The sequence below is a fragment of the Paraburkholderia bannensis genome (assembly GCF_014200455.1).
Lineage (GTDB): Bacteria > Pseudomonadota > Gammaproteobacteria > Burkholderiales > Burkholderiaceae > Paraburkholderia > Paraburkholderia bannensis_A.
Genome location: NZ_JACHBW010000013.1, coordinates 170505 through 226622 on the forward strand (window position 1 = coordinate 170505; position 56118 = coordinate 226622).

The following is a 56118-nucleotide window of genomic DNA, read 5'->3' on the forward strand; positions in this document are numbered from 1 at the left end:
GTATCGGCCTGCTCGCGTATTCGCCGATGGCGTTTGGCTGGCTCTCGGGCAAGTACGAGGGCGGGGCGCGCCCGGATGGCGCGCGCATCACGCTGTTCGAGCGCTTCCAGCGCTACAGCAAGCCGCAGGCGGTGGCGGCCACGTCGCGTTACGTGGCCCTCGCGAAGGAACTGGGCTACACGCCTGCGCAGTTCGCGCTGGCCTTCGTGAACAGCCGGCCGTTCGTCACCAGCAACCTGATCGGCGCGACCAGCCTTGCGCAGCTCAAGGAAAACATCGCCAGCGTCGACGTGAAGCTCCCGGCCGACGTGCTCGCGCGCATCGACGCGCTGCATGAACTGCAGCCGAATCCCGCGCCGTAAATGGCGTCGGTCATCCGGCGGTCGCGCTGCCGGGTGCCAGGCTGGACGTGCTGGATAGCGGTGACGCGCGCGCAACCGCGCTTCGCTCCACATCTTCGCCCCACATCGCCTGGCCAAAATCGTTGGCGATTCGCAAGGCATGCACTACGATCCTGGCAACACCCGTGAGCCGCGTGCAGACCCTGCACGGCTTGCCTGGATTCTCTTGTTCCGATAGCCCTTTGCGGAGTTCCCCACGATGACGAGCGCCCCGAATGCGCAATCGCCGCGACCATCCCAGCCAACCCAGGCGATACCCGCGCCGCCTGGCTACGGTTGGGCCATTTTCGTCCTGCTGGCGGTAGCCGGTCTGTTCTACGTGAAGTGGTTCCCGTACTACCACCGCGCTTTCACCGCCGAATCGACGCATTCGATCGGCAAGTCGATCCTGATGGGCGGCGCGGCCAGTGCGCCCGCGCCGTCGCTGAACGCGGCGCTTGACTACGCGCTGGCCTATGGCAAGGCGATCTGGCAGGCGATGGTGCTGGGCTTGCTGCTCGGCTCGGGCTTGCAGGCGCTGTTGCCGGTGCAATGGGTCGCGCGTGTGCTGGGGCGACGCGGCTTCGGCAGCGTGGCGGCCGGCGGCTTGCTCTCGGTGCCCGGCATGATGTGTACCTGCTGCGCCGCGCCCGTGGTGGCGGGGCTGCGTGCGCGCAATGCCTCGACCGGCGGTGCGATTGCATTCTGGCTCGGCAATTCGGTGCTCAATCCGGCCACGCTGGTGTTCATGGGATTCGTGCTCGGCTGGCAGTGGAGCGCGCTGCGCCTTGTGCTCGGGGTGTTGCTGGTGTTCGGTCTCGGCTGGCTGGCCAACCGGCTGGTGACGCCCCAGGAAGCGAGCGCCGCCGATGAGCGTCTTGCGCTGCTCGCGCGGCAGCAGGCCGAAGGCGGTAACGTGTTCGTGCGCTGGGCGCGCATTTTCGCGCGCATGGCCGTGCGGCTCGTGCCCGAATACATCGTGCTCGTGCTGTTGCTTGGCGCGGCGCGCGCATGGCTCTTTCCGCACATCGGGCCGGATGTCACCAGCAGCATCGGCTGGATCGTCGCCTTCGCGGTGGCGGGCATGCTGTTTGTGATTCCGACGGCGGGCGAAGTGCCGATCATTCAGGCGATGCTCGCACTCGGCATGGGCGTCGGCCCGGCCGGGGCGCTGCTGATGACGCTGCCGCCCGTGAGCGTGCCGTCGCTCGCGATGCTGGCGGGCTCGTTCCGTCCGCGCGTGCTGACGCTGGTGGCGTGTGTGGTGGTGCTGTTCGGCATCGTGTCCGGGCTGGCGGCGGTTGTGCTGGGCCTGGGCGCGTCATGAAGTGACGCTGAGTGGCGGTAAGTGGCGGTAAGAGACGGTAAGTGACGATTCAGGCGCAGCGCGCGAGGGACGCTTTCGCAGGGGCGAGGGCGGTTCTCGAATGACTGCGGTGCGAGGTTGAATCGATAAGGATCACGTATAGACCGTGGCAGGCCGCAAGGTCCGCCACATCGACGAGGGCTCAGGCCCAGGAACCGGCATGGCAAAGCAAAAAACCAATCCGAAACTCGAACAGGCGCTCACGCGAGGCGACCTCGCCATCCGCCAGGCCAACTCCGCTCGCGCCACGGCAGTGCTGCGCGCGCTCGGCAAGATGATCGTCGAGGCCTCGGCGACCATCGGCGTGCAGGCGCACGTGTCGATCCCTGACGGCGACCGCATTTACGATCCCGCCGACGGCCTCTGGCCGCAGCAACTGCTGATATCGCTCGACGAACCCGTCGAAGAGGCGGACCCGGAAGAGATCCGCACGGTGCGCCTGCATGCGCAGACCCAGGCGACGGTATTCCGGGTGGAATGGCATCGCTCGGACGGCAAGATCGGGCGACAGGAAGGCGGCCCGTTCGCCACGGTCGCCTTTATCTCGGACGTCGACATTCCCTGGGGCGACGACGAAGACTGAGCGCTTGTCGCGGCGTCTAGCGCATCATGCGGCGCCGGAACAGGATCGAAGCGATCCCGAACGGCACGACGACGTAGAACACGAGCACGCCCAGATGCAGTGCGGCGTGCTCGACCGGACGCCCGAGCATGGCCGGGCGGATCAGGTCGACGGCGTGCGCGAGCGGCAACATCAGCGTGACGTGCTGCGCGGCGCTCGGCAGTTGCGTGATCGGGAAGAACACGCCCGAGAGCAGCAGCATCGGCGTGAGCACGAGCGTCTGATAGAACATAAAGAAGTCGTAGGACGGCGCGAGCGCGGTGACGATCATCGCGCAGCTTGCGAAGGCCAGGCCCGCGAGCGCAATCACCGGCAGCGCCAGCAGCATCGACGGGAAGCTCGCGTAGCCAAGTCCGCCCGCCACGATCATGATGGCCGCGCCCGAGAGCATCGACTTGCTGGCGGCCCACATCACTTCGCCCAGCACCACGTCGCCGAGTGAAAGCGGCGTGTGCATGATCGCCTCCCACGTGCGCTGTACGTGCATGCGCGAAAAGCCCGAGTACATCGACTCGAAACTCGCCGACATCATCACCGACGACGACACCGTGCCGGCCGCGAGGAAGGCGATGTACGACACGCCCTGCACGTGGCCGACCATCAGCCCGAGGCCGAGACCCAGCCCGAACAGATAGATCATGGGATCGGCGAGATTGCCGAACATCGACGCAATGGCGAGCTTGCGCCAGACCAGATAGTTGCGCCGCCACACCGCGATCCAGTGCGTGGCGTTCGAGGGCAGCGCGGCGCGTGGCTCGCGCTGCGGTTTGTCGGTCGAGCGTGTCGAGCCGGTGGGCGGCGGCGGTTGAGTACGGGTTTGCATGAGCGGAGCGGCGTTGTTCTCGTAGTTAGTCGGTCGCGTCAATCCTGCATCTCGCGGCCGGTGAGGCGCAGGAACACATCTTCGAGATTCGCCGGCCGATGCAGGTAGCGCAGGTCAGAGCGGTGGCGCAGCTGCGCATGCACGGGCGCGGGATCGTCGACGTAGCAGAACAGCGTCTCACCGCTGATTTCCGTGCGCTTGGCAAACGGCGCAAGCGAGTCGCGCAGCGCCGATGGGTCCGGGCCGTACACTTCGATCACGTCGCAGCCGATCTCCGATTCGATCAGCGTTTTGGGCGCGCCTTCGGCGATCTTGCGGCCTTCCTCGATCACGCAGACGCGGTTGCACAGGCGCTCGGCTTCTTCCATGAAATGCGTGGTGAGCAGAATGGTCTTGCCGCGCGCGAGCAGCGAGCGCAGCCGCTCCCAGATCAGATGGCGCGCCTGCGGGTCGAGCCCAGTGGTGGGTTCGTCCATCACCAGCACATCGGGATCGTTGACGAGCGCGCGGGCGAGCGTGAGACGGCGTCGCATGCCGCCGGAGAGTTCGCCCACGCGTGCATCGGCCTTGCTTTCGAGGCGCGCGAATTCGAGCAGCGGCGCGACGAGCGCCTGGGTTTCACTTGCGGAGAGTCCGAAATAGCGGCCGAAAACCAGCAGGTTTTCGCGCACCGTGAAGTCGGGGTCGAGATTGTCGAACTGCGGCACCACGCCCACGCGTGCTCTCGCATGGCGCGCGCGGGCCGGCACGGGTTCGCCGCACAGGCTGATGCGGCCGGCGTCCGGAGAAACGATGCCAAGCAGCATGCGCAGCGTGGTGGTCTTGCCCGCGCCGTTGGGGCCCAGCAGCCCGAAGCACTCGCCGGGGACGACCTCGAAAGACAAGCCGTTGACGACCGTCCTGTCTCCATAATGTTTGATCACCTGCTCGAATTCGATGGCGGGCATGTCGTACCGTTTTCCGGTTTTATTGTCGGGATTTGATCATGTGCGCGGCGCACAAGGTAAGGCGGCCTATTCTAGAGCATCGTCACGCGGCCGGTGGGAGGCGCCGGCGAGCCTTACACGCTGACGATGCTCGGTCAATGGCTGTCGCGACAATCATGCCGAATTGCCGCAAAGCCCTTGCCGCGGGACTTTCGAGGCGCTAAAACGGTGCATGGCTGGCGGGCGCGAACTTGGTGCGAACCTGGCGCTTACCTGGCGTTTTCCAGCCCTTGCGTGCGTAATTGCGGCGCACCATCATGCCTGTACGACCTGCGTTTCGTGCGGGCGGGGAGAAGAGATCATGGCGAGCTACAAAAAGATTCTGCTGTGTTACGACGGCTCGCGCGAGGGCCGCAAGGCGCTGCGTTGCGGCGCCGATCTGGCTTTGGATCTACAGGCGGAAACGCATCTGTTGTCGGTGGTGGACATGCGTTCGACCATCGCGCAGAGCGCCGGTTTGCTGACCGACGTGGCGTGCGGGCGCTTCGAGGAAACCGCGCGCGAGATCCTGCAGGAAGGCGTGGACTGGCTCACCGAACGCGGCGTGCGTGCGCAGGGCCATTTTGCATTCGGCCATCCGATCGATGAGATCGCCAATCTGGCCACCGAACTGCATGTGGATCTGGTGGTGGTGGGGCATCGATGCCGCACGGGGCTGTCGCGCTGGTGGATGGGGGCGGGCAATACGCCGCTGCTCGACCGCGTGTCGTGCAGCATTCTGGTGGCGTGTTCTTCGGCGGCTGAAGAAAAGCAGCAGGCGGCGGCTGCCGCCTCAGCGCAAGCCTGAGCGTACCGATGCGCGCCCGGCCGCCACGGCTGGGCGCCTTGTCAGTGGCGGAATCAGTTTGACGCGCTCGCGCCGTCGCCGGCATCCGCCGGGTTCAATTCGACCGCGGCGAGCTTCCACGAAAACAAACCATGACGCTGCAGGATGGCCGCATAGCGCTCGCTGTTCGCACTGCGTTGCCATGTCACGGCGAATTCGTTGAGGCTGCGATAGCCCGCCGTCGCCTGCGCACGCGCTGGCGGCGCAGCGGTATCGGCGCTGGCGTCGCTGGCGTCGCTGGCGTCGCTGGCGGGGGCGGGCGGCGGTGCCGGCTGCGCCGTTCCTGCCGGAGCGGATGAAGCTTGTGCAGCCGAAGGCGGCGGTGCCGGACGCTCGCCAGGCTTGCCGGTTGGCGGCATGCCGTTGAGCAGCGCGGCCACGCCTTCGGGGGTTGCGTACGCATCGACCAGCGGCCCGATCAGCGCCGCGCCAATCACCGCGCCGAGCATCAGAAGCGGATTGCTGCTGTGCTGCGCCTGGATGCGCCGTTGCAGCATTTCGCCAACCTGCTGTTTGAGGCTCACCCGCAGCGCCGGGTAATCGACGTATTCGCTCAAGGTCACGGCGTCGCGTGCGTCTGCGGCCTGCTTGAGGCGATTGAGCGCGAGGTACGGCGAAGCGTAGCTAAACCCAAGCGCCGTCACCACGACAATGGCCGCCACCGCGATGGCGACAGGTTTCTTCCAGTTCGACGAGGGGCGTGAGGACGTAGTCGTATCAGTCATTGAGCAGGGCGGTCCCGCGTTAGCAGGGCAAAAAGCGGGTCAAAGGTTCAATCAGCATGTTGACCGCCCGCGCGCCGAAAAATTTCCCCACGAAATACCTTGTTACTTCGATCGTGTTACTTCGCCAGCGCGACCGGCATATCGCCGGTTTGCTCGGCGATGCAGCGGTCGATGGCGCGGCACACCGCGTCCATCGTGCCAACCATGATGAGACGCGACGGGCCGTGGTAGACGCGCACCGGCGCGCGGCGATCCGGCTGTTCCGTATGGAGCGTGCTGTTGAGCGAGACGCGTGCGAACGCGGGCTGCGCCGAAGGCAGCGGCGGCAGCTCCGTCGTATGCACCAGGTCGATGCTGTCTTCGAAGAGCGAGCCATTGAGCGCCGCCGCCGAAGCGCGCGCTTCGCGCACCGCGCACGACGCGATCCCGCGCAGATGGCGCAGACGACCGAATTGACGGAAGGGCAACAGGCGGGCAAGGCGTTCCATGGCTAACTCTCCAGAAGATGCGCGGACCAGGCGCTGACAGGGCGCGGTCGGAATTATCAGAATTCGGTGGGACGGATCAGACCGACGGCAATACCTTCAAGCGCGAATTCAGCGCTGCCGGCCGCGACGAAGATGTTGTCGTAGTCGGGGTTCTCGGCGATCAACTCGATACCGTTGGGCTGGCGCTTGAGGCGCTTCACGGTGACGTCGTCGCCCAGACGCGCGACGATGATCTGGCCGTCCTTGGCTTCGGCCTTTTTCTGCACGGCGAGCAGGTCGCCATCCAGGATGCCGGCGTCGCGCATGGACAGGCCGCGCACCTTCAGTAGGTAATCCGGGCGACTTGAGAACAGCGCCGGGTCACATGCGTAGTTTTGCGAAATGTGCTCTTGCGCGAGGATCGGGCTACCCGCGGCAACGCGGCCAACGAGCGGCAGCGAGAGCTGCATGATGCTGGCGTGCGGCAGCGTGAACTGATGCGGCAGGTCATCCGGGCCCGGCATCAGGCGGATGCCGCGCGAGGCGCCCGCAGCCAGTTCGATCACGCCCTTGCGCGCCAGGGCGCGCAGGTGTTCTTCTGCGGAGTTGGCCGAGCTGAAGCCCAGTTCGGCGGCGATCTCTGCGCGCGTGGGCGGAAAACCCGTGCGCTCGATCGCGCGGCGAACCAGATCGAAAACCTGCTGCTGTCGTGCGGTGAGTTTGGTCATGGCGACACTGTATGTTTGAACAGGTAGCTGTATTTTTATACAGTACTCGCCGCTTTTCAAGTGTTACTTGAAGTTTGACGTTTGGGTGCCGCCGCAGCGCCGTTTTGCGATGGTCTGACGGACGAAAAAATGCTGCAACAGCCGGTTTGTCCGCCTTTACCACTTTTGCGTATTAAAAAATGAGAAAACATCATTTTTAATAATGTAAGCCAATCGCTAGACTGGCCCTCATCGATCGCTGCTTCAGACAAAACGCGCGACGAAACGGACATCAAACGCACATCAAAACGCACGACGAACGGAGAAAGCGGGATGAAACAAGGCACTACGGGGCGCGCATGGTTCAAGACTCTTGCGGCAAAACTGGTCATCGGCGCAGCGCCGCTGCTGGGCATGGCCGCGATGGCGCCGGCCGCGCATGCGGATACCTCGCTGCTCAACGTCTCCTACGATCCGACGCGTGAGTTGTACCAGGACGTCAACGACGCCTTCATCAAGCAGTGGAAGGCAAAGACGGGCGAAACGCTTACGATCAAGCAGTCGCATGGCGGCTCGGGCGCACAGGCGCGCTCGGTGCTCGACGGCCTGCAGGCCGATGTGGTGACGCTGGCGCTCGCCTGGGACATCGACGCGCTCGCCAACAAGGGCATCGTCGCCAAGGACTGGCAAAAGCGTCTGCCCGATAACGCCTCGCCGTACACCTCGACCATCGTGTTTCTGGTGCGCAAGGGCAATCCGAAGCACATCAAGGACTGGGACGACCTGATCAAGCCGGGCGTGTCGATCGTTACGCCCAATCCGAAGACCTCGGGCGGCGCGCGCTGGAACTATCTCGCCGCCTGGGCCTATGCCGAACACCAGCCGGGCGGCAACGACGAGAAGGCCAAAGAGTTCGTCTCGAAGCTCTACAAGAATGCCGGCGTGCTGGATTCGGGCGCGCGTGGCGCGACCACCAGCTTCGTGCAGCGCGGTATCGGCGATGTGCTGATCGCCTGGGAAAACGAAGCCTTCCTGTCGCTCAAGGAGTTCGGGCCGGAGAAGTTCGAGATCGTGGTGCCGTCGGTGAGCATCCTGGCTGAGCCGCCGGTGGCGGTGGTCGACAAGGTGGTCGAGAAGAAGGGCACGCGCAAGGTGGCCGAGGCGTATCTGCAGTTCCTCTATAGCGAGGAAGGTCAGGAGATCGCCGCGAAGAACTTCTACCGTCCGCGTTCGGACAAGGTGCCGGCAGCGCTTACGTCGAAGTTCCCGAAGATCAAGCTCTACACGGTTGACGACACCTTCGGCGGCTGGACCAACGCACAGAAGACGCACTTTGCCGATGGCGGCGTGTTCGATTCGATCTATCAGCCGCAATAAGGCCGCATCAGGAAGCACTGAAAGCAGCATAAAACAAGGCGCGCCCCATGAGGCGCGCTTTTCGGCGCAGTGAGACCCTGGACCTCCACCCTCGATCCGCCTGCGCAACCCATGTGAAGAGATAGAGCATGACGACGTTCCGACTACAGAAGCCAGGCGCCTTGCCCGGGTTCGGCGTGACGCTCGGCATCACGGTGGCTTACCTGAGCCTCGTGGTGCTGATCCCGCTTGCGGCGACCTTTCTCAAGACCGCCACGCTCGACTGGGCGCAATTCGTACGCGCCGTGTGGTCGCCGCGCGTGATCGCGTCGTACCGCCTGACGTTTTTCTCGGCGCTCGGCGGGGCGCTGATCAACGCGGTGTTCGGCTTCCTGCTCGCGTGGGTGCTGGTGCGCTACACGTTCCCGTTCAAGCGCGTGATCGACGCGCTCGTCGACCTGCCGTTCGCGCTGCCGACGTCCGTGGCGGGCATTTCGCTGGCGGCCGTCTACGCGGGCAATGGCTGGATCGGTCAGTTTCTTCAGCCGCTCGGGCTGAAGATCGCGTTTACGCCGCTGGGCGTGCTGGTGGCGCTCACCTTTATCGGCTTGCCCTTCGTGGTGCGCACGGTGCAGCCCGTGCTCGAAGAGTTCGAGCGCGAGCAGGAAGAGGCCGCCGCGTGCCTGGGCGCGTCGCGCTGGTTGACGTTTCGCCGCGTCGTGCTGCCCGCCGCGCTGCCCGCGCTGCTGACGGGTTTTGCGCTGTCATTTGCGCGCGCGCTGGGCGAGTACGGCTCGGTGATCTTCATCGCCGGCAACGTGCCGATGAAGTCGGAAATCACCTCGCTCCTCATCATCACCAAGCTCGAACAATACGATTACGCGGGCGCGACGGCGCTGGCCGTCGTGATGCTGTGCGTGTCCTTCCTGATGCTGCTGTTCATCAACACCTTGCAGTGGTATCTGCAGCGGCGTACGAGCCGCGGCGCATCGAACGCCGCGCCGGGGAACGCGACGGCAGCCACGACCGCCACGGGAGCCGCGCAATGAGCAAGACGATCCGCAAAACGCGTCCCGATCCCGTCACCGAAGCGCCGTGGGTGCGCTGGCTGCTGACCGGCATCGCGCTGGTGTTTCTTTCGCTGTTTCTGGTGGTGCCCCTCGTTGCGGTGTTCTGGCAGGCGCTCTCGAAGGGCATCGGCTTCTATTTCGAATCGCTTGCCGATCCCGATGCGCTGGCCGCCATCAAGCTCACGCTGATCACGGCGGCGATCGCCGTGCCGCTGAACTGCGCATTTGGCCTCGCCGCCTCGTGGGCGATCGCCAAATTCGATTTCCGCGGCAAGGCGCTGCTCACCACGCTGATCGACCTGCCGTTTTCGGTCTCGCCGGTGATTTCGGGTCTGATCTACGTGCTGATGTTCGGCGCGCAGGGCTGGCTCGGGCCGTGGCTCGAAGACCATAACGTGCAGATCATTTTCGCGGTGCCCGGCATCGTGCTGGCGACGATCTTCGTGACGTTCCCGTTCGTGGCGCGCGAGCTGATTCCGCTGATGCAGGCGCAAGGCAATGACGAGGAAGAGGCCGCGCACGTGCTCGGCGCTTCGGGCTGGCAGATGTTCCGCCGCGTGACGCTGCCCAATATCCGCTGGGGGCTGCTGTACGGCGTGATTCTCTGTAACGCACGGGCGATGGGCGAATTCGGCGCGGTGTCGGTGGTCTCGGGCCACATCCGCGGTCAGACCGACACCATGCCGCTGCACGTCGAGATTCTCTACAACGAATACAACTTTGCGGCCGCGTTTGCGGTGGCCTCGCTGCTGGCGCTGCTCGCGCTCGTGACGCTCGCCCTGAAGCTGCTGGCCGAGCGCCATATGAATGCGGCATTGCGCGACGACGACGTGCCGGCCTTTGCCGGACCGGTGCCGCAAGCGGCGGCACAGGCCGCGCAGCCGACGCATCAATCGAGACAGGCGAAACAATCGCTTCAACCTGGAGAGCTGTAATCATGGGCATCACCGTCAGCAATTTGCAGAAGCGCTTTGGCGACTTCACCGCCCTCGACAACGTCTCGCTCGACTTTCCGCAGGGCGAACTCGTCGCGCTGCTCGGGCCTTCGGGTTGTGGCAAGACCACGCTGCTGCGCGTGATCGCCGGTCTCGAATACGCCGATTCGGGGCAGGTCGTGCTGCAGGGCCAGGACGTGGGCGCCGCCGGTGCGCGCGAGCGCCAGGTGGGCTTCGTGTTCCAGCATTACGCGTTGTTTCGCCATATGACGGTGTTCGAGAACGTGGCGTTCGGCCTGCGCGTGAAGCCGCGCGGCGAGCGTCCGTCCGAAGCGCAGATCCGCGAAAAGGTGCATGAACTGCTCAAGCTCGTGCAACTCGACTGGCTCGCGCAGCGCTATCCGTCCGAACTCTCGGGCGGTCAGCGCCAGCGTATCGCGCTGGCCCGCGCGCTGGCGGTGGAGCCGAAGGTGCTGCTGCTCGACGAGCCGTTCGGCGCGCTCGACGCCAAGGTGCGCAAGGAGTTGCGCGGCTGGCTGCGCCGTCTGCACGACGATCTGCATATCTCGACGATCTTCGTCACGCACGATCAGGAAGAGGCGCTGGAAGTGGCCGACCGCATCGTAGTGATGAATCATGGTCATGTGGAACAGATCGGCAGCCCGCAGGACGTGTACGATCATCCCCAGACGTCGTTCGTCTACGAGTTTCTCGGCGCGGCGAACCGTCTGCGCGGCAAGGTGGCGGCGGGCGGTTTCGTTGCCGAGGGTGCGGCGCAGGCGATTGCGGTAGAGGCCGCCTTCGAAGGCCCGGCGCTCGCCTATGTGCGTCCGCACGATATCGTGCTGCATCGCGACGCAGCCGATCATCGCGATGGCATCGTCGTCGATGTGCGCCGCGTGGTGACGCTGGGCGGTTCGGTGCGCGTGGAGCTGGAAAGCCGCACGGGCGGCGCGCTGGAGGCGCAGCTCGACCGCGAAGCGTGGCGCTCGCTCAACCTCAACGTTGGCGACGGCGTGACGGCGGTGCCGCGCGGGCTGCGCGTGTTTCCGGCGCAGTGAACACATTGCGCTGACCCAATCGCATTGATTGAACCGCATTGAATAAACCGCATTGATCAAACAATAACGACTAGATCGGCAGTTCCGGAGAGAAGAACATGAATTTTCAGCAGTTGCGTTTCGTACGCGAAGCCGTGCGGCAGAACATGAACCTGACCGAAGTGGCGAACGTGCTGTACACGTCGCAGTCGGGTGTCTCGAAGCAGATCAAGGATCTGGAGGACGAGCTGGGCGTCGATATCTTCATTCGCCGCGGCAAGCGCCTGACGGGTCTCACGGAGCCGGGCAAGGCGGTGCACCAGCTGATCGAGCGCATGCTGCTCGACGCGGAGAACCTGCGCCGCGTGGCGCGCCAGTTCGCCGATCAGGACAGCGGCCACCTCGTGGTGGCGACCACCCACACCCAGGCGCGCTACGCGCTGCCCAAGGTCGTGCACCAGTTCCGCGAAGTGTTCCCGAAGGTGCATCTGGCGCTGCGCCAGGGCAACCCGCAACAGATCGCGCAGATGATCATCAACGGCGAGGCCGACATCGGCATCTCGACCGAAGCGCTCGACCGCTTCCCGGATATCGTGACGTTCCCGTGCTATACGTGGCATCACACGGTCGTCGTGCCGAAGGCGCATCCGCTGGTGGGCCGCGAAAACCTCACGCTCGAAGAGATCTCGGAATATCCGATCATCACCTATGACCAGGACTTCACGGGCCGCTCGCATATCGACCAGGCGTTCGCGAAGGCGGGCACGGTGCCCGACGTCGTGCTGACCGCCATCGACGCGGACGTGATCAAGACCTATGTCGAGCTTGGCATGGGGATCGGCGTGGTGGCCGCAATGGCCTACGATCCGAAGCGCGATAGCGAGCTGGTGGCGCTGGATACGCAACATCTGTTCGAGGCCAGCACCACGCGCGTGGGTCTGCGCAAGGGCGCTTTCCTGCGCCAGTATGCCTACCGCCTGATCGAAATGTTCGCGCCGCAGCTCAGCGAACAGCAGATCGCCAGCCAGTTGCGCGAATCGGTTTGAGGCTTTTGATGTGATGGTGAAGCGGCGGCGCGATTTCGTGCCGCCGTTTTCGTTTTATCGACGTTTTCTGCACGGGCGTTCGCGCCAATGCACGCCAGCGGGGTTTTCCGCCAGATCGCGGCGCGCTTCGGATCGCTTAAAATCGCGGCCATGACTACTTCCGCTACTCCCCAAGCCGCGGCGCTGCCGCGCATCGCCGTGCTCGCCACTGGCGGCACCATCGCGGGCTCCGCGCCCGACGCAGCCAATACCGCCGGCTACCAGGCCGGCGTGATCGGCGTGGCGCAACTGCTGGCGGCCGTGCCCGGCCTCGATTCGGTCGCGCAGATTCACGCCGAGCAGGTCGCCAGCGTCGACAGCAAGGACATGTCGTTCGCGCTCTGGAGCACGCTGGCGCAGCGCGTAAACGAGCTGCTCGCGAGCGACGATATCGACGGCGTCGTCATCACCCACGGCACCGATACGCTCGAAGAGACCGCCTACGTGCTGCACCTCACGGTCAAGAGCGCGAAGCCCGTGATCCTGACGGCGGCGATGCGCCCGGCCTCGGCGCTGTCGGCGGATGGCCCGCTCAATCTGCTCAACGCGGTGACGCTCGCGGCGAGCGGCCAGGCGGGCGGGCAGGGCGTGCTGGTGGCGTTCAACAACCGCATCCACTGCGCGCGCGACGTGGCCAAGATCAGCACCTATGCCGTCGATGCGTTCCAGTCGCCCGAGATCGGCGCGCTGGGCTGGGTGCAGGATGGCCGTGTGGAGTTCCAGCGACGCGCGCTGCGCCCGCATACGGTCGATACGCCTTTCGGTGCCGCTATCCAGTGGCCGCAGGTGGAAATCGTCACGAGTTACGCGGGCGTTTCGCGCCTCGCAGTCGATGCGCTGGTGAGCGCGGGCGTGCGCGGGATCGTGGTGGCGGGCACGGGCAATGGCTCGATCCACGCGACGCTGCAGCAGGCGCTCTCGGATGCGGTGGCGAAGGGGATCCCCGTGGTGCGTGCATCGCGCGTGGGCTCGGGCCACGTGATGCATAACGGCGCGGCCAAGGACGATGCGCTCGGTTTCGTTTCGGCGGGCACGCTCAGCCCGTTCAAGGCGCGCGTGCTGCTAATGCTGGCGCTCGCGACCGGCACGAGCGAAAAAGCTGAACTGCAACGCGTGTTCGATACGTACTGATCCAGGTGCACCAAAACACAAAGGGCCTTACGGAGCGATCCGCAAGGCCCTTGTTTTTTGCTGTCTTCGATTTGAAAGGGTGTCGCAATCCGTACGCGGACACCCGGTGACGACGTCTGACCGACCAAGGCTTCCCCGTCGTCGCCGGGTGCCGCTTTCGGACCCCACTGGCCGCTCTCAGCCCAGAGCGGCCCCGATTTGCCCCGCAGCGGTTGCCGCCGCCACGAAGCGCCCCACCTGCGGCTGTCGCTTGCCTGATGCCGCGCCAGCCTGAATTCTGTGTGTGGCCTGTTGAAAAAATTGAGAGAGGCGATGCGCACGGGCCCACGCGCGCATCGCTCCGACTTCTACCGCGTCAGGTACTCAAGCAGCTTTTGCCTTCGATTCAGCGCCTTCAGCGATTTCGAAATCCGCCATGATTTCCAGCGCGCGAATCATCGCCGAGTGGTCCCATGCCTTGCCGCCGTTGGCTGCGCACACGCTGAACAGTTGCTGTGCGCTCGCCGTATGGGGCAGGGCAATGCCAAGCTTGCGTGCGCCGTCGAGCGCCAGGTTCAGATCCTTCTGGTGCAGCTCGATCCGGAAGCCCGGATTGAACGTACGCTTGGTCATACGCTCGCCGTGCACTTCGAGAATGCGCGACGACGCGAAACCGCCCATCAAAGCCTTGCGCACGCGCTCCGGATCCGCGCCCGAGCGAGCCGCGAACAGCAGCGCTTCGGCAACGGCTTCGATGTTCAGCGCGACGATGATCTGGTTCGCGACCTTGGTGGTCTGCCCCGCGCCGTTGTCGCCAACCAGCGAGATGTTCTTGCCCATCAGATCGAACAGCGGCTTGGCCAGATCGAAAGCCTTCTGCGGGCCGCCGACCATGATCGAAAGCGTCGCTTCGCGTGCGCCCACTTCGCCGCCCGACACCGGCGCGTCGAGGTAATCGCAGCCCAGCGCGTTGATCTGCTTCGCGAACTGCTGCGTTTCCAGCGGCGAGATCGAGCTCATGTCGATCACGAGCTTGCCGGCCGACAGACCCTTGGCGACGCCGTCATCGGCGAACAGCACGTTCTGCACGTCCGGGGTGTCCGGCACCATCAGGACGATGATTTCCGAAGCCTGCGCAACAGCGGTCGAATCGGCGACCACGGTGGTGCTCGCGCGCAGATCGTCCGGCACCGGGAACTTGCCGTTTACGACCAGCGAGTGGCCGCCCTTTTGCAGGTTGCGCGCCATGTGCGCGCCCATGATGCCCAGGCCGATAAAACCAATCTTTGCCATCTTGTGTGTCTCCGTGTGAGTCGAATTCAGGTGTGATCCGCGAATGCGCGTGATGCCCGCTGTCAGGCCAGTTCCGCCGCGCGTTGCTGCGCGCCGCGCAGCCAGCCGAGGCCATCGACGGTATTCGTCTTCGGCTTGTATTCACAGCCGACATAGCCCGCGTAGCCCAGCGAATCGAGCAGATCGAACAGGAACGGGTAGTTGATCTCGCCCGTGCCCGGCTCGTTGCGCCCGGGGTTATCGGCGAGCTGGATGTGGGCGATCTTCGCGAACTGCTTCTTGATGGTCGCGGCCAGTTCGCCTTCCATGCGCTGCATGTGATAGATGTCGTATTGCAGGAACAGATTGTCCGAACCCACCTTTTCGATGATGTCGAGGCCTTCTGCCGAACGGTTCAGCGCGAAGCCCGGGATGTCGTATGAGTTGCACGGCTCGACCAGCAGACGGATGCCTTCGCGCTTGAGTTCGCCCGCCGCGTAACGCAGGTTGTCGACGATGGTGGCGAGCGCCGTTTCGCGGCTCACGCCCGCCGTCGGAATGCCGACGAGGCAGTTCAACTGCGGCACCTTGAGCGCCTTGGCGTATTCGATCGCGCGGCCCACGCCTTCCTGGAACTCGCCACGGCGCTCCGGCAGACAGGCGATGCCGCGCTCGCCGCCTTCCCAGTTGCCGGCGGGCAGGTTGTGCAGCACGAGTTTGAGCTTGTTCGCTTCCAGACGCTCGGCCAGCTCGGCGGCCTTGAACGGGTAGGGGAACAGGAATTCGACGGCTTCGAAGCCCGCCTCGGCAGCCGCGGCAAAGCGGTCGAGGAACGGCACTTCGTTGAACAGCATGGTGAGATTCGCAGCGAATTTCGGCATGAGATGTCTCTCGCGGGGCTGGAGTGGGAGGGGACCGCCTTTCGCGCGTCAGGGCTGGGCGCGAAAAGCGGGGTGTTCAGTTGCGTCGGTGCTCAGGACTGCAGGCTGATTGCCGTGGGTGCGTGCTCGGGCTTCCCGGCCAGTTCCTCGAACTCGTTGATGGCGTCGATTTCCGTGCCCATCGAGATGTTCGTGACGCGTTCGAGGATCACTTCCACCACCACCGGCACGCTGTGTTCGAGGGCCATCGCCTGCGCCTGCTTGAGCGCCGGAGCGATCTCTTCCGGCTTGAATACGCGCAGCGCCTTGCAGCCCAGACCTTCGACCACGGTCTTGTGATCGACGCCGTAGCCGTTCAATTCCGGCGCGTTGATGTTCTCGAACGCGAGCTGGACGCAGAAGTCCATGTCGAACTGGCGCTGCGCCTGGCGGATCAGGCCCAGATACGAGTTATTCACCAGCACATGCACATAAGGCAGCTTGAATTGCGCGCCCACGGCCAGCTCTTCGATCATGAACTGGAAGTCGTAGTCGCCCGACAGCGCCACGATGGGGCGCGCCGGATCGGCTGCGCGCACACCGAGCGCCGCCGGAATCGTCCAGCCGAGCGGGCCTGCCTGGCCGCAGTTGATCCAGTTGCGCGCCTTGTAGACGTGCAGGAACTGCGCGCCGGCAATCTGCGACAGACCGATCGTGCTGACGTAGCAGGTGTCGCGGCCGAACGCCTTGTTCATTTCTTCGTAGACGCGCTGCGGCTTGATCGGCGCATTGTCGAAGTGCGTCTTGCGATGCATCGTGGCCTTGCGCTGCTGGCAGTCCGCCACCCATGCGCTACGGTCCTTGAGCTTGCCAGCGGCCTTCCATTCCTGCGCCACTTCGACGAACAGTTCGAGCGCGGCTTTCGCGTCCGACACGATGCCCAGATCCGGGCCGAACACGCGGCCGATCTGCGTCGGTTCGATATCGACGTGCACGAACTTGCGGCCCTTCGTGTAGACCTCGACGCTGCCCGTGTGGCGATTGGCCCAACGGTTGCCGATGCCGAGCACGAAGTCCGAAGCGAGCATCGTGGCGTTGCCGTAGCGGTGCGAGGTCTGCAGACCGACCATGCCGGCCATCAGCGGATGGTCGTCGGCGATGGCGCCCCACGACATCAGCGTCGGGATCACCGGCACGCCCACGGTTTCGGCGAACTGCACCAGCAGGTCTTCAGCGGCGGCGTTGAGCACGCCGCCGCCCGAGACGATCAGCGGCTTGTCGCTGGCGTTGAGCAATGCGAGCGCGGCTTCGATCTGCTTGCGCGTGGCGCGCGGCTTGTAGACCGGCAGGGGCTCGTAGGTGTCGATATCGAATTCGATTTCGGCGAGCTGCACGTCGATCGGCATGTCGACCAGCACCGGGCCCGGACGGCCCGAGCGCATCAGGTGAAACGCCTGCTGGAACACGCGCGGCACCAGTGCCGGCTCGCGCACCGTGACGGCCCACTTGGTGACCGGCTTGGCGATCGATTCGATATCGACGGCCTGGAAGTCTTCCTTGTACAGACGCGCGCGCGGCGCCTGGCCCGTGATCGCGAGGATAGGAATCGAATCCGCCTGGGCCGAGTAGAGGCCCGTGATCATGTCGGTGCCCGCCGGGCCCGAGGTGCCGATACACACGCCGATGTTGCCCGGCTGTGCACGCGTATAGCCTTCGGCCATGTGCGACGCGCCTTCGACGTGGCGTGCGAGCACATGGGTGATGCTGCCGGCCTTCTTGAGCGCCGAGTAGAACGGATTGATGGCGGCGCCCGGCACGCCGAAGGCGGTATCGATGCCTTCTTTTTCGAGCACCAGCACGGCGGCGTCGACGGCTCTCATTTTGGCCATGGAATGTCTCCTGAATGTCGCAAAAAACCTGAATGGCGCGCTGGAAAAAAAGCGCGCAGGGGATACAGCGCTTGGGACCCACTGTAGGGCTGCACGAAAGGTTTGATAAGATCAGTCCAGGTCGTTTATTTCGAAACAAAAAGTATGGAATCGCCGTTTGGCGGGGCTTCCAGGCAGCGCGGCGATACGGCGTGGAGACAAGGCATGGACCGGTTCAAACAGATCGAGACCTTCGTGCGCGTCGCGGAGGCGGGCAGCCTCGCGGCGGCGGCGCTCGAAGAGGGCGTCTCGCCCGTGATTCTCGGGCGGCGCATCGACGCGCTGGAAAAGCGCCTGGGCGTGAAGCTCATGTACCGCTCGACGCGGCGGCTGGTGGTGAGCGAGGAAGGCGGGGCGTTTCTAGAACGCTGCCGCGGCCTGCTGGCGGAGTGGGAACAGGCGGAAAACGAACTGTCCGCCGGGCGGCGCGTGGTGAACGGGCATCTGATCGTGTCCGCGCCCGCGGCGTTCGGGCGCAAGCACGTCGCGCCGCTCGCGCCCGAATTCCTTGCCGATAAACCCGAGCTACAGGTGTCCTTCAACCTCACCGACCGGGTGGTCGATCTGGTGCGCGAGGGCTATGACCTGTCGATCCGCATCGGCGGGGCGGTCGATCCGAATTTCGTGGCCGTGAAACTGGCCACCAACCGGCGCGTGGTGTGCGGCACGCCCGAGTATTTCCGCAAGCACGGCAGGCCGAAGACGCTCGAAGATCTGCCCAGCCACAATTGCCTCGCCTTCAATCTGCAAGGCGGGCAGAACCGTGGCTGGTATTTCCGCCGCAACGGCAAGCTCGCAACGGTGCGTGTGGGCGGCAATCTCGACTGCAACGACGGCGAACTGCTGCATCGCTGGGTGACGGAAAGCCTCGGACTGGGCTGGCGCTCGACGTGGGAGATCGATGCGCAACTCGCGCGCGGCGAACTGGAGACCGTGCTCGACGAGTACGCGCTGCCCGATTACGACATTCTTGCCGTCTACCCGCAGCAGCGCTATGTGCCGGCCAAGGTGCGCTATTTCATCGATTATCTGAAAGAGGTCTACGCGCGGCCCGGTTACTGGAGCGGCGTGGTCTGAGCCACGCACGCTAGCCCACGACGATCACGCCGTTCATCGACTCGTGCCCGGAGCCGCAAAAGATATCGCAGAGAAACGGCACGTTGCCCGCGTCGCCAGCGGTGGCGGCGACGCGCACGACGGCGCCGGGTGGCACGTCGGCGCGCACGCCGAATTGCGGAATCGAAAAGCCCATCGTGGTGTCCTGCGAGGTGACTTCGAACACCACGCTTTCATGCGGCGCGAGCGCGATGTGATCGGGCGTGAAGGTGAAGCGGCGCGCGTGAACCTTGATGACGCGCGGGGCGGCCTGGGCGTCCAGACGGCTGAGCATCGCGACGCTCGCCGCCGCGAGCGCGAGCCAGCGGCGACGCGCGAGTTGGGGTTCGCGTGCGCGAAGAAAGTGCAGCTTCAGCATGGTGGTCTCCTTGTCGGTGGCCTTGATGTTGTCTTTGACGTTGTCCTTGATGTTCCCCTTGACGTTCTCGCGCTCAGCTCACGTTGCGGATCGGCATTTCCGTGAGCGCATAGGCTTGCGGCGTGCCTTCGACGGCGACGTCGCGCCAGCCGAGGCCCTTGTACGGCGCTGACGCGTCCCACGGCACTGCGGTTCTTTGCGGCTGCGACATCGGCGCGGGCAACGCGAACATCAGCGAGCGCGCGGCGTGATGCGCGATCGCGCCCGTCATCGTGTGGTTCTCCTGATGGATATGGCCGTAGAACACGGTCACGTTCGCGTGCTTCTGCAGGAGCGCAATGGCCGCTGCGCCGTCGCGCGTGGCCCAGTCCCATTGCGGCGCCAGATCGAATAGCGGCCGGTGCGTGAAAACGACGATGCGCGCGTCGTCGGGCTGGCGGCTCAGGTCGTCGGCGAGCCAGGCCAGTTGCGCGTCGCCGATACGGCCTGCGGGATCGGAGACGTTATCGAGCGTGATGAAATGCACGCCGCGGTGATCGAAGGTGTAGTGCGTTGGCCCGAACAGTTCGCGATACGCCTCGCCGCTGTCGAGACTCGCGTCGTGCTCACCCGGCATCAGATAGAGCGGTTTCACGCGCAGGCCGCCGACGATCTGCTGGAATTCGCGCATGCGCGTGCGGCGCACGGCGGGATCGTCGGTGGTGTGCGTGAGGTCGCCCGTGAAAATGACGAAGTCGGGCATGACGGGCAGGGCGTTCACCGCGGCGATGGCCTTGGGCAGCGTGCCTTTGGAATCGGGATTGATGGCGGGGCCTTCGAAACCCCAGTGGGCGTCGGAGAGTTGCACGAAGAAAAAGTCGGCATGACCGCCTGCCTGACCCTGCTGGCCCGACGCCCAGCCAGGCAGCGCGGACGCAAACACGGCCCCGCCGCCGAGCGCGGCCAGCTTGAGAAAATCGCGTCGCTTGAGCGATGCGCTTGCGTTGGACATGGTGGTCTCCTGGTTGTGAAAAAGGGGCATGGATCCGATGTTTGGGGACATGGGCCGGTCTCGATTCGATTGCATCGCGGTTTTCCATCTCTGCTATGCGTCGCTGATTGGCGCGTCGATCTGGCCTGTCTGTCGTACCGGTTTTCGTGCGCAGACATTCCCGATTTATTTTTCGTTTTCGCCGTCATCCAGCGGGAATAAACTTGCCGCTAACCGGGTAGTGCATGCGGTGAGACAGAGCGACGGCAGACAGCGCGCGGCGCTGTTCAGGGTCGCGTCAAGACACGCGGCACGCGCGGACGAGGGGGCCAGGTGGGCGAAACCGCGAACGGGCAGCACGACAACGTGGGCAGGCCGGCCAGCGATGCGCAGGCGAGCGACGCGCAGGAGACCGCGGCGCGCAGCCGCCGTTTCCAGGCGCTTGCGCTGCCGCATCTGGACGCGGCCTACAACCTCGCGCGCTGGCTCTCGCGCAACCCTGGCGACGCCGAAGACATCGTGCAGGACGCGTTTTTGCGGGCATTTCGCTTCTTCGACACCTTTCGCGGCGACGAGGCGCGCCCCTGGCTGCTCGCGATCGTGCGGCGCGTCTGGTATGACGAGTGGCGTCGGCGTGCGGGCTCGCAGGAAGTGGCTCAGTTCGACGAGTTGCGCGACGACGTCGCGCCCGAAGGCTGGGATACGGGCGAGAGCGGCGTGGATCCGGAAACGCTGGCGATCCGCGCGGAGTCCTCGCGGCATGTGCACGAGGCGCTGCAGCGGCTGCCGGCGGAGTATCGCGAAGTGTTGGTGCTGCGCGAACTGGAAGAACTGGAGTACCGCGAGATTGCCACCGTGATCGACGTGCCGATGGGCACCGTGATGTCACGGCTCGCGCGCGCCCGTAAGCGCCTCGCGGCCATGCTGGCGGCGCAGGGGCATGGTGCGGGTGCTCGCGCGGGCAGGGGCGAGCGCAGGCGCGGCAACGAAAATGACGATTTAGCAGTCGGGGGAAGTAGCAGTAAAGCCTGGAGACCATCCGGCCGGGGGCCAGACGGCCGGTTCCGCGAGGAGCCGGCCGTCGACGGCGGAGCGCACGAAGTGAACGAAGCGCGTGCGCAGGAGTGCCCCGACGGCCCACACGTCGGCCCACACAACACGGAGGCGCCCGATGAACTGTGACGAAGCGCGCCCGCTGGTCGACGCCAGCGTCGATCGGGAATTGTCTGCCGCCGATGAATGGCGCATGCGTGAACATCTGGCCGGCTGCGTGCCGTGCCGTCGCGCGGTAGCGCAGGTCGAGGCGATTTCCCGGCTGACCCGCGAGGCGCCGTATCATCGCGCGCCGCAAGGGCTGGCTGCGCGGATCGTGGCGGCGTTGCCGGCTGTGGGGGAAGCCGCGGCGGCACCCGCGGCGGCTCCGGCCGTATCGCCTGACGTCGCCCCTGACGCGACCGAAGTATTCCCCGCTGTGCCTGAACCGCGCGCGCCGGACCGGGCGAAGCCCGCGCGCCAGGGCGGCTGGCGTGACTGGCTGCGGCCTGTCTTTGGCGGTTCTGGCGTAGGCGCATCGGGGCTTGCGTGGATGGGCAGCGGCGTGCTGCTGCTCGGTGCGCTAGGCGTTGCGCTCGCATTGCATCTACGCCCGTCCGCCGCCGATGGTGCGTTTGTCGACGAACTGGTCGCGAGCCACATCCGCGCGCAGATTTCGGGGCGCGACATCGACGTGATTTCCACCGATCGCCATACGGTGAAGCCGTGGTTCAACGGTCGCATCGACTACGCGCCGCCTGTCGAGGATTTCAGCGCCCAGGGCTTTGCGCTCGTGGGCGGCCGGCTCGACTATGTGGGGCGCGAGCGTGTCGCGGTGCTGATCTACCATTTCCGCAAACACGTCATCGATCTGTACGTGTTTCCGCCCGGCCAGGCCGGTACTGCCCTGCAGGGCAGTACGCCGCGTGCGAACGACGGCTATACGCTGTTGCGCTGGCAGGCAGCCGGGATGACCTGGTGGGCGGTCACGGATGCGGGGCCGGATGCGCTGGTGGGGCTGCGCGCGGCGCTCGACGCGCGGCTGGCGGACGGCTCGCCCGGCGTGGAAGCGCGTCCCTAGCGTGCACTGGCGCGTGCCTCGTCACGCATTCCACCGGTGTCCCTACGCCAAGTCCTTGAAAACACGCCCGAAACGACGCGCAAGTCGCTCAATCCTGTTGCGGGAGCCGCCTTATCGCGCTATACTCTTCTGCTTCTCACTTGCCGCACCGGTTCCGACGCCCGGGTGGCTTTAATCCACAAGGAGTGAATATGCGTCATTACGAAATCGTCTTTATCGTGCATCCCGATCAAAGCGAGCAAGTGCCCGCAATGATCGAGCGTTACAAGAGCACGATCACGTCGCACGGTGGCCAGATCCACCGTATCGAAGACTGGGGCCGTCGCCAACTGGCCTACATGATCGAGAAACTCGCGAAGGCTCACTACGTCTGCATGAACATCGAATGCGACCAGACCACGCTCGACGAACTGGAACACGCGTTCAAGTTCAACGACGCTGTTCTGCGTCACCTCATCGTCAAGATGAAGAAGGCCGAAACCGGCCCGTCGCCGATGATGAAGGAAGTGCAGCGCGAAGAAGCCAAGAAGGCGGCTGCCCAGCCGACCGAAGCGCAGGCTTAAGTTTGTAAGCCATCAGGATTCGAGCTCACCCAACGTAAGTTATCTGCGTGAACAGGCTGCAACTCACGGCAAGCGTCGTCGAACGCGAAGCGGTGCGGTATACCCCCGCCGGCGTTCCGATTGCCAGCGTCACGTTGCAGCACCGCACGGAAGTCGTCGAAGCCGGTATTCCCCGCTTCGTCGAACTGACGATGCCCGCAGTAGCGGCCGGCAAGGCCTGCGGTCTGGTGGAAAGTTGTGAACTGGGCGTGGAAGCGCTCTTCACGGGCTTTCTGGCCAAAAAACACCGCAACGCGCGAACCCTGGTGTTTCACATCACCGAAATGCAAGGCACAGGAAAGGACTAATCATGCCCCGCCCGACTGGTAAGAAATTCGACAAGCGTCGTCAACAACAAAACCCGCTCTTCAAGCGTAAGAAGTTCTGCCGCTTCACGGCTGCAAACGTCGAACAGATCGACTACAAGGACATCGATACGCTGAAGGACTTCATCGGCGAAAACGGCAAGATCACGCCGGCACGTCTGACGGGTACGAAGGCCCACTATCAGCGTCAGCTGGACACGGCTATCAAGCGCGCGCGTTTCCTCGCGCTGATGCCGTACACCGACCAGCACAAGGCCTAATAAGACGACGCGATAAGGAGCAATAGAATGCAGATCATTCTTCTGGAAAAAGTCGTCAACCTGGGTAACCTCGGCGACATCGTGAAGGTTAAGGACGGTTACGCACGTAACTTCCTGATCCCGAACAAGAAGGCACGCCGCGCTACGAAGGACGCAATCGCTGAATTCGAAGTCCGCCGCGCAGAACTCGAAAAGGCCGCCGCTGAAAAGCTGGCAGCAGCTCAAGCCGAAGGCGAAAAGCTCAATGGCCTGACCGTCCAGATCGGCCAGAAGGCGGGTGTTGACGGCCGTCTGTTCGGTTCGGTCACGAACGCAGACATCGCTGAAGCCCTCTCGAAGGCTGGCTTCGCAGTGGAAAAGATGCAAGTGCGTCTGCCGGAAGGCCCGCTGAAGATGGTTGGCGATCATCCGGTGCAGGTCGCTCTGCACACGGACGTGATCGTCGACGTCACGGTGTCGGTGCTGGGCGAACACGCCTAAGCACGCCGCCGGCGGCCCGCAAGGGTTGCTCGCTGTGTACGACGCATCAAACAGGAAAGGCAGGAGCCGCAGGGCTTCTGCCTTTTTTGTTGCGCGCTTTTGCAGTTTTTGACGCTTGTGAGCGTTCGCCCGCTGCCCGATAATTGCCCTCCATGAACGCTCCGAAAGACCCCCAAATCGAGTCGCTAAAAGTCCCGCCGCATTCGATCGAGGCCGAGCAATCGGTACTCGGCGGCCTGCTGCTGGATAACGGCGCCTGGGACCGGATTGCCGACTTCCTCTCGCAAAGCGACTTCTACCGCTACGATCACCGCATCATCTACGAGCACATCGGTCGCCTGATCGCTTCTTCACGTCCGGCTGACGTGGTGACGGTGTTCGAATCGCTTGGCACGTCGGGCAAGGCGGAGGACGTGGGCGGGCTCGCCTACCTGAACGCGCTTGCGCAGAACACGCCGAGTGCGGCGAACATCCGTCGCTACGCGGAAATCGTGCGCGACCGCGCGGTGCTGCGCCGCCTCGTATCGGTGGCAGACGAAATTTCCGCCGACGCCTTCAACCCGCAGGGCAAAGAAGTGCGTCAGCTGCTCGACGAGGCCGAGGCGAAGGTGTTTTCGATCGCCGAAGACGGCGCGCGCGGCACCCAGGGCTTTCTCGAAATCGGGCCGCTGCTGACCCAGGTGGTCGAGCGCATCGATACGCTTTATCACACCGCGAATCCGAGCGACGTGACGGGCACGCCCACCGGCTTCATCGACCTCGACCGCATGACTTCGGGCATGCACGGCGGCGAACTCATCATCGTGGCGGGCCGCCCGTCGATGGGTAAGACGGCGTTCTCGATGAACGTCGGCGAATACGTGGCGGTGGAGTACGGTCTGCCGGTGGCGGTGTTTTCGATGGAAATGCCGGGCACGCAGCTCATCATGCGTATGCTGGGTTCGGTCGGCCGACTGGACCAGCACCGTATGCGTACCGGCCGCCTGACGGACGAAGATTGGCCCAAGCTCACGCACGCTGTGCAGAAAATGAGCGAGGCGCAGATCTTCATCGATGAAACCGGCGGTCTGAATCCGATGGAACTGCGCTCGCGCGCGCGGCGTCTGTCGCGCCAGTGCGGCAAGCTCGGCCTCATCATCATCGACTATCTGCAGCTCATGAGCGGCTCGGGCAGCGGTGAGAACCGCGCGACCGAAATTTCCGAAATTTCGCGTTCGCTCAAGAGCCTCGCGAAGGAACTCGATGTGCCCGTGATTGCGCTCTCGCAGCTCAATCGTGGCCTTGAGCAGCGTCCCAACAAGCGTCCGGTGATGTCCGACCTGCGCGAATCGGGCGCTATCGAACAGGACGCGGACGTCATCCTGTTCATTTACCGCGACGAAGTGTACAACCCCGACAGCCCCGACAAGGGCACCGCCGAAATCATCATCGGCAAACAGCGTAACGGGCCGATCGGGCCTGTACGCCTCACGTTCCATGGTCAATACACGAAGTTCGACAACTTTGCCGGAGCGCAGAACTTCTACGGCGAGTGAGTTGCAGCTACGCAGGAAAATTGACGTGGAGTCAAGCCGGGACCCGGGTACTTGCGCCATAGTGGCGCAAATGCCGCTCGGGTGTCCCCGGATCAGTGCGGCCTCCCGCCCGTACCGTTACAATGTTGCCGTTTTATGACGGCCATCTTGCCGTTTTGTGACGGCAATTCGAGACCAATTACCGGGATTCCAATGTTCGGTCGATTCATGCCTACCGAAGGCAAGTTCTTCGAAATTTTCAATGCGCACGCGAAGTGCATCGTTTCTGCCAGCCGTGAACTCGAGCTCGTGATCGACAATCTGGCGGACGCGGAAGTCCACAAGCAGAATGTACAGGCCGCCGAAAAGGCCGCCGACAAGCTCACGCACGAAGCGATTGACCTGCTGCACAAGACTTTCATCACGCCGCTCGATCGCGACGAGATCCACAAGCTCATCACCACGATGGACGACTGCCTCGACCTCATGGAGGACGTGGCCACCGCCATCTCGCTGTACGACGTTCAGGCGGTCACCGCTGAAGCCAGCCAGCTCGCCCATGTGGTGACGGCTACGGCCGAGCGCGTGCAGGCCGCGGTTGCACTGCTCTCCGACATGAAGCAGGCGCGCGACATCCTCAAGGCCTGCGAGGACATCGACCGCCTGGAATCGGACGCCGACCGCCTGCTGCGCAGCGCCATTTCCAAGCTGTTCCGCGAGGAAAATGACGTCAAGAACCTGATCAAGCTGAAGGCGATCTACGAATTGCTCGAAGCCATCACGGACAAGTGCGAGGATGTCGCGAACATCATCGAAGGCATCGTGCTAGAGAACGCCTGAGCGGGACCACGATGCAATCGATACAACTCGCCCTCTGGGTGGTTGCCACGCTGGTGGCCATCGCCCTCATTTTCGACTTCATGAACGGCTTTCACGACGCGGCGAATTCCATCGCCACGGTCGTGTCCACGGGCGTCCTCAAGCCGCAGCAGGCGGTGGCGTTCGCAGCCATGTTCAACGTGATCGCCTATTTCGTGTTCCACCTCAAGGTGGCGCAGACGGTGGGCAAGGGCACCATCGACCCCGATATCGTCGATCATTACGTGGTGTTCGGCGCGCTGATCGGTGCGATCGGCTGGAACGTGCTGACGTGGTACTACGGCATTCCGTCGAGCTCCTCGCACGCGCTGATCGGTGGCCTGGTGGGCGCGGCGCTGGCCAAATCGGGCTGGCATTCGCTGAATTTCGACGGTCTGATGAAGACCGTGGCGTTCATTTTCATCTCGCCGCTGCTGGGTTTCATCCTCGGCTCGTTCTTCATGCTGACGGTGTCGTGGCTGTACTTCCGCACGCCGCCCAGCAAGGTGGACCGGCGCTTCCGGCGCTTGCAGCTGATTTCGGCCGGTCTCTATAGCCTGGGCCACGGCGGCAACGACGCGCAGAAGACCATTGGCATCATCTGGATGCTGTTGATCGCCACGGGTTACTCGGCGATCGGTTCGGATGCGCCGCCCATCTGGGTGATCGGCGGCTGCTATCTGTCGATGGGTGTCGGCACGCTGTTTGGCGGCTGGCGCATCGTGCGCACGATGGGGCAGAAGATCACCAAGCTCAAGCCGGTGGGCGGTTTCTGCGCCGAAGCGGGTGGGGCGCTGACGCTCTTTACCGCCTCGTGGCTGGGCATTCCGGTATCCACCACGCATACCATCACCGGCGCCATCGTCGGCGTGGGCGCGACGCAAAAGCTCAGCGCCGTGCGCTGGGGCGTCGCGGGCAACATCGTCTGGGCCTGGGTGCTGACGATCCCGGCTTCGGCCACGCTCGCTGCAGCGGGGTGGTGGATCGGTCACCGGCTGATGTGACGCCGGCAGCGGTAGATCAGTCTCTCAACGGCGCCCTCGGGCGCCGTTTTCTTTTTGGCCGCAGGTCTGAAATCAGATGATCGGCGTTGCGCAACCGTCCATCGGCACGATCGCACCTGTTACATAGCTGGCGCGGCGGCTTGCCAGAAAGAGCGCGACGTCGGCGATTTCCTCGGGTTTCGCATAGCGCCCGAGCGGCACTTTCGCTTCGCCACGTGAGAGTGCTTCGTCGGCACTCACGCCTTCGCGTCCCGCTTCAAGTTGCAGGGCTTCCTGCAGACGCTCCGTGAGCGTCGCGCCCGGATTGATCGCGTTGATGCGAATGCCGTAGCGCGCGTGATAGTGTGCGAGCCCCACCGTGGCGAGCATCAGCGCCGCATTGGCAGCACCGCCCGCGATGTGGATATCGCTCGCGTACTTGCCGCCCATGCCGATGATGTTGACGATCGTGCCCGGTTCCTTGTCTTCGCCCGCGGCCTTTGCCGCCTTGGCGCGCTCCACCATGCGGCGCAGCACTTCCTGCTGCGGGTAGATATACGGAAAGTACTTCGCCTCCATCGTGGCCTTGAAGGCATCCGCGTCGAGCGCTTCCGGGTCATAGCGGCGCGCAGCGCCCGAACTGTTGACGAGAATGTCGATCGGGCCGACTGCCGTTGAAACTTCTTCGACGATGTCAGCGGCGCTGTGCGGTTCGCGCAGATCCGCACGGGTGAGATGGACGTGCAGGCCTTCGCTGCCCAGTTGTTCGCGCGCGCGCGCCAGATTGGCGGGGTCGCGCGAGACGATCGCGACACGCGCCCCTTCTCTGGCAAACGCGCGGGCACAGGCGAGGCCAATGCCCTTGCTGCCGCCCGTCACCAGCACCACCTTGTTACCGAGTCCGAGATCCATCGCTGCCTCGCTGCGCCTGGGATTGAAAAGTGAAAACGGCACCAAAACCATAGCAGACCCACCGGGTGGGGGAAACCGCCGTGGCCCGACGTTGGCCGTCCGGCCAGGCAGAGCAGGCTACGCCGTGGCTTGCAGCGGCGCTCAGAACGAGCCGTTGGCGAACCGGGCGATGGGGTCGTCGCTTGACTGCGTGGGTGCGGGCGAGCCGCTGCCCGCCGTCGAGGCGCGCATGATCTGCACGGGCTGCGGCGACTGACCGGACTCGATGGGCGTGGAACCGGCCTGGGCAGCCTGCCGCTGCGCCGCACTGAAAGCGGGGGGCGGCGGTTCGAACGCATCGGCGGCGGCGTCGATGGCGTCGCGTGGCGCGTCTGCGGAAGCCGCCGTTGCCGTCGTTGCAACGGCGCCCGCGTTCCGGGCCTGGGTCTGCGCAGCACTCATGGCGGATGGCGGCGGCTCGAAGGCGTCGGCGGTGGCGGTGCTGTTCGCATAGGCCGGTTGCGCAACGCTCGGCAGACGATTCTGCGCAATGGGCGCCGGCGCTGTCGTCGTAGCGTAAGCATTGGCTGCGGCGGGCGCGATAGCCGGTGTAAGCGCAGGTGCCGCGGCGGCCACCACCGGTGCACGCTGCGCAGGCGTGGCAGCTTCGTAAGTCGGCGCGTCGAACGGCGCGGGCGCGCGTTTCGCGGGCGCGAGCCGACGGATGCCGTCGAAATGCTTCGCCCAATAAGGATTAGTCAGATAGTCGAGCCGCACCGTGCCGCCGGTCGAAGGTGCGTTCACGAAGCGCAGCTTGCCCACGTAAATGCCCACATGGGAGTGGGGCCGTCCGGTGGTGTTGAAGAACACGAGGTCTCCCGCCGCGATCTGATCGGGTTCGATCTCCTCGCCGCGCTGGCTCATGTCAAGCGTGGTGCGCGGCAGGTCTTCCGATGCCGCGCGCGCGAACACGTACTTCACGAGGCCGCTGCAGTCGAAGCCGCTATCGGGCGTATTCCCGCCCCAGCGATAGGGAATGCCGACCAGTCCCATCGCCTGGATCGAGATTTCCTCGCGCCCGACGCTGTGATCGACGAAATTGGGAAAGCCCGGGGGTTGGGTGCGCCATGCGTAGCCGGCGTTCGAGCCACCGCTGCGCGATACCTTCTGCGGGGCGCTCGAACACGCCGCAAGAAAGACCACGATCAGTAACGCCAGCCAGAGTCGCCGCATGAAATGCACCAGGCGAACGCGGGGCGTGCGCCATTGGGGAAAACCGTTAATTTGCCGATGGTAGCCCGCCGCAGCGTGCTTCGGCAAGAATTCTTCACAACTTACTTGAACTTCGCGCGCCAACCGTTGCGGGCGCGGTACGTCTGAAAAGCGCGCACCCATGAAAAAAGGACCGTATCCAGCTGCCCGGAAACGGTCCTTTGGGTGCGGCTGGCGCGATGGTCTGCGCCGTCCGTTATTGCGCTATCAGGCGTTAGAGAATGTCCGAAGCGTAATCGGCCAGGCGCGAGCGTTCACCGCGCGCCAGCGTCACGTGGCCGCTATGCGCCCAGCCCTTGAAGCGGTCGACCACATAAGTCAGCCCCGAGCTGCCTTCGGTCAGATACGGCGTATCGATCTGCGCGATATTGCCCAGACACACGATCTTGGTGCCCGGACCCGCACGCGTAACCAGCGTCTTCATCTGCTTGGGGGTCAGGTTCTGCGCCTCGTCGATGATGAGGTACTTGTCCACGAAGGTGCGGCCGCGCATGAAGTTCATGCTCTTGACCTTCAGACGCGAGCGGATCAGCTCCTGGGTCGCGGCGCGGCCCCATTCGCCGGCGGCATCGTCCGTTTTCTGGAGCACTTCGAGGTTATCGTCGAAGGCGCCCATCCACGGCTGCATCTTTTCCTCTTCCGTACCCGGCAGGAAGCCGATGTCCTCGCCGACCGGCACCGTCGCGCGCGTCACGATGATCTCGTTGTAGCGCTTGTCGTCCAGCACCTGGGCCAGACCCGCCGCGAGTGCGACGAGCGTCTTGCCCGTGCCGGCCTGGCCGAGCAGCGTGACGAAGTCGCAATCCGGGTTCATCAGCAGGTTCAGTGCGAAATTCTGCTCGCGGTTGCGCGCCGTGATGCCCCACACATTGTTCTTGTGGTGGCCGTAGTCGCGCAGCGTCTGCAGCAGCGCCGTCTTGCCGTTGAGTTCGCGCACGATGGCGTGGAACGCCGGCTCGCCGTTCTGCGGTTCCAGATAGACGAACTCGTTCACCAGCATCGACAGACATTCCGGGCCGGTCACGCGGTAGTACGTGGTGCCGGTCTTGGTGTCCTGCCAGGATTCCATGCCCTTGGCGTGCCTGGCCCAGAAGTCCTGCGACAGCGCACGGATGCCCGAGTACAACAGGTCCTTGTCTTCCAGAACCTGGTCGTTGAAGTAGTCTTCGGCGGGCAGCCCGAGCGCATGCGCCTTGATACGCATGTTGATGTCTTTCGACACCAGCACGACGAGGCGGTCGGGCCGGTCGCGCTGCAGCGCGCGCACCACGCCGAGGATCTGGTTGTCGGCCTTGCCTTCGGGCAGGCCGTCGACCGGATCGATATGCGTGAGCGTGGTCTGGAAGTACAGACGGCCAAGCGCTTCGCGGCTACCCAGACGGGCAAGCGAAATGCCTTCCGAGATCGAGCCGGCGTTGGCAACCAGCTGATCGAGCGTGCGGCTCACCTGACGCGCATTGCGCGCGACTTCCGACATGCCCTTCTTGTGGTTGTCGAGTTCTTCCAACGTCATCATCGGCAGATAGACGTCGTGTTCCTCGAAGCGGAACAGGCAGGTCGGATCGTGCATCAGCACGTTGGTGTCGAGTACGAAGAGCTTTTGCACTTCGACGCTTTCTTCCGGATGCACGCGCTTTTTCGTGCTGCCGCGCGTGGCTGGTGCCGCCGCGCCGCCGGTGGCTTTCGCGGAAGCGGGTTTGCTGCCGCTGCGCGCAACCGGCGTAGCCGGGGCTTCGGCGGCGGAGGCATCGGCTTGCGATTCTTCGCGCGCCTGGATGGGCTGCAGGAGCGCCGCGGTCTGCTGCTTGCGCTTGCGTGTGGAGGGTGCGGGCGCCACGGGCTCAAGCGCCGCGAGTTCCGCGCTGGCGGAAGGCAGCGGCACGGTGCGCAGCGTGGTCGATGCGTTGGCCGCGGGCGTCATGGGTTCGGCGACGCTTTCCGCGCCGAAGTCGACATCGGCGGCGTCGTTTTCGCTCGCCGCTTTACGCGTGCTGCGCGTGGTGCGCGCACGCGTCTTGTATTCCTCGGGCGGCAGCAGGTTGCCGAGCTTGCTGGGGGGAGTAGGCAAAGGCATGGTGTCCCTCGAAAAAATCGGGTCGAGTGGTCCGGGGTTACCCAGTAAGGTGCGCTTTCGGGCGGTACGTGCGGACTGCCGGATAGGTCGTCCGCCGTGACCGCGCAGGGTGCGCGCTCAGGTCTGAAAATGCCGGTTCGCCTGGTTTTCGATCGGCTCCTTGACGTTGACGCGCACCGGTTTGCCGGGCCGGCGCAACGTGGTGAGTGTGAAATCCGAAAAAACCAACAAAAAAGCCGCCGCCCCGACTGACGAGGCAAGCGGCTTCACTGCTCTGATGGCGCGTTGCCCGAATGCGCCGGTGCGGTCATCCAGTGACCGTTCGAAACACCGCGCAGGGACAGGAAAACGCGACAAAATATGGGGTGGACAGGCACTCATTGCAGCCCAATATAACGCGCCTCACAGCGCTTGTACAGCCTCCAGAACCTCGTCGACATGGCCCGGCACTTTCAGTCCGCGCCACTCCTGGCGCAGCACGCCGTCGGCGTCGATGAGGAACGTGGAGCGTTCGATTCCACGTACTTCTTTGCCATACATTTTCTTCATTTTGATGACGTTGAAGAGCGAGCAGAGCGCTTCGTCGGCATCCGATACCAGAGTAAACGGCAGTTCGAGCTTGGTCTTGAAGTTTTCGTGCGAGCGCACGCTGTCGCGCGAGACGCCGACGATAGTCGCGCCCGCTTTCTTGAACTTCGGAAAGAGGTCGCGGAACTCCATGCCTTCGCGCGTGCAGCCTGGTGTGTTGTCCTTCGGATAGAAGTACAGCACGACTTTCTTGCCTTTCAGGCTGGAGAGCGTGAAGTCGCCGCCGGTGGCGGGCGCGGTGAAATCGGGAACGGGTTGGTCGACTGCAATGGTCACGTCAGGCACGTGGCACTCCCTTTGTTATTGGCGGGCGGATGCCGTGAGGGCGGGGGCGCAGTGTAACGCGGGCAGGCGTCCTCGCAGGCATCGCCAAAACGGCGTGCCGCCCGGCGGGCGCGGGCGGCGGCTTTTAGTCGGGCTGGATGATCAACTGGCCGGAGCGGCCGGCAATCTCGCCCCAGGTGACAGGGTACGATGGCAGCGAATCCGGGTCCAGCGTCGCATGATAGTCGCCCATCGTGGCAAACGTGTGGCCCTGGGCGCGCCAGCCGGCGAGCAGTTGTTCGAACACCGGCGCGAGCTTCTGGCCTTCGAGTTCGGCGTGCAGCGTGAAGACCTGGTCGTGCGGATTGTTTTCCGTGCGCTTGAGCATCCACGCGGCCACAGTGTCGATGTCCACGCCGTCCACGCCCAGCACTTCGTCGAGCGTGGGCAGCGTGGTGGGCATCTGCACATGGTTGAGCGTGCGGCCGTTCACGACCGGGCGGTAGGGCGAATGCCCGCGCCCGTCCGAGGCGTACCGCATGCCCCAGGCGTCGATCTGCTCGAACGCGCTTTCGTTCATCTGCCAGCCTGCCGCACCGTGCGTGACGGGGGCCGTGCCGAAGATGCGCTCGAAGCGGTCATGGCTCTTCTGCATCTGACGCGCGGTCCACTGCGCGTCGCGCGTGCGCACGTTGTCCTGCCAGTAGACGTGATCCCACGTGTGGATGCCGCACTCGAAACCGGCCTCGTGGATCGCGCGCATTTGCGAAGCCGCTTCGACGCCGATATCCGGCCCCGGCAGCAGCACGCCGTACATCAGCTGCTTCACGCCGTAGTGCTCGACCACTGAAGTGCGCGAGACCTTCTTCAGGAAGCCCGGACGGAACACCCGGCGCAGCGCCCAGCCGGTGTGATCCGGGCCGAGGCTGAACAGGAAGGTCGCGCGCGCCTTGTAGCGATCGAAGATGCGCGCGAGATTCGGCACGCCTTCACGCGTGCCGCGCAGCGTGTCGACGTCGATTTTCAGGACGATGCGGGCCAAGAGGCGAGGTCCTTCGCTTTACGCTTGCTCGACGAGCGCACGTGCTTCGGCGACATGGCCGCGGTACGCCTCGAAAATCTTGCGCAGCGCTTCGTCGAAGGTCGACTTGGGCGCCCAGCCGAGTTCCTGCATGGTGTTGTCGATCTTTGGCACGCGGTTCTGCACGTCCTGGTAGCCCGCGCCGTAGTAGGCACCCGACGAGGTTTCTACGAGCTGGACTTTCTTGGCCGTTTCCGCGTATTCCGGGAACTCGGCGGCCAGCGCCAGCATCTTGTGCGCGAGTTCGCGCACCGAGAAGTTGTTGGTCGGGTTGCCGATGTTGAAGATCTTGCCCGAGGCGACGCCATCCTTGTTCTCGATGATCTTCATCAGCGCGCCGATGCCGTCGTCGATATCGGTGAAGGCACGCTTTTGCGCGCCGCCGTCGACGAGGCTGATGTTCTCGCCGCGCACGATGTGGCCGAGGAACTGCGTCACGACGCGCGACGAACCTTCCTTCGGCGTGTAGATCGAGTCGAGGCCCGGGCCGATCCAGTTGAACGGACGGAACAGCGTGAAGTTCAGGCCTTCCATGCCGTAACCCCAGATCACGCGGTCCATCAACTGCTTCGAGCACGCGTAGATCCAGCGCGGCTTGTTGATCGGGCCGTAGGTGAGGGCCGATGCGTCCGGGTCGAACTGCTCGTCCGAACACATGCCGTAGACCTCGGAAGTCGACGGGAAGACCAGGTGCTTGCCGTACTTCACGGCCGAACGCACGATTGGCAGGTTCGCCTCGAAGTCGAGTTCGAACACGCGCAGCGGCTGCTGCACGTAGGTGGCGGGCGTAGCGATGGCGACCAGCGGAAGGATCACGTCGCACTTCTTGACGTGGTATTCGACCCATTCCTTGTTGATCGTGATGTCGCCTTCGAAGAAGTGCATGCGCTCATGCTTGACCAGATCGCCGAGGCGGTCCGTCTGCATGTCCATGCCGAACACTTCCCAGTTCGTGGTCTCGAGGATGCGCTTGGACAGGTGATGGCCGATAAAGCCATTGACACCCAGGATCAGAACTTTTTTCATGGACGAGGGACAGATGAAATGAGGTCGGAGAACGCGGCAGGCGTGATGACGGTCTCTTGACCGCCTACGGCTTGATTGGGCGCATGCCGCAGTTCGTGAATCGCGATGGCGCGGCCGTCGCCGCAGAGGGCGAAAAACGCATTATCGCTTACGTGGATGCCCGCGGGCAATCCGGCGAGGGCGCGCACTTTTTCGGCTTCAGGCGTGCCGGGGCGCACGAGGCGCGCACGGGCAATCACGAAGCGATGTTCGCCGATGTCGACAAACGCCCCCGGATAGGGCGGCGCGAGCGCGCGGATCAGGTTGTAGACGTCCTGCGCGCTGTGCGAGAAGTCCAGACGCCCGTCCTCGGGCTTGCGCCCGCCGTAGTAGCTGCCGTGCGCGAGATCGTTGGGCAGATGCGGCGCTTCGCCTGCGATCAGCGCGGGCAGCACGCGCCAGAGCGTCTGCTCGGCGGCCACCGTCACCTTGTCGAACACCATCGCGGCTGTGTCGTCGGGCAGGATCGGCACCGGCGTTTGCGCGATGATCGCGCCCGCGTCCGGTTTGGCGGCCATTTCGTGCAGCGTCGCGCCGGTTTCGGTTTCGCCCTTGATGACGGCCCAGTTGGTGGGCACGCGGCCGCGGTACTTCGGCAGCAGCGAGCCGTGCATGTTGTACGCGCCGCGCGCGGCCAGCGCGAGCAGGTCCACCGGCAGCATGTGGCGGTAGTAGAACGAGAAGATGAAATCGGGCTGCGCCGCGCTCACGGCCTCGCGCAGTTCGGCGCTCTTCGGATCGGCGGGGGTAATGACGTCGATGCCGTGTTCCTGCGCCACCGACCTCACGCTGCCGAACCAGATGTTCTCGCTCGGGCTGTCTTCGTGCGTGACGACCAGCGCCACGTCCACGCCCCGCGCGAGCAGCACCTGCAGGCAGCGCACGCCGACGTTGTGATACGCGAAGACGACTGCGCGCGGTTTCATGATTGGGCTCCGGATTGCGCGTCGTTCTGGGCGCTGACGTTGCCGATCGCGAGCGACGCCTGCACGCCTTGCACCACGTCCTGGCGCGGCACATCGACGACGGTGCGGCCGTTGCGCTCTTCCAGGATCGTCTGCACCAGATAACGCGGACGCGCGCGCACCTGCTGATAGATGCGGCCGATGTATTCGCCCAGCAGCCCCAGCGCGAAGATGATCACGCCCAGCATGAAGAACGTGATGGCGAACAGCGTGAACACGCCTTGAACTTCCGCGCCCAGCACGAAGCGGCGAATCAGCAGCAGCAGGAACAGTCCCGCCGAGCCCAGCGACAGAATCACGCCGATGAACGACAGCCATTGCAGCGGCACGACCGAGAAGCCGGTCACGAGGTCGAAGTTCAGGCGAATGAGGCTATAGAGCGAGTACTTCGACTCGCCCGCGAAACGCTCCTCGTGCGCCACATCCACTTCCACCGGGTTTTGCGCGAACGTATAGGCGAGCGCCGGAATGAAGGTATTGATTTCGCCGCAACGGTTGATCGTGTCGATGATGTGACGGTTGTAGGCGCGCAGCATGCAGCCCTGGTCCGTCATCTTGATGCGGGTGATGCGCTCGCGCAGGCGGTTCATGGCCTGCGAGGCCTTGCGGCGCCACAGGCTGTCCTGACGCTGCATGCGAATCGTGCCGACGTAGTCGTAGCCTTCGCGCATCTTCTCGACCAGCTTGCCGATTTCCTCGGGCGGATTCTGCAGGTCAGCGTCGAGCGTGATGACGATCTCGCCGCGCGACTGTTCGAAGCCCGCGAGAATCGCCATGTGCTGGCCGTAGTTGCCGTTGAGCAGGATCGCGCGCGTGGTGTCCGGGCGCGCGCGGAACTGCTCGGCGAGCATCGCGGCCGAGCGGTCGCGGCTGCCGTCGTTGATGAAGATGACTTCGTACGAGGTGCCGAGCTTGTCGAGCGCCGGGTAGAGGCGCTCGAACAGCGCCTTCAGGCCGGCTTCCTCGTTGTAGACCGGAATGATGACCGAGACTTCCGGCGTTTCCGGGGTCAAGGTGCGTTGTTCCGTTTGACTCATGTGTGCGTCTTTTCCGTTGGGGTGATGCGTGGGGTATTACCGGATGCGCGACAGTGTAAGGTCGCCCCGGCGAGGGCGATTGAGCGAACAGCGCCCGCGCCCTCGCGTTTATTACTGCGCGTATTACTTTGCAAACGACCGGGAAAACGGCCGGGCAACCTACCTGGCGAACTGCGTGCAGACTTCGTCGACGGCGCGGCACACGCGGGCCACGTCGGCGACGCTCATCTGCGTAAACAGCGGCAGCGTGAGCGTGGTTTCGCCCAGACGCTCCGCGTGCGGGAACATGCCCGCCTTGAAACCGCGCTCGCGATACAGCGTGAACAGGTGGATCGCCGGGTAGTGCACGCCCGTGCCGATGCCGCGCTGCTTGAGCTGCTCCATGAAATCGTTGCGGCTGATCGTGAGCTTCTCCAGCGGCAGCGTGATCTGGAACATATGCCAGTTGCTGTTGACGAAGTCCGCCAACGGCAGGCCCACGCCCAGCTTCACGGCGGCGCTGCCTTCGAAGCCCGTGAAGTATGCATGCGCGAGCTTGCGGCGCTGCTCCGTGAAGCGTTCGATGTGCTTGAGCTGGCCGAGACCCACGCGCGCTGCCACATCCGTGAGATTGTACTTGCCGCCGAGCACGTCGCAGTCCATGCCGTCGTGGCCGGTGCGCGTGATGCCCTGCAGGCGGTACTTGCGCGCCAGTTCGGCCTCGTCCTCGTTATTGAGCACCAGCGCGCCGCCTTCGATCGACGTCAGGTTCTTGTTGGCGTGGAAGCTGAACGAGACGATGTCGCCGATCTCGCCGATGCGCTTGCCGTTCCAGCTCGCGCCGAACGCCTGCGCCGCATCTTCGATCACGCGCAGCTTGTGCTGGCGGGCGATCTCGTAGAGGCGGTCCATGTCCACCGGCAGGCCGGTCAGGAACACGGGAATGATGGCCTTGGTCTTCGGCGTGATGGCGGCTTCGAGCTTGTCGAGGTCGATGTTGCGCGTGATGGGGTCGATATCGGCGAAAACCGGCGTCGCGCCCACTTCGTAGATCACGTTGCTGGTGGACACCCACGAGGCCGGCGTGGTGATGACTTCGTCGCCGGGACCGACGCCCGCGATGCGCAGACCGATTTCCAGCGTGGCCGTGCCCGAATTGAAGGTGCGTACCGGACGGCCGCCGCAGTATTCGGACAGCGCGGCTTCGAAAGCCTGGTTCTGCGGGCCGGTGGTGATCCAGCCCGAGCGCAGCACGTCGACGACGCCCGCAATGGTTTCTTCGTCGATTTCGGGCTTCACGAACGGCAGGAACGAGGCAGGTGTCTGGGTCATGAGTGCTTTATGGATCAGAACGTCTGGGATGGTCGGATACAGCGCGAGAGCCGCACGGGGCCGGGTAGGGTTCCGGCGGCATTCGCGGGAAGCGCAAGGATGACCGGGAGATCCCAGGCCCGCCTTGCGAACTGCTTATGCATCGAGTGGTGAAAGCTGCGTCGCGTTCAACTGCGCGCGAGCACGACCACGCCGATCAGGATGATGCCGATACCGACAAGGCGCTGGATGCTCAGCACTTCGCCGAACAGATACCACGCCGCGAAAGCGTTGACCACGTAACCGAGCGAGAGCATCGGGTAGGCAATCGACACGTCCACGCGCGACAGGCCGACGATCCACACGACCACGCTGAACACATAGCAGGTCAGGCCGCCGATGATCGGCAACTGCGTAGCGAGTTTCCAGCCAATGGGCAGGATGTTCGCACGGGTGAATTCGAAGTGTCCAACGCCATTGACACCGGCTTTGAGCAACAGTTGCGCGCAGGCATTCAGGCCGACGCCGGCGAGGATGCAGATCAGGGAAATCGGATTCATCGTGTTGGATGGGTTCAATCGGTAACGCGAATCAGGGGCGGATGTTCGCGCCCCTGACCGCGCGGCAGGGATCGGCGCAAGCGTGCATCTGCGTCAGCGCCCCGCATTATCGCTCAAGTGCGGGGCGCGATCGGCACACGGTCTGGCGGGCGCCCGAACACCCTCAGGGTTGCGGCTTTTCCACCACCACGCGACGCATGTCGCGTGCGATCACCTGCATCGGGAAGCCTTGCGCGGCGAGTTCGTCGTAGCGCTGCACGGGCAGGAGCGCAAGCGCATAGCGCTCGTCTTTCCAGCGCTGCTCCCATTCGGCGACGGTCGGCACCCATTTTTGCGGTTCTTCGCTGATGCCGAAGGCCAATTCGTCGGTGACCTGCACCATCGTCATCGAATGGCGTACGTAGAACGGCAAGGTGTGATCGAGTACGCCCACCGAGTAGAACGGCGTATCGGCCGGCAATCTGGCGATGGCCGAGCGCACGGCCGGCGCGAGCGGCGCGCCCGAGCTGAGCGTGCCGAACACATCGTGGCCCGTGCCGGCGATGGTCGCAAGCAGCAGCCAGGCGGCGCCCAGCGCGAGCGCGGGCGACTGCGCGCCCGTCTGCGGCGTGCTTCTGGCGCGCGCGAAGCGCAGGCCCACCATGGTCGCGATAAAAGCGACGGCGGCTGCGGCGAACACCCAGACCTGGAATTCGCGATAGAGCGCATTCGGATTACGCGAATCGCCCAGGCGCGTGAGCACGAAGGAACCTGCCATCAGCGCGACGGCGAACAGCGCATAGCCGATCAGATGGCGCGTCCATTGCTTGCGCGTCATCAGCGGCAAATACAGGCCGATCACGAGGGCGAGCGGCGGGGCGATCGGCAGCACGTACGAAATCAGCTTCGAGTGCGAGGCGCTAAAGAACAGGAAGATGAACGCGGTCCACACCAGCATCAGCGTGACGGGCGCGAAGCCGTTGGGCTGGCGCGGCGTGCGCAGCGCGTGACGCACGCTCTGCACGCTGACCGATAGCCACGGCAGGAAGCCCACCAGCAACACCGGAATGAAGTAGTAGAACGGGCCGGGGCGGTTCTGCGCAGGCGTGAGATAGCGCTGGAACTGCTGGACAATGAAAAAGAAGTTAAAGAATTCGGGGTTGCGCTGCTGCACGAGGATGAACCACGGCGAGACGATCGCGAAGAACACGATCAGGCCGCTCACCAGGTAGAGGCGCTTCCAGAGCGCCCAGTCGCGCGCGATCAGCGTATAGAGCACCAGCACCGCGCCTGGCAGGATCAGGCCGACCAGACCCTTCGAGAGCACGGCCAGCGCCATCGCGCCCCAGCAAACCCACATCCACAGGCGCGCGTCGCGGGCGAGCAGGTTCGGGCGCTGCGCCAGCAACAGCCCGCACAGCGACAGTTCCATCCAGAAAGACAGGCCCATGTCGAGCGTGTTGAAGTGGCCCATCAGGTTCCAGTAGGGCGCGCAGGCGAGCACCAGTGCGGCGAAGAAGCCCGTGGCCGCGTTGAACACGCGTGCGCCGGTATAGCCGATCAGCAGCACACCCGCGAAGCCCGTGAGCGCCGTATAGAGGCGCGCCTGCCACTCGCCGATCCCGAACCACGCGAAGGTGAGCGCGTTCATCCAGGTTTGCAGCGGCGGTTTCTCGAAATACTTGTAGCCGTTATAGCGCGGCGTGATCCAGTCGCCGGACGCGAGCATCTCGCGCGCCATTTCGGCGTAGCGGCCTTCGTCGCTGGGCAGCAGATGGCGCCAGCCAAGCGGAAGGAACCAGATCACGGCGAGCGCGACGATCAGCAGCAGGATCGCGCCACGGTTGAGCGGCAGCCTTGAGGGCGTATCGTTCATGGATTGCAGCCTGTTCTTGTCAACGTTGCGGGCTTGCGGGCGGTGCGGCGCACCGGGTCTTGCTGCCGCGGGCGCCCGCGACGCCCGCGCGGCGCGCAAGTGTACTACGGCGCGCAAAGCGAACCTGAAGTCGAGCTTAAGCGCCTGCTGCGGACGAAGCTTTCACCGGCTTGCCATTCGTCGCCAGCCGGGTTGAAAGCGGTTCTAATCACGCCTGGGCCGGCGTTTGATCACGACTCGATCAAAAGCGCGGCGGCCACGCGGCGGCCTTCGGCCATCAGGATGTTGTAGGTGCGACAGGCGGCCTTGAAGTCCATTGCCTCCACGCCGATGCGTCTGGCGGCCAGCGCCGCGGTCAGGCGCGGGTGCGGAAAACGCAGCCGTGAGCCGCTGCCGAACACGACCACTTCGGGCTTGAGCGGCAGCAGCATGTCGAACAGTTCGGGGGTGAGGGCGTCGAAGGCGTCCACCGGCCAGGCGACGACCGGGTCTTCAGGCAGGACAAGAATGCTGCCGTTGTGGCGAACGAGGTTGATTTCGACGTAGTCGGCGCCGTAACCGGTGACGGTATTGAGAGCGGCGCTGGAGTCCTGGTGTAATTTCAAAGCGGAATTCCGGAAGGTCGCAGGCAGCGCGTTTGCGCGAATCAAGGCGGGAAAGCAGGCCGATGACTCGTGCCTCACTGGCGCCCCATTTCTTTCGCGCCCGCGGCTGGCGGGCCGGCGCGGCTTCTTGCGCATTGCGGAAGTCGGCCAAAATCCGCTAAATTATAGCTTTTTGGTGGCCGCACCGACGCAAGTACCCCTATCTGGTGCAAGCTTTGCGGGTCACCACGAGCGGCAGCCCCAGCAGCGTCCGCTTCATGCCATCCGTGCGGCGCATCCCTTGCCGCACGAACGCAGTCACAAGCTGCAGGCTGGCCTCATCTGCGTTCGACCGCCGCATTCGACCGTGTTCGGGCAACTGCCGTCCCTGCCGCCCGCGCGCCGCTATCAGCGTCCAGACGCGCAGCGTCTCGCGCCGCTCGCTCATCCGATCAACCCCGTTTTCAGCCCTTACCCGGCTTTAAAACCAGGCTTTTAACCCACCGCCCGCCGTGAAACCGATCCTCAAATCCAACAAGCTGCAGAACGTCTGCTACGACATCCGCGGGCCGGTGCTCGAACATGCCAAGCGCCTCGAAGAAGAAGGCCATCGCATCATCAAGCTGAACATCGGCAATCTGGCGCCGTTCGGTTTCGACGCACCGGACGAAGTCGTTCAGGACATGATCCTGAACCTGCCAGGCTCCTCGGGCTATTCGGACTCGAAGGGCGTATTCGCCGCGCGCAAGGCGATCATGCATTACGCGCAGCAAAAAGGCGTTAAAGGCGTTGAACTCGACGACATCTACATCGGTAATGGCGCATCCGAGCTGATCGTGATGGCCATGCAGGCGCTTCTCAACGATGGCGACGAAGTGCTGCTGCCCGCGCCCGACTATCCGCTCTGGACGGCGGCGGTGAGCCTGTCGGGCGGCACGCCCATCCATTACATCTGCGACGAATCGAATGCGTGGATGCCCGATCTCGACGACATCCGCGCGAAAATCACCCCGAACACGCGCGCTTTGGTCGTCATCAATCCGAACAACCCCACGGGCGCGCTGTACTCTGACGAACTGCTGCTCGGCCTGATCGAGATTGCCCGCGAACACGGCCTGATCCTGTTCGCCGACGAGGTCTACGACAAGATCGTCTATGACGGCAAGACGCACACGGCGATGGGTGCGCTCTCGGAAGACGTCCTGACGGTCACCTTCAACAGCCTTTCGAAGAGCTATCGCGCGTGCGGCTACCGCGCGGGCTGGATGTTCCTCTCGGGTATGACGGGCGAAAACCGCCGCCGCGCCAAGGATTACACGGAAGGTCTGGGTATTCTGGCGTCGATGCGTCTGTGCGCGAACGTGCCGGGCCAGTACGCCATCCAGACGGCGCTGGGCGGCTACCAGAGCATCAACGAACTGATCCAGCCGGGCGGCCGCCTGTATCGCCAGCGCGATCTGGCCTACAACATGCTCACCGCGATTCCGGGCGTGACCTGCGTGAAGCCCGAAGCGGCGCTCTACATGTTCCCGCGTCTCGATCCGAAACTCTATCCGATCCAGGACGACCAGCAGTTCATCCTCGATCTGCTGCTGCAGGAGCGCGTGCTGCTCGTGCAGGGCACGGGCTTCAACTGGAAGCAGCCGGATCACTTCCGCGTGGTGTTCCTGCCGAACGTCGACGACCTGACCGATTCGATCAACCGGATCGCGCGCTTCCTCGACGGCTATCGCCAGCGGCACGGCACCTGAGCCGCGCGGCGCACGATACACGTTACCGCACGCATTACCGCATTCCCTTTCACACTCTTAGACGAACACACGCTGCATGGATCCGATCAAAGTAGGTCTCTTGGGCTTCGGCACGGTGGGCAGCGGCACCTTCACGGTACTGCGCCGCAACCAGGAAGAAATCAAACGCCGCGCGGGCCGCGGCATCGAGATCGCGCGCATTGCCGTGCGCAATCCGGCCAAGGCCACCACCGCGCTCGGCACTGAGGCTGGCAGCGTCGATCTGACGACCGACTTCAACGCCGTGGTCGACGATCCGTCGATTTCCATCATTGCCGAAATGATCGGCGGCACCACGCTCGCGAAGGATCTCGTGCTGCGCGCGATCAGCAACGGCAAGCATGTGGTGACGGCGAACAAGGCCCTGCTGGCGGTGCACGGCACGGAGATCTTCCAGGCTGCGCGCGCCAAGGGCGTGATGGTCGCGTTCGAAGCTGCGGTGGCGGGCGGCATTCCCATCATCAAGGCGCTGCGCGAAGGCCTGACGGCCAATCGCATCCAGTACATCGCCGGCATCATCAACGGCACGACCAACTACATCCTGTCGGAGATGCGCGAGCGCGGCCTGGACTTCGCGAGCGCACTCAAGGGCGCGCAGGAACTGGGTTACGCCGAAGCCGATCCGACCTTCGACATCGAAGGCGTGGACGCCGCGCACAAGGCCACGATCATGAGCGCGATCGCGTTCGGCGTACCGGTGCAGTTCGACAAGGCTTATGTGGAAGGCATCAGCAAGCTCGACGCCATCGACATCAAGTACGCGGAAGAACTCGGCTATCGCATCAAGCTGCTTGGCATCGCGCGCCGCACGCAGAAGGGCATCGAGCTGCGCACGCATCCGACGCTGATTCCGGCCAAGCGCCTGCTGGCGAACGTCGAAGGCGCGATGAATGCGGTCGTGGTGCATGGCGACGCCGTGGGCACGACGCTCTACTACGGCAAGGGCGCGGGTGCGGAGCCGACGGCGTCGGCCGTGGTGGCCGACCTCGTGGACGTGACGCGCCTGCACACGGCCGATCCCGAGCATCGCGTGCCGCATCTGGCCTTCCAGCCGGACAGCCTTTCGAACACGCCGATCCTGCCGATCGACGAAGTCACGAGCGGCTACTACCTGCGCCTGCGCGTGGCCGACCAGACCGGCGTGATGGCCGACATCACGCGCATCCTGGCCGATAGCGGCATCTCGATCGATGCGCTGCTGCAGAAGGAATCGGAAGAAGTGGACGCGCAGGGCAAGGCGGAAACCGACATCATCCTGATTACGCATGAAACGATCGAAAAGAACGTGAATGCGGCGATTGCGCAGATCGAAAAGCTGGCGACGGTGAAGTCGTCGGTGACGAAGCTGCGCATGGAAGGACTGAACTAAGGGCAATGGCAATGAATTACGTATCTACGCGCGGCGCGGGCGCCGGCGAGCACCATTCGTTTTCGGACATCCTGCTGGGCGGCCTCGCGCGCGACGGCGGTCTGTATCTGCCGGCCGAATATCCGCAGATTGGCGCGGAAGAACTCGCGCGCTGGCGCGCTCTCTCGTACGCCGATCTCGCGTTCGAGATCCTCTCGAAATTCGCCAGCGACATTCCCGCCGACGACCTGCGCGACATCACGCGCCGCACCTACACGGCGCAGACCTACTGCAACGTGCGTCACGGCGAGGACGCGAGCAAGATCACGCCGCTGACCACGCTTGGCGAGGAAAACGGCGCGAAGCTTTCGCTGCTCGAACTCTCGAACGGCCCGACGCTGGCGTTCAAGGACATGGCGATGCAACTGCTCGGCAATCTGTTCGAGTACGCGCTTGCGAGGGCCGGCCAGCAGCTGAACATTCTGGGCGCGACCTCGGGCGACACCGGCAGCGCCGCCGAATACGCGATGCGCGGCAAGAAGGGCGTGCGCGTGTTCATGCTCTCGCCGCACAAGAAAATGAGTGCGTTCCAGACCGCGCAGATGTTCAGCCTGCAGGACCCGAACATCTTCAACCTCGCGGTGGAAGGCGTGTTCGACGACTGCCAGGACATCGTCAAGGCCGTCTCGAACGATCACGCCTACAAGGCGCAGCAGAAGATCGGCACGGTCAACTCGATCAACTGGGCGCGCGTGGTGGCGCAGGTCGTGTACTACTTCGCGGGCTACTTCGCAGCGACGCAGAGCAACGACGAACGTGTCTCGTTCACGGTGCCGTCGGGCAACTTCGGCAATGTGTGCGCGGGCCATATCGCACGCATGATGGGCCTGCCGATCGAGAAGCTGGTGGTCGCCACCAACGAAAACGACGTGCTCGACGAGTTCTTCCGCACGGGCATCTATCGCGTGCGCGCTTCGGCGGAAACGTATCACACCACCAGCCCGAGCATGGACATCTCGAAGGCGTCGAATTTCGAGCGCTTCGTGTACGACCTGTTGGGCCGCGATCCGGCGCGCGTGACGCAGTTGTTCCGCGACGTGGAAGAAAAGGGCGGTTTTGATCTGGCGGCAAGCGGCGACTTCGTGCGCGTGCAGCAATTCGGCTTTGTTTCGGGCCGTAGCAGCCACGGCGACCGTATCGCCACGATTCGCGATGTCTATACGCGTTACAAGACGATGATCGACACGCACACCGCCGACGGTGTGAAGGTCGCGCGCGAGCATCTGACGCCGGGCGTGCCGATGATCGTGCTGGAGACGGCGCAGCCGGTGAAGTTCGGCGAAACCATCCGCGAGGCGCTGGAGCGCGAGCCGGAGCGTCCGGCTGCGTTCGAGGGTCTGGAGTCGTTGCCGCAGCGCTTTGAGGTGATGCCGGCGGATGTGAAGCGCGTGAAGGAATTTATCGCGCAGCACACGGGGCTCTAATCCTCCCACTCCTCTCCCCAACCCCTCTCCCGAAGGGAGAGGGGCTTCTTGCTCCCTGCTCCGGTGGGAGAGGGGCCGCGGCGCAACGCCGTCTCCCCGCCGCTACAATATCGTCAGGCCATCATTGCCGCCGCGCCTCGCCACCATCCCCACTCATGTCCACGCCCAATACTCCCTCCGCTGCACCGGTTCCGCGCGTGCCGATGATTTCGACCGCCGACGCGCTCGCCACCCTGCTGGCCGCCGCCCAACCGCTGACCGAGACTGAAACGCTCTCGACCTTCGACGCGCTCAACCGTGTGCTGGCGGACGAGGTGGTGTCGCCGCTCGACGTGCCGCCCATGAACACCAGCGCGATGGATGGCTACGCCGTGCGCGTGGCCGATCTCGCCCAAGGCGGGCGCCGCCTGCCGGTTTCGCAGCGCATACCGGCCGGTCACGCGCCGCAACCGCTTGCGGCGGGCACGGCCGCGCGCATTTTCACGGGCGCATCGGTGCCGCCGGGCGCGGACGCCGTGGTCATGCAGGAACAGACCGAAAGCGCCGACGGCGAAGTGACCATCCTGCACAACCCGAAAGCGGGCGAATGGATCACGGCCCAGGGCGCGGACATCAAGAAGGATTCGGTGATCCTGCCGGTCGGCACGCGGCTTTCGCCTGCGGCGCTGGGGCTGGCGGCATCGGTGGGCTGCGCCACGCTCACGGTCGCGCGCCGCGTCAAAGTGGCGGTGTTCTTCACTGGCGACGAACTGACGATGCCCGGCGAGCCGCTCAAGCCTGGCGCGATCTACAACTCGAACCGCTTCACGCTGACGGGGCTGCTGCGCAACCTCGGCTGCGAAGTGACGGACTACGGCATCGTGCCGGACCGGCTCGACGTGACGCGCCAGACGCTGCGCGACGCGGCGGCGACGCACGACCTGATCCTCACTTCGGGCGGCGTCTCGGTGGGCGAGGAAGATCACGTCAAACCGGCCGTGGAGGCCGAAGGCCGCATCGATATGTGGCAGATCGCCATGAAGCCGGGCAAGCCGCTCGCTTTCGGCGCGGTGCGCCGCCCGCAAGGGACGACCGCGGGCGCAAGTGCGTCGGGCGAGGCGTTCTTCATCGGCTTGCCGGGCAATCCGGTGTCGAGCTTCGTGACCTTCCTGCTGTTCGTGCGGCCGTTCCTGCTGCGTCTGGCGGGCGTGGCGCACGTGAGCCCGCGTGCCCTTTCTCTGCGTGCCGACTTCAGCCAGAACAAGGCCGACCGCCGCAACGAATTCCTGCGCGCGCGTATCAACCAGGCCGGCGGTCTCGATCTTTTCTCGAACCAGAGTTCGGCGGTGCTGACCTCGACCGTATGGGGCGACGGCATCATCGACAATCCGCCCAATCACGCGATCAGCGCCGGTGAGACCGTGCGCTTTATCCCGTTCACCGAACTGCTGTACTAAGTAACCGTTACTGAGCACTGAGCCCCAGGTTTTATCGATGAAGATTCAGCTGAAATTTTTTGCGAGCGTGCGCGAAGCCCTGGGCGTCGCCGATGAGACGGCCACGTTGCCCGATAGCATCGTCACCGTAGGGGATGTGCGCGGCTGGCTGCGCGCGCGCGGCGGCGTCTGGGCCGAAACGCTGGCCGAAGGCCGTGCGCTGCGCATGGCCTGCAACCACGTCATGACCGAGCCCACCACGCGCATCACCGAAGGCTGCGAAGTGGCGTTCTTCCCGCCGGTCACGGGCGGCTAGGCCCGCGCAAGGAGGAACTGACCATGCCTGTACGGGTACAGACCGAGGATTTCGACCTGACGACCGAAGTCGCGCAGCTACGCGCGCACAATCCGGCGATTGGGGCGGTGGCCTGTTTTGTCGGCACCGTGCGTGATCTCAACGACGGCAGCAGTGTCGCGGGAATGGAGCTTGAGCACTATCCGGGCATGACGGAAAAGGCGCTCGAAGCCATCGTGACCCAGGCACGGCAGCGCTGGCCCGGCATCGAGGTGCTGGTGGTGCACCGCGTGGGCAAGCTCGCGCCGCTCGATCAGATCGTGCTGGTGGCCACCACCTCGAAGCATCGCGGCGATGCCTTTGCTTCGTGCGAGTTCGTGATGGACTATCTCAAGACCGAGGCGCCCTTCTGGAAGAAGGAAGAGACCGAACACGGCGCGCGCTGGGTCGATGCGCGTACGAGCGACGATGCGGCGCTGGCTCGCTGGGGCGTGAAGTCGGGTAATGCCGCCGACGAGGTTTGAGCGTCTCTTTGCATTCAGGGTTTGATTGATTTGCTGCCGCGCTTAACCCACGTGTGATGGCTTCATGATGGACGCTGTGCGCGCCTCGCCTGGCGGCAGCGGCGGCAGCGCGGCCAGGCGTGTGCGGGCCGCTTCCACGCGCGCATTGAAAGCCGTGCGCGCCAGACCCGTCAGCGGGGCGATGAATTCGCGCGACGTCAGTCTCAGCGGATCGAGCGGCTGGTCGTATCGCCGTACTTCGAAGTGCAGGTGCGGTCCAGTGGTGGTGCCGGTGCGCCCGACATAGCCAATCACCTGACCTTGCTCGACGCGCTGGCCGTATCGCAGCCCGGCCGTCCAGGACGCCAGGTGCGCATAGCGGGTCGAATAGCCATCGTCGTGACGCAGCACCACCAGCTTGCCGTAGCCACGTCCGCTGGCGGCCAGTTCGAGCGTGCCCGCGGCGGCAGCGTAGATCGGCGTGCCGATGGGCGCGGTCAGATCCACACCCGCATGAAAACGCGGCTCGCCGAAGACCGGATGCGTGCGCATGCCAAACGGCGAACTGACGCGCCGATAGTCCAGCGGCATCGCGAAGGGGCGGCCTGCGAGCAGCTTGCCATCGAGCGTGTAGTAGGCGCCCTGGCCCGACTCTGGCGCAGTGAACCAGAGAGCGTCGTAGGCCTCGCCTTGCAGGAGCAGGGAAATCGAGGCGACATGAGGCGCATCCGGACCATCGGCGAAATTGAGCATTACACGGAACGAGTCGCCCGCTTGCGCGGGAGCATCGGGATCCACGCGGCCCGCGAAGAGTGTGGCGATCTGCGTGGCGATGCTGGCGGGCAGCCCGGCCTGCGCGAGCGCGTCGCGCAAGGTCGTGTCGATCGAACCTGCCGCTGCCTGAATCGTGCTGGTGGGCAGCCCGGCGCCATCAGCATCGCTTGCGGGCAGCGCAATGATATGGCCGGACCATCGGTGCGCGTTGGGAACGTTCGCCAGTTGCGCGTCGTATAGGTCGGCGAGCGGCAGACACATCGCGGCAAGGCGTGAGCAGACCATGGCGCCTTCGTGCTCGTCCCACGACATGCGCATGCCGAACGGGGAGATATCGGTGTTGTGTGCGAACGGTTGAGTGAATACGCCATCGACATCGTGCAGCGACGGCCAGATGGCGTCGAAGGACGTCACGGGCGGTATTCCCGGCGCGGCCATGTCGTCGGCAAACGGCGCGCGGGTGAAAGTCGGGCTGTAGGTTGACGCTGTCGATACTGCGGCATGCGCGCCGGGTGTGAATGCGGAACTCGCACACAGAGTCAGCAGGACGGCAACGCCGTAGAGCGCCTTGCGCTTGAACGGCAGCATGGTCGCTGTATCGAGCGTGAAATGGGTTTGCCCGCGGTGGTGCCCGCGCGCGAGGAGTGAGCGAAAAGCGGCCACGTCGAAATCCCGCGAAAAGAAGAAGGAAAAGAGGCGCGGGCAAAGAGCCGCCATGCAGGTCAGTACACGACAGCGGCGCGTGGCGGGGATCGTCTGGATCGGGATCATCGCGCCGCGCAGCCCAACGAGCGATGAAGAAATTTTACGAATCCGCCTCAGGCGGATCTGTAGAACGAGTTCGAATGGGGAGCTGGGAAGGGGCGCGTCTGGCGGTTCACCTTATGCGCATAAAACGGGGGCGGATGGTTGGCATATTGCAACTAACTGCCGATCATTCAAGTTCACGCCGATGAGGCGTGATGCATCCAACTCAAGCGACTTCGTCCCGATCCATCGAGCGGCCGATGATTCTGGCCGGAAACGGCTCGCCAGCCGGGCGTTCGGGGAGATCGTGAGCATGCCCTGCGGGATGGCGGCGGGGCGCAATCGTATCGAGCAATGCCTGCTGTTCGGGCGGAATCTTGAAATCCCAGCCGAAGCGGCTCAGTTGCAGGCTCTGCGCGATGCGCAATGCCGGTTCCATGAACAGCACGGCCGCAGCGGGTTCGTAGTGGGCCTGCACCGTATCAAGAAAGAGATACAGCCAGTGGCTGAAGTGCTTCGGCTCCACGCCGGCAACCGGCTCGTGCGCCTGCTGCACATTGCCGCGGTACGACTTGCTGCCGAGCACCAGACTCGACCAGAACCGGCACATTTTCGGCAGATGCTCATCCCAGCGGCCCGCCAGCGCGCCGTCGAAGACCGGGCCGAGCAGGGCGTCGGCGCGCACGCGATCGTAGAAGGCGTAGACCAGTTCGCGGATGTTGTCTTCGGTGGGGGCGGTGTGCCGTGCGCGCGGGGCGAGGGCGTCGGGGTGATTCATGGCTGGGCCTGCGGGTGAGGTCGGGATGAAGCGCTAAGCGGCTCATGATACCCAGGCCCGCTAAAACGTGCATGCCGCTTGCATGTTAATGTATGGCTTCCACTCCTCGATATTCAGTACCCCTGCCCAGAGCCTTGTCGTTATGAGACTGACCGATTACACCGATTATTCGCTGCGCGTGATGCTGTATCTCGCCTTGCGCCGCGACGGCCTCGCGACGATTCAGGAAATCTCGGACGCCTACGGCATCTCTAAGAACCATCTGATGAAGGTGGTCCAGCGTCTGGGAGAACTGGGTTGGGTCGACACCGTGCGCGGGCGCAATGGCGGGCTGCGGCTGGCGCCGAACTCGCCATCGCTGAGCGTCGGCGCCGTGGTGCGCCAGACCGAGAACGATTTCGCGCTGGTGGGCTGCTTTCCGGACGAGCAGGGCGAACGACGGCAGTGCGTCATTGAGCCGCAGTGCCGGCTCAAGCACGCGCTGGCGGCGGCGCGTGACGCATTCCTCGCCGAACTCGACCGTCATACCATCGGCGAGATTGCGCAACCGGCGAGCGGCCTGAGCGGCCTGCTCGGTCTGGTGCCGATCGAGTTCGTGCGGAATTCCACCAACCTCGCCGCCAACCCCACCACCAACTCCGCCGCAACCGTTGCGCCGCTCGTCCCATCGCGCGAGCATTGAGCCCACGCGCAGCAACGCTTTCACTTGCCGTTGTTCTCAAGCCGCTGCGGCCGACCGTCGTGGCGGCTGGCGGCCCTGCACACGCGTGCCGTAAAAATCGGAAAAAATGACGTGATCGGCGCTTGAAAATGGCGCAGGACCCCTTAAATCTGGTGACAGTCAAGAATACTGGAGGTCTCGCTTTAAATGAGAATCGACAAACTCACCACCAAGTTCCAGGAAGCACTCGCCGACGCGCAAAGTCTTGCTGTCGGCCACGATAATCAATATATCGAACCGGTACACCTGCTGGCGGCGCTCGTCGCGCAACAGGACGGTTCCGCGCGCTCGCTGATGTCGCGCGCCGGCGTGCAGGTGCAGGCGCTGCAGAATGCGCTCAACGACGCCATCAACCGTTTGCCGCAGGTGCAGGGCACCGACGGCAACGTGCAGGTCGGGCGCGAACTCACCGGTCTGCTCAATCAGGCCGACAAAGAGGCGCAAAAGCTCAACGACACCTATATCGCCAGCGAGATGTTCCTGCTGGCGGTCGCCGACGACAAGGGTGACGCGGGCCAGATCGCACGCAAGAACGGCTTGACGCGCAAGGCGCTCGAATCGGCGATTGTGGCCGTGCGCGGCGGCGCGCAGGTGCATAGCCAGGACGCCGAAAGCCAGCGCGAAGCGCTCAAGAAATACACCGTCGATCTGACCGAGCGCGCCCGCGCCGGCAAGCTCGATCCCGTGATTGGCCGCGACGACGAAATCCGCCGTTCGATCCAGATCCTGCAACGCCGCACCAAGAACAATCCGGTGCTGATCGGAGAGCCGGGCGTGGGCAAGACGGCCATCGTCGAAGGGCTCGCGCAGCGCATCGTCAACGGCGAAGTGCCGGAAACGCTCAAGGGCAAGCGCGTGCTGTCGCTCGATATGGCGGCGCTGCTCGCGGGCGCGAAGTATCGCGGCGAGTTCGAGGAGCGCCTGAAGAGCGTGCTCAACGACATCGCCAAGGACGAAGGCCAGACCATCGTCTTTATCGATGAAATCCACACGATGGTGGGCGCAGGCAAGGCCGAAGGCGCGATGGATGCGGGCAACATGCTCAAGCCGGCGCTCTCGCGCGGCGAGTTGCACTGCATCGGCGCGACCACGCTCGACGAATATCGCAAGTACATCGAAAAGGATGCCGCGCTGGAGCGCCGCTTCCAGAAGGTGCTCGTCGATGAACCGTCGGTCGAGGCGACCATCGCGATCCTGCGCGGTCTGCAGGAGAAGTACGAACTGCACCATGGCGTCGAAATCACCGACCCGGCGATCGTCGCGGCGGCGGAACTGTCGCATCGCTACATCACGGATCGGTTCCTGCCGGACAAGGCCATCGACCTGATCGACGAAGCTGCTTCGAAGATCAAGATGGAAATCGATTCGAAGCCCGAAGAGATGGACAAGCTCGACCGTCGCCTCATTCAGTTGAAGATCGAGCGCGAAGCCGTCAAGAAGGAAAAAGACGAAGCGTCGCAGAAGCGTCTGCAGCTGATCGAGGAGGAAATCGATCGCCTGAGCCTGGAATATAAGGACCTCGAAGAGATCTGGACCGCGGAAAAAGCCGCCGTGCAGGGCAGCGCGCAGATCAAGGAAGAGATCGACCGCGTGCGCGCCGAGATCACGAAGTTCCAGCGCGACGGCAAGCTCGAAAAGGTCGCGGAACTGCAGTACGGCAAGCTGCCGCAGCTCGAAGCGCAGCTCAGGCAGGTCGCGCAGGCGGAGGCCAGCGAACAGAACAACCCCAAACGCCATCGTCTGCTGCGCACGCAGGTGGGCGCGGAGGAAATCGCGGAAGTGGTCTCGCGTTCGACCGGCATTCCGGTCTCCCGCATGATGCAGGGCGAGCGCGAAAAGCTGCTGCTGATCGAAGACAAGCTGCATGAGCGTGTGGTTGGCCAGGACGAGGCGATCGTCGCGGTCGCCGATGCGATCCGCCGCTCGCGCGCCGGTCTCGCGGACCCGAACAAGCCGTACGGCTCGTTCCTGTTCCTCGGCCCGACGGGCGTGGGCAAGACCGAGCTGTGCAAGGCGCTCGCGGGGTTCCTGTTCGATTCGGAGGATCATCTCATCCGCATCGACATGAGCGAATTCATGGAGAAGCACAGCGTCGCACGTCTGATCGGCGCGCCTCCGGGCTATGTCGGCTATGAAGAGGGCGGTTATCTGACCGAGGCCGTGCGCCGCAAGCCGTATAGCGTGATCCTGCTCGACGAAGTCGAAAAGGCCCACCCGGACGTCTTCAACGTGCTGCTGCAGGTGCTCGACGACGGCCGCATGACCGATGGCCAGGGCCGCACGGTGGACTTCAAGAATACGGTGATCGTGATGACGTCGAACCTCGGCTCGCATCTGATCCAGTCGATGGCGGGCGAGCTGCAGGAGGCCATCAAGGACGCGGTGTGGAACGAAGTGAAGCTGCAGTTCCGCCCGGAGTTCCTCAACCGTATCGATGAAGTCGTCGTGTTCCATGCGCTCGGCAAGCAGAACATCGAGTCGATCGCGAAGATCCAGTTGCAGCGTCTGCGCGAGCGTCTGGAGAAGCTCGACATGGAACTCGTGGTGTCGGACGAAGCGCTCGCGAAGATCGCGGATGTCGGCTACGACCCGCTGTTTGGCGCGCGGCCGCTCAAGCGTGCGATCCAGCAGGAGATCGAGAATCCGGTCGCCAAGCTGATCCTCGCGGGCAAGTTCGGACCGAAGGACGTGATCCCTGTGGATGTGCGGGACGGCGAGCTGGTGTTCGAACGCATCGTGCACTAAGCGTCTAGCACGTGCGGTAAACGCGAAAGGCTCCCCAGAATTGGGGAGCCTTTTTTATTGCTAATGCGGCGCTTATGCCCGCTTTTACGCCTGCTTATTGCCGCCAAACAGCGACGCCAGGCCGCCGAGTGTGCCCAGCACGCTTTCGGTGTTGATCTGGCCGCCTTGCGGCACCTCGCCGTTCGGCGTGCCGGCGTTGACGATATGCGGAAGTACCTGGGCGAGCAGGCCCGTCACCTGGCCCGGCTCCATGCCGACTTTCTGCGCAAGACCCGCAACGACGTCCGAGCCCAGCACGTTGTGCAACTGGTCGGGCGACACCGACTGGTTCTCGCCGTTGCTGATCCACGACTGCGCGACGTCACCCAGGCCGCCTTGCTGAAACTTCTGCAGCAGGCCGCTCAGGCCGCCCGGCTGGTTGTTGATGAATTCCATCGCCAGCCCGATCAGTTGGGCCTGACCACCGCCTTGTTGCTGTTGCGACGAACCGAGGAGGGAACCGAGGGTATCAAGCAGGCTCATGACAATCTCTCTGAAAATTGGCCGTGGCGGGGGCCGCGGCCGGTGAGTGGGGCGGCGCGCGAGGGGTTGGGTGCGCGCCGCAAAGGTGATGGAATCTGGCTGGTTTCAGCTAGCGGCTCAGGCGCCCGAAGCTGCCGTATCCGAAGCGGCTTTGCTCTTCTTCGACTTCTTGCCTTTCTTGACCTTGGCATCCGAAGCCGCACCGGGGGCCGAGGCGGCGCCAGGCGCCGGTGCGCTGCCCGCTTCGGCGGCGCTTGCGGCGGCGTCCTTCTTGCTCTTGCGCTTCGACTTGCCGGCCTTCGCGTCCGAGGCGGCTTGCGGCGCGGTGGTGGCCGCAGGAGCCGGCGTTTGCGCGGTCGTCGTAGCGGGGTTAGGCGCGGTGCCCGTGGTTGCCGTCGTTGCGGCCGCGGCCGTGCTCTTGCTGCTCTTTGCCGATGCGGCCGGCTTGCCCGCCGGCGGCGCGGACGAACCGTTGATCGTCAGCCCCGCAGCCTCAAGATTTTGCACCGACTTCGGACCGATGCCCTTGACGCGGTTCACGAGATCGTCGGCGTCCTTGAACGGGCCGTTTTTGCTGCGTTCGTCGATGATCGCCTTGGCGTGGGCCGGCCCGATGCCCTTGACCGATTCGAGCGCGGTTTCATCGGCGCTGTTGACTTCGACACCGGCCACGGCAAGCGCGGCGGACAGCGAAAATCCAATCGCGAGGAACAGCATCAGCAACTTCTTGAGCATGGCAATCACTCCATTGAGGGCATTTCGTTGATTTTGGGTAGCCGGGAACGGACGACGCATCCAGTCGTTGGTGGGTGCTGCGCTACAAGAATAGGACAGTTGACGTATCCGTGGACGGGAAGCGGTCGATTTATACCCACGGTTTCGCGGCAATACAATCGCGCCGCACAATATTTAATACTTCTGTGCATTCCTGCGGCGGGATGGCTGCGGCAACGGCGCGCATGGTTGCGCCAGTGTGGTGCGCTTTAGTGGTGCGCCAGAGTGGTGCGGGGCCCGCTCGCGTCGCAAAGATGGATCAGGCCCGATGTGGACCGACGATGCCGAGTTTCGCCACGCGCCGGTAGAGCGTCGCGCGCGAGATGCCCAGCGCTGCCGCCGCCGCGTTGGGCCGCCAGCGATGCGCAGTGAGCGCAGCGAGAATGCGCGCGCGTTCGTCGGCTTCGTTTTCGCTGGCGCGAGCCGCGATCGAGTGCGCTTCGTCATGGGCAGGCGGGGGCAACTGCGCCGCCAGATCGGCGCTCAAATGCCGCGCCTCCACGCGCACGGTGTCGCACACGGCGCATGCGTAGCGCATGGCATTGCGCAACTGGCGCAGATTGCCGGGCCACGCGAAGGTCGCGAGGCGCGCCGCCAGGCCCGCGTCGAGCGCAAGCGGACGCCCCGCCGCCTGCGCCTCCTCGGCGAACACGGTCTCGATCAGCGCGGCGATATCGCGCCGCGCGCGCAGCGGCGGCAAGGTGAGCACCGCGCCGCAAAGTCGGTAGTACAGATCGTCGCGAAACTCGCCGCTGGCCACCATGCGCGCGAGATCGCGGTGCGTCGCGCAGATCACGTCGAGGTCCACGCGCGTGGGCGCTTCGCCGCCCAACGGCAGCACCTCGCCTTCTGCCAGCACGCGCAAGAGGCGCGTTTGCAGCGCGAGCGGCATGTCGCCGATTTCGTCGAGAAACAGCGTGCCGCCATCGGCCATGGCGATCTTGCCGCGTGCGCCATGACGCCGCGCGCCCGTAAACGCCCCCGGCGCATAGCCGAACAGCTCGCTCTCGATCAGCGACTCGGGCAGCGCGCCGCAATTCACTGCCACAAATGGCCGGTTGCGGCGCGGCCCGGCATCGTGAATCGCGCGCGCGAATACTTCCTTGCCCGCGCCCGTTTCGCCGAGCAGCAGCACCGGTAGACGCTTGCCCGCCACGCGCTGGGCGATGCGGGCATTGTCGGCGACACGCGCATCGGCGCTGCGCAGGAAAGGGCCGAGCGCGCTGTGCTCGTGCACTTCGTCGCGCTGTGCGTTGCGCGCATCGCTCAGCGGCGTCGCGCCGTGTTGACCCGGCAAGGCGATGCGTCCGAGCGGCGCACGGATGCGCGCGTACAGCATCGCGCCGCTCGCGCGCAGGCGCAGCGCCGCGATGGCTTCGATACGGCCGATATCGCGCAGTTGCACGTGCGAGGAATCGAAAATCTCGTCGATATGGCGTGGCGCATCCAGTCCGGCGATGCATTCGCGCGCCCGGCGGTTCGCGGCCATCACGTTGCCGTTTTCATCGAAGGCAATCAGCAGTTCGGGCTGCGCTTCGACGTAATTGCGGTTCTGATG

General features: G+C 64.4%; 57 protein-coding genes (2 of these 57 running past the window's edge). 28 read left to right on the forward strand and 29 right to left on the reverse strand.

Annotation, left to right across the window (positions count from 1 at the left end; genetic code table 11):
* From F4827_RS22165 to F4827_RS22175, 3 genes are all read left to right on the forward strand, one after another.
* A protein-coding gene (locus F4827_RS22165) for an NADP(H)-dependent aldo-keto reductase (RefSeq protein ID WP_183727093.1) crosses the window boundary here: on the forward strand, positions 1–362 show its 3' portion. Its footprint begins 691 nt before the window's first position; the window shows 362 of its 1053 coding nt (coding positions 692–1053); its start codon lies off the left edge, out of view; the stop codon is at positions 360–362.
* Between the two features lie 238 nt (positions 363–600).
* Positions 601–1707, forward strand: coding sequence for a permease (locus tag F4827_RS22170; RefSeq protein ID WP_183727095.1), 1107 nt, complete (start codon positions 601–603; stop codon positions 1705–1707).
* Between the two features lie 199 nt (positions 1708–1906).
* Positions 1907–2329: a hypothetical protein gene (locus tag F4827_RS22175; RefSeq protein WP_167066288.1), complete on the forward strand. Its 423-nt coding sequence runs from the start codon at positions 1907–1909 to the stop codon at positions 2327–2329.
* A 16-nt stretch (positions 2330–2345) separates the two neighbouring features.
* Here the strand turns inward: F4827_RS22175 and F4827_RS22180 are convergent, their stop codons facing one another.
* Both F4827_RS22180 and nodI read right to left on the reverse strand, forming a co-directional pair.
* Entirely contained in the window at positions 2346–3191 is an 846-nt protein-coding gene (locus F4827_RS22180; protein WP_183727279.1) for an ABC transporter permease, read from the reverse strand.
* Positions 3192–3229: 38 nt separating this feature from the next.
* Positions 3230–4138: a nodulation factor ABC transporter ATP-binding protein NodI gene (gene nodI / locus F4827_RS22185; RefSeq protein ID WP_183727097.1), complete on the reverse strand. Its 909-nt coding sequence runs from the start codon at positions 4136–4138 to the stop codon at positions 3230–3232.
* Between the two features lie 340 nt (positions 4139–4478).
* Here nodI and F4827_RS22190 point away from each other — a divergent pair, with 340 nt between their 5' ends.
* A complete protein-coding gene (locus F4827_RS22190) occupies positions 4479–4964 on the forward strand; it encodes a universal stress protein (protein WP_183727099.1) in 486 nt (161 codons plus the stop codon).
* Between the two features lie 53 nt (positions 4965–5017).
* On the opposite strand, the gene F4827_RS22195 is transcribed toward F4827_RS22190, so the two are convergent.
* From F4827_RS22195 to lexA, 3 genes are all read right to left on the reverse strand, one after another.
* A complete protein-coding gene (locus tag F4827_RS22195) occupies positions 5018–5728 on the reverse strand; it encodes a DUF2939 domain-containing protein (RefSeq protein WP_183727101.1) in 711 nt (236 codons plus the stop codon).
* 116 nt (positions 5729–5844) lie between these two features.
* Entirely contained in the window at positions 5845–6216 is a 372-nt protein-coding gene (locus F4827_RS22200; RefSeq protein ID WP_183727103.1) for a hypothetical protein, read from the reverse strand.
* A gap of 56 nt (positions 6217–6272) precedes the next feature.
* Entirely contained in the window at positions 6273–6923 is a 651-nt protein-coding gene (gene lexA, locus F4827_RS22205) for a transcriptional repressor LexA (RefSeq protein ID WP_027818325.1), read from the reverse strand.
* A gap of 312 nt (positions 6924–7235) precedes the next feature.
* Here lexA and F4827_RS22210 point away from each other — a divergent pair, with 312 nt between their 5' ends.
* The 6 genes from F4827_RS22210 (at position 7236) to F4827_RS22235 (ending at position 13519) form a co-directional block, all read left to right on the forward strand.
* Complete coding sequence (locus F4827_RS22210; protein WP_183727105.1) at positions 7236–8279, forward strand: sulfate ABC transporter substrate-binding protein; 1044 nt, start codon at positions 7236–7238, stop codon at positions 8277–8279.
* A gap of 128 nt (positions 8280–8407) precedes the next feature.
* Positions 8408–9307: a sulfate ABC transporter permease subunit CysT gene (gene cysT / locus F4827_RS22215; protein WP_183727107.1), complete on the forward strand. Its 900-nt coding sequence runs from the start codon at positions 8408–8410 to the stop codon at positions 9305–9307.
* Positions 9304–10263, forward strand: a complete 960-nt coding sequence (gene cysW / locus F4827_RS22220) for a sulfate ABC transporter permease subunit CysW (protein WP_183727109.1) — start codon at positions 9304–9306, stop codon at positions 10261–10263. Before cysT ends, cysW begins: the two co-directional genes overlap by 4 nt.
* A gap of 2 nt (positions 10264–10265) precedes the next feature.
* Positions 10266–11324: a sulfate/molybdate ABC transporter ATP-binding protein gene (locus F4827_RS22225; protein ID WP_183727111.1), complete on the forward strand. Its 1059-nt coding sequence runs from the start codon at positions 10266–10268 to the stop codon at positions 11322–11324.
* Positions 11325–11422: 98 nt separating this feature from the next.
* The gene (locus F4827_RS22230; protein ID WP_183727113.1) at positions 11423–12349 is read left to right on the forward strand and encodes a CysB family HTH-type transcriptional regulator; all 927 of its coding nucleotides are present in this window, start codon (positions 11423–11425) and stop codon (positions 12347–12349) included.
* A gap of 150 nt (positions 12350–12499) precedes the next feature.
* Positions 12500–13519: an asparaginase gene (locus F4827_RS22235; RefSeq protein WP_183727115.1), complete on the forward strand. Its 1020-nt coding sequence runs from the start codon at positions 12500–12502 to the stop codon at positions 13517–13519.
* A gap of 363 nt (positions 13520–13882) precedes the next feature.
* Here the strand turns inward: F4827_RS22235 and F4827_RS22240 are convergent, their stop codons facing one another.
* From F4827_RS22240 to gcl, 3 genes are all read right to left on the reverse strand, one after another.
* Complete coding sequence (locus F4827_RS22240) at positions 13883–14821, reverse strand: 2-hydroxy-3-oxopropionate reductase (RefSeq protein ID WP_260175374.1); 939 nt, start codon at positions 14819–14821, stop codon at positions 13883–13885.
* Positions 14822–14853: 32 nt separating this feature from the next.
* Positions 14854–15651, reverse strand: coding sequence for a hydroxypyruvate isomerase (gene hyi, locus F4827_RS22245; RefSeq protein WP_183727118.1), 798 nt, complete (start codon positions 15649–15651; stop codon positions 14854–14856).
* A gap of 92 nt (positions 15652–15743) precedes the next feature.
* Complete coding sequence (gene gcl / locus F4827_RS22250; protein WP_183727119.1) at positions 15744–17519, reverse strand: glyoxylate carboligase; 1776 nt, start codon at positions 17517–17519, stop codon at positions 15744–15746.
* 204 nt (positions 17520–17723) lie between these two features.
* On the opposite strand from gcl, the gene F4827_RS22255 reads away from it, so the two are divergent.
* Entirely contained in the window at positions 17724–18635 is a 912-nt protein-coding gene (locus tag F4827_RS22255) for a substrate binding domain-containing protein (protein ID WP_183727120.1), read from the forward strand.
* Between the two features lie 10 nt (positions 18636–18645).
* Here the strand turns inward: F4827_RS22255 and F4827_RS22260 are convergent, their stop codons facing one another.
* Both F4827_RS22260 and F4827_RS22265 read right to left on the reverse strand, forming a co-directional pair.
* A complete protein-coding gene (locus tag F4827_RS22260) occupies positions 18646–19032 on the reverse strand; it encodes a cupredoxin domain-containing protein (protein WP_183727121.1) in 387 nt (128 codons plus the stop codon).
* A 73-nt stretch (positions 19033–19105) separates the two neighbouring features.
* Positions 19106–20023 carry a metallophosphoesterase gene (locus F4827_RS22265; protein WP_183727122.1) on the reverse strand — a complete coding sequence of 306 codons (918 nt, stop codon included), beginning with the start codon at positions 20021–20023 and terminating at the stop codon, positions 19106–19108.
* A 312-nt stretch (positions 20024–20335) separates the two neighbouring features.
* Between F4827_RS22265 and F4827_RS22270 the strand changes: the two genes are divergently transcribed.
* The 9 genes from F4827_RS22270 to F4827_RS22310 all read left to right on the forward strand — a co-directional run bounded on the left by F4827_RS22270 (position 20336) and on the right by F4827_RS22310 (position 27159).
* Positions 20336–21184: an RNA polymerase sigma factor gene (locus F4827_RS22270; protein ID WP_409258841.1), complete on the forward strand. Its 849-nt coding sequence runs from the start codon at positions 20336–20338 to the stop codon at positions 21182–21184.
* Entirely contained in the window at positions 21174–22115 is a 942-nt protein-coding gene (locus F4827_RS22275; RefSeq protein WP_183727123.1) for a zf-HC2 domain-containing protein, read from the forward strand. The genes F4827_RS22270 and F4827_RS22275 overlap by 11 nt, the downstream gene beginning before the upstream one ends.
* A 191-nt stretch (positions 22116–22306) precedes the next feature.
* Positions 22307–22678, forward strand: coding sequence for a 30S ribosomal protein S6 (gene rpsF, locus F4827_RS22280; protein WP_027818337.1), 372 nt, complete (start codon positions 22307–22309; stop codon positions 22676–22678).
* 47 nt (positions 22679–22725) lie between these two features.
* Positions 22726–23025, forward strand: a complete 300-nt coding sequence (gene priB, locus F4827_RS22285) for a primosomal replication protein N (RefSeq protein ID WP_183727125.1) — start codon at positions 22726–22728, stop codon at positions 23023–23025.
* A 2-nt stretch (positions 23026–23027) separates the two neighbouring features.
* Entirely contained in the window at positions 23028–23303 is a 276-nt protein-coding gene (rpsR, locus tag F4827_RS22290; protein ID WP_027818339.1) for a 30S ribosomal protein S18, read from the forward strand.
* Positions 23304–23330: 27 nt separating this feature from the next.
* Positions 23331–23783, forward strand: coding sequence for a 50S ribosomal protein L9 (gene rplI / locus F4827_RS22295; protein WP_183727127.1), 453 nt, complete (start codon positions 23331–23333; stop codon positions 23781–23783).
* A 152-nt stretch (positions 23784–23935) separates the two neighbouring features.
* Positions 23936–25318: a replicative DNA helicase gene (locus F4827_RS22300; RefSeq protein WP_167066345.1), complete on the forward strand. Its 1383-nt coding sequence runs from the start codon at positions 23936–23938 to the stop codon at positions 25316–25318.
* Between the two features lie 192 nt (positions 25319–25510).
* Positions 25511–26137, forward strand: coding sequence for a DUF47 domain-containing protein (locus tag F4827_RS22305; protein ID WP_183727129.1), 627 nt, complete (start codon positions 25511–25513; stop codon positions 26135–26137).
* 11 nt (positions 26138–26148) lie between these two features.
* Positions 26149–27159, forward strand: a complete 1011-nt coding sequence (locus F4827_RS22310) for an inorganic phosphate transporter (RefSeq protein ID WP_183727131.1) — start codon at positions 26149–26151, stop codon at positions 27157–27159.
* Between the two features lie 72 nt (positions 27160–27231).
* Here the strand turns inward: F4827_RS22310 and F4827_RS22315 are convergent, their stop codons facing one another.
* The 14 genes from F4827_RS22315 to F4827_RS22380 form a co-directional block, all read right to left on the reverse strand.
* Positions 27232–28050 carry an SDR family oxidoreductase gene (locus F4827_RS22315; RefSeq protein ID WP_183727133.1) on the reverse strand — a complete coding sequence of 273 codons (819 nt, stop codon included), beginning with the start codon at positions 28048–28050 and terminating at the stop codon, positions 27232–27234.
* Positions 28051–28191: 141 nt separating this feature from the next.
* Positions 28192–29262 carry a C40 family peptidase gene (locus F4827_RS22320; protein ID WP_183727135.1) on the reverse strand — a complete coding sequence of 357 codons (1071 nt, stop codon included), beginning with the start codon at positions 29260–29262 and terminating at the stop codon, positions 28192–28194.
* A 253-nt stretch (positions 29263–29515) separates the two neighbouring features.
* The gene (locus tag F4827_RS22325) at positions 29516–31375 is read right to left on the reverse strand and encodes a PhoH family protein (RefSeq protein ID WP_183727137.1); all 1860 of its coding nucleotides are present in this window, start codon (positions 31373–31375) and stop codon (positions 29516–29518) included.
* A 117-nt stretch (positions 31376–31492) separates the two neighbouring features.
* Positions 31493–31645, reverse strand: coding sequence for a hypothetical protein (locus F4827_RS22330; RefSeq protein WP_183727139.1), 153 nt, complete (start codon positions 31643–31645; stop codon positions 31493–31495).
* A 132-nt stretch (positions 31646–31777) separates the two neighbouring features.
* On the reverse strand, positions 31778–32239 hold the full coding sequence (locus F4827_RS22335; RefSeq protein ID WP_167066483.1) for a peroxiredoxin: 462 nt from the start codon (positions 32237–32239) through the stop codon (positions 31778–31780).
* Positions 32240–32372: 133 nt separating this feature from the next.
* Positions 32373–33269, reverse strand: coding sequence for a polysaccharide deacetylase family protein (locus tag F4827_RS22340; protein ID WP_183727141.1), 897 nt, complete (start codon positions 33267–33269; stop codon positions 32373–32375).
* A gap of 18 nt (positions 33270–33287) precedes the next feature.
* The gene (locus F4827_RS22345) at positions 33288–34334 is read right to left on the reverse strand and encodes a bifunctional UDP-4-keto-pentose/UDP-xylose synthase (protein WP_183727143.1); all 1047 of its coding nucleotides are present in this window, start codon (positions 34332–34334) and stop codon (positions 33288–33290) included.
* Positions 34331–35299, reverse strand: coding sequence for a formyltransferase (locus tag F4827_RS22350; RefSeq protein WP_183727145.1), 969 nt, complete (start codon positions 35297–35299; stop codon positions 34331–34333). Before F4827_RS22350 ends, F4827_RS22345 begins: the two co-directional genes overlap by 4 nt.
* A complete protein-coding gene (locus tag F4827_RS22355) occupies positions 35296–36375 on the reverse strand; it encodes a glycosyltransferase (protein ID WP_183727147.1) in 1080 nt (359 codons plus the stop codon). Before F4827_RS22355 ends, F4827_RS22350 begins: the two co-directional genes overlap by 4 nt.
* A gap of 159 nt (positions 36376–36534) precedes the next feature.
* Complete coding sequence (locus F4827_RS22360; RefSeq protein ID WP_183727149.1) at positions 36535–37686, reverse strand: DegT/DnrJ/EryC1/StrS aminotransferase family protein; 1152 nt, start codon at positions 37684–37686, stop codon at positions 36535–36537.
* Between the two features lie 167 nt (positions 37687–37853).
* A complete protein-coding gene (locus tag F4827_RS22365) occupies positions 37854–38225 on the reverse strand; it encodes an SMR family transporter (protein ID WP_027818352.1) in 372 nt (123 codons plus the stop codon).
* A 163-nt stretch (positions 38226–38388) separates the two neighbouring features.
* Entirely contained in the window at positions 38389–40080 is a 1692-nt protein-coding gene (locus tag F4827_RS22370; protein WP_183727151.1) for a glycosyltransferase family 39 protein, read from the reverse strand.
* A 230-nt stretch (positions 40081–40310) separates the two neighbouring features.
* Positions 40311–40685, reverse strand: coding sequence for an Mth938-like domain-containing protein (locus tag F4827_RS22375; protein ID WP_183727153.1), 375 nt, complete (start codon positions 40683–40685; stop codon positions 40311–40313).
* A 199-nt stretch (positions 40686–40884) separates the two neighbouring features.
* On the reverse strand, positions 40885–41112 hold the full coding sequence (locus F4827_RS22380) for a hypothetical protein (protein ID WP_183727155.1): 228 nt from the start codon (positions 41110–41112) through the stop codon (positions 40885–40887).
* 64 nt (positions 41113–41176) lie between these two features.
* On the opposite strand from F4827_RS22380, the gene F4827_RS22385 reads away from it, so the two are divergent.
* The 6 genes from F4827_RS22385 (at position 41177) to F4827_RS22410 (ending at position 47520) form a co-directional block, all read left to right on the forward strand.
* Positions 41177–42415, forward strand: coding sequence for a pyridoxal phosphate-dependent aminotransferase (locus F4827_RS22385; RefSeq protein ID WP_183727158.1), 1239 nt, complete (start codon positions 41177–41179; stop codon positions 42413–42415).
* 76 nt (positions 42416–42491) lie between these two features.
* Positions 42492–43823: a homoserine dehydrogenase gene (locus tag F4827_RS22390; RefSeq protein WP_183727160.1), complete on the forward strand. Its 1332-nt coding sequence runs from the start codon at positions 42492–42494 to the stop codon at positions 43821–43823.
* 11 nt (positions 43824–43834) lie between these two features.
* Positions 43835–45286 (forward strand): threonine synthase, encoded by a 1452-nt coding sequence (gene thrC, locus F4827_RS22395; RefSeq protein ID WP_183727162.1) that lies wholly within the window; start codon positions 43835–43837, stop codon positions 45284–45286.
* Positions 45287–45489: 203 nt separating this feature from the next.
* The gene (gene glp, locus F4827_RS22400; protein ID WP_409258843.1) at positions 45490–46722 is read left to right on the forward strand and encodes a gephyrin-like molybdotransferase Glp; all 1233 of its coding nucleotides are present in this window, start codon (positions 45490–45492) and stop codon (positions 46720–46722) included.
* A 37-nt stretch (positions 46723–46759) separates the two neighbouring features.
* Entirely contained in the window at positions 46760–47017 is a 258-nt protein-coding gene (gene moaD, locus F4827_RS22405) for a molybdopterin converting factor subunit 1 (protein ID WP_183727166.1), read from the forward strand.
* A gap of 23 nt (positions 47018–47040) precedes the next feature.
* Entirely contained in the window at positions 47041–47520 is a 480-nt protein-coding gene (locus F4827_RS22410) for a molybdenum cofactor biosynthesis protein MoaE (RefSeq protein ID WP_183727168.1), read from the forward strand.
* Between the two features lie 42 nt (positions 47521–47562).
* Here the strand turns inward: F4827_RS22410 and F4827_RS35855 are convergent, their stop codons facing one another.
* A complete protein-coding gene (locus tag F4827_RS35855; protein ID WP_221303766.1) occupies positions 47563–48936 on the reverse strand; it encodes a M23 family metallopeptidase in 1374 nt (457 codons plus the stop codon).
* A gap of 310 nt (positions 48937–49246) precedes the next feature.
* Complete coding sequence (locus F4827_RS22420; protein WP_183727172.1) at positions 49247–49798, reverse strand: group III truncated hemoglobin; 552 nt, start codon at positions 49796–49798, stop codon at positions 49247–49249.
* Between the two features lie 142 nt (positions 49799–49940).
* On the opposite strand from F4827_RS22420, the gene F4827_RS22425 reads away from it, so the two are divergent.
* Together F4827_RS22425 and clpB are read left to right on the forward strand one after the other, a co-directional pair.
* Entirely contained in the window at positions 49941–50480 is a 540-nt protein-coding gene (locus F4827_RS22425; RefSeq protein WP_183727174.1) for an Rrf2 family transcriptional regulator, read from the forward strand.
* A gap of 186 nt (positions 50481–50666) precedes the next feature.
* Positions 50667–53264 (forward strand): ATP-dependent chaperone ClpB, encoded by a 2598-nt coding sequence (gene clpB / locus F4827_RS22430; protein WP_183727176.1) that lies wholly within the window; start codon positions 50667–50669, stop codon positions 53262–53264.
* Between the two features lie 84 nt (positions 53265–53348).
* Here clpB and F4827_RS22435 read toward each other — a convergent pair whose 3' ends face one another.
* From F4827_RS22435 to F4827_RS22445, 3 genes are all read right to left on the reverse strand, one after another.
* A complete protein-coding gene (locus F4827_RS22435) occupies positions 53349–53876 on the reverse strand; it encodes a YidB family protein (protein WP_409258844.1) in 528 nt (175 codons plus the stop codon).
* A 27-nt stretch (positions 53877–53903) separates the two neighbouring features.
* The gene (locus F4827_RS22440) at positions 53904–54521 is read right to left on the reverse strand and encodes a helix-hairpin-helix domain-containing protein (RefSeq protein ID WP_183727180.1); all 618 of its coding nucleotides are present in this window, start codon (positions 54519–54521) and stop codon (positions 53904–53906) included.
* A 298-nt stretch (positions 54522–54819) separates the two neighbouring features.
* On the reverse strand, positions 54820–56118 hold the 3' portion of the coding sequence (locus tag F4827_RS22445; RefSeq protein ID WP_183727182.1) for a sigma-54-dependent Fis family transcriptional regulator. Its footprint extends 669 nt past the window's final position; only the last 1299 of its 1968 coding nucleotides appear in the window; the start codon falls outside the window, past its right edge; the stop codon is at positions 54820–54822.

Coding starts and splice junctions, on each gene's coding strand:
- F4827_RS22265 (WP_183727122.1), bottom strand. CDS start 20,023: ATGTCCAACGCAAGCGCATCGCTCAAGCGACGCGATTTTCTCAAGCTG.
- F4827_RS22365 (WP_027818352.1), bottom strand. CDS start 38,225: ATGAATCCGATTTCCCTGATCTGCATCCTCGCCGGCGTCGGCCTGAAT.
- rpsR (WP_027818339.1), top strand. CDS start 23,028: ATGCCCCGCCCGACTGGTAAGAAATTCGACAAGCGTCGTCAACAACAA.
- F4827_RS22380 (WP_183727155.1), bottom strand. CDS start 41,112: ATGAGCGAGCGGCGCGAGACGCTGCGCGTCTGGACGCTGATAGCGGCG.
- F4827_RS22310 (WP_183727131.1), top strand. CDS start 26,149: ATGCAATCGATACAACTCGCCCTCTGGGTGGTTGCCACGCTGGTGGCC.
- cysT (WP_183727107.1), top strand. CDS start 8,408: ATGACGACGTTCCGACTACAGAAGCCAGGCGCCTTGCCCGGGTTCGGC.
- F4827_RS22275 (WP_183727123.1), top strand. CDS start 21,174: ATGAACTGTGACGAAGCGCGCCCGCTGGTCGACGCCAGCGTCGATCGG.
- F4827_RS22195 (WP_183727101.1), bottom strand. CDS start 5,728: ATGACTGATACGACTACGTCCTCACGCCCCTCGTCGAACTGGAAGAAA.
- nodI (WP_183727097.1), bottom strand. CDS start 4,138: ATGCCCGCCATCGAATTCGAGCAGGTGATCAAACATTATGGAGACAGG.
- F4827_RS22210 (WP_183727105.1), top strand. CDS start 7,236: ATGAAACAAGGCACTACGGGGCGCGCATGGTTCAAGACTCTTGCGGCA.
- F4827_RS22390 (WP_183727160.1), top strand. CDS start 42,492: ATGGATCCGATCAAAGTAGGTCTCTTGGGCTTCGGCACGGTGGGCAGC.
- F4827_RS22190 (WP_183727099.1), top strand. CDS start 4,479: ATGGCGAGCTACAAAAAGATTCTGCTGTGTTACGACGGCTCGCGCGAG.
- F4827_RS22200 (WP_183727103.1), bottom strand. CDS start 6,216: ATGGAACGCCTTGCCCGCCTGTTGCCCTTCCGTCAATTCGGTCGTCTG.
- cysW (WP_183727109.1), top strand. CDS start 9,304: ATGAGCAAGACGATCCGCAAAACGCGTCCCGATCCCGTCACCGAAGCG.
- rpsF (WP_027818337.1), top strand. CDS start 22,307: ATGCGTCATTACGAAATCGTCTTTATCGTGCATCCCGATCAAAGCGAG.
- F4827_RS22345 (WP_183727143.1), bottom strand. CDS start 34,334: ATGAAAAAAGTTCTGATCCTGGGTGTCAATGGCTTTATCGGCCATCAC.
- F4827_RS22410 (WP_183727168.1), top strand. CDS start 47,041: ATGCCTGTACGGGTACAGACCGAGGATTTCGACCTGACGACCGAAGTC.
- rplI (WP_183727127.1), top strand. CDS start 23,331: ATGCAGATCATTCTTCTGGAAAAAGTCGTCAACCTGGGTAACCTCGGC.
- F4827_RS22225 (WP_183727111.1), top strand. CDS start 10,266: ATGGGCATCACCGTCAGCAATTTGCAGAAGCGCTTTGGCGACTTCACC.
- F4827_RS22420 (WP_183727172.1), bottom strand. CDS start 49,798: ATGAATCACCCCGACGCCCTCGCCCCGCGCGCACGGCACACCGCCCCC.
- F4827_RS22355 (WP_183727147.1), bottom strand. CDS start 36,375: ATGAGTCAAACGGAACAACGCACCTTGACCCCGGAAACGCCGGAAGTC.
- F4827_RS22260 (WP_183727121.1), bottom strand. CDS start 19,032: ATGCTGAAGCTGCACTTTCTTCGCGCACGCGAACCCCAACTCGCGCGT.
- F4827_RS22230 (WP_183727113.1), top strand. CDS start 11,423: ATGAATTTTCAGCAGTTGCGTTTCGTACGCGAAGCCGTGCGGCAGAAC.
- F4827_RS22315 (WP_183727133.1), bottom strand. CDS start 28,050: ATGGATCTCGGACTCGGTAACAAGGTGGTGCTGGTGACGGGCGGCAGC.
- F4827_RS22305 (WP_183727129.1), top strand. CDS start 25,511: ATGTTCGGTCGATTCATGCCTACCGAAGGCAAGTTCTTCGAAATTTTC.
- F4827_RS22255 (WP_183727120.1), top strand. CDS start 17,724: ATGGACCGGTTCAAACAGATCGAGACCTTCGTGCGCGTCGCGGAGGCG.
- F4827_RS22320 (WP_183727135.1), bottom strand. CDS start 29,262: ATGCGGCGACTCTGGCTGGCGTTACTGATCGTGGTCTTTCTTGCGGCG.
- F4827_RS22350 (WP_183727145.1), bottom strand. CDS start 35,299: ATGAAACCGCGCGCAGTCGTCTTCGCGTATCACAACGTCGGCGTGCGC.
- F4827_RS22325 (WP_183727137.1), bottom strand. CDS start 31,375: ATGCCTTTGCCTACTCCCCCCAGCAAGCTCGGCAACCTGCTGCCGCCC.
- F4827_RS22300 (WP_167066345.1), top strand. CDS start 23,936: ATGAACGCTCCGAAAGACCCCCAAATCGAGTCGCTAAAAGTCCCGCCG.
- F4827_RS22175 (WP_167066288.1), top strand. CDS start 1,907: ATGGCAAAGCAAAAAACCAATCCGAAACTCGAACAGGCGCTCACGCGA.
- F4827_RS22370 (WP_183727151.1), bottom strand. CDS start 40,080: ATGAACGATACGCCCTCAAGGCTGCCGCTCAACCGTGGCGCGATCCTG.
- F4827_RS22180 (WP_183727279.1), bottom strand. CDS start 3,191: ATGCAAACCCGTACTCAACCGCCGCCGCCCACCGGCTCGACACGCTCG.
- gcl (WP_183727119.1), bottom strand. CDS start 17,519: ATGGCCAAAATGAGAGCCGTCGACGCCGCCGTGCTGGTGCTCGAAAAA.
- glp (WP_409258843.1), top strand. CDS start 45,490: ATGATTTCGACCGCCGACGCGCTCGCCACCCTGCTGGCCGCCGCCCAA.
- clpB (WP_183727176.1), top strand. CDS start 50,667: ATGAGAATCGACAAACTCACCACCAAGTTCCAGGAAGCACTCGCCGAC.
- F4827_RS22425 (WP_183727174.1), top strand. CDS start 49,941: ATGAGACTGACCGATTACACCGATTATTCGCTGCGCGTGATGCTGTAT.
- F4827_RS22360 (WP_183727149.1), bottom strand. CDS start 37,686: ATGACCCAGACACCTGCCTCGTTCCTGCCGTTCGTGAAGCCCGAAATC.
- moaD (WP_183727166.1), top strand. CDS start 46,760: ATGAAGATTCAGCTGAAATTTTTTGCGAGCGTGCGCGAAGCCCTGGGC.
- lexA (WP_027818325.1), bottom strand. CDS start 6,923: ATGACCAAACTCACCGCACGACAGCAGCAGGTTTTCGATCTGGTTCGC.
- F4827_RS22235 (WP_183727115.1), top strand. CDS start 12,500: ATGACTACTTCCGCTACTCCCCAAGCCGCGGCGCTGCCGCGCATCGCC.
- hyi (WP_183727118.1), bottom strand. CDS start 15,651: ATGCCGAAATTCGCTGCGAATCTCACCATGCTGTTCAACGAAGTGCCG.
- F4827_RS22440 (WP_183727180.1), bottom strand. CDS start 54,521: ATGCTCAAGAAGTTGCTGATGCTGTTCCTCGCGATTGGATTTTCGCTG.
- F4827_RS22170 (WP_183727095.1), top strand. CDS start 601: ATGACGAGCGCCCCGAATGCGCAATCGCCGCGACCATCCCAGCCAACC.
- thrC (WP_183727162.1), top strand. CDS start 43,835: ATGAATTACGTATCTACGCGCGGCGCGGGCGCCGGCGAGCACCATTCG.